The organism is Brevibacterium sp. UBA7493 (genome assembly GCF_002479565.1).
Lineage (GTDB): Bacteria > Actinomycetota > Actinomycetes > Actinomycetales > Brevibacteriaceae > Brevibacterium > Brevibacterium luteolum.
In genome coordinates this window covers 111,787-168,890 of the sequence record NZ_DLOD01000003.1, presented here as the reverse complement: position 1 = coordinate 168,890, position 57,104 = coordinate 111,787, and the positions used below count along the sequence as shown (strand labels likewise).

Annotated in this window: 51 protein-coding genes (1 of these 51 running past the window's edge); 30 read left to right on the top strand and 21 right to left on the bottom strand. The window is 66.8% G+C overall.

The genetic code is table 11. From position 1 onward, the window contains the following. Both B4E96_RS02120 and B4E96_RS02115 read right to left on the bottom strand, forming a co-directional pair. Positions 1–84, bottom strand: the 5' end (the start) of a protein-coding gene (locus tag B4E96_RS02120; RefSeq protein WP_259844463.1) for a DMT family transporter. It extends 888 nt beyond the left edge of the window; 84 of the gene's 972 nt are visible here — the first part of the coding sequence; it begins with the start codon at positions 82–84; its stop codon lies beyond the left edge, outside the window. Further along, complete coding sequence (locus B4E96_RS02115) at positions 81–263, bottom strand: DUF5703 family protein (RefSeq protein WP_311197719.1); 183 nt, start codon at positions 261–263, stop codon at positions 81–83. Before B4E96_RS02115 ends, B4E96_RS02120 begins: the two co-directional genes overlap by 4 nt. A 123-nt stretch (positions 264–386) precedes the next feature. Here B4E96_RS02115 and B4E96_RS02110 point away from each other — a divergent pair, with 123 nt between their 5' ends. Then, positions 387–1,067 carry a histidine phosphatase family protein gene (locus tag B4E96_RS02110; protein ID WP_102160109.1) on the top strand — a complete coding sequence of 227 codons (681 nt, stop codon included), beginning with the start codon at positions 387–389 and terminating at the stop codon, positions 1,065–1,067. Between the two features lie 62 nt (positions 1,068–1,129). Here the strand turns inward: B4E96_RS02110 and B4E96_RS02105 are convergent, their stop codons facing one another. Further along, positions 1,130–1,957 (bottom strand): undecaprenyl-diphosphate phosphatase, encoded by an 828-nt coding sequence (locus tag B4E96_RS02105; RefSeq protein WP_259855246.1) that lies wholly within the window; start codon positions 1,955–1,957, stop codon positions 1,130–1,132. A gap of 174 nt (positions 1,958–2,131) precedes the next feature. On the opposite strand from B4E96_RS02105, the gene B4E96_RS02100 reads away from it, so the two are divergent. Next, on the top strand, positions 2,132–3,037 hold the full coding sequence (locus B4E96_RS02100) for an aldo/keto reductase (protein WP_217004871.1): 906 nt from the start codon (positions 2,132–2,134) through the stop codon (positions 3,035–3,037). A gap of 59 nt (positions 3,038–3,096) precedes the next feature. On the opposite strand, the gene B4E96_RS02095 is transcribed toward B4E96_RS02100, so the two are convergent. Continuing rightward, positions 3,097–3,447: a hypothetical protein gene (locus tag B4E96_RS02095; protein ID WP_217004873.1), complete on the bottom strand. Its 351-nt coding sequence runs from the start codon at positions 3,445–3,447 to the stop codon at positions 3,097–3,099. An 84-nt stretch (positions 3,448–3,531) separates the two neighbouring features. Between B4E96_RS02095 and B4E96_RS02090 the strand changes: the two genes are divergently transcribed. The 3 genes from B4E96_RS02090 to mshC all read left to right on the top strand — a co-directional run bounded on the left by B4E96_RS02090 (position 3,532) and on the right by mshC (position 6,322). Next, positions 3,532–4,098, top strand: a complete 567-nt coding sequence (locus B4E96_RS02090) for a DUF3090 domain-containing protein (protein ID WP_146004287.1) — start codon at positions 3,532–3,534, stop codon at positions 4,096–4,098. An 8-nt stretch (positions 4,099–4,106) separates the two neighbouring features. Beyond that, positions 4,107–5,003: an SCO1664 family protein gene (locus B4E96_RS02085; RefSeq protein WP_170274099.1), complete on the top strand. Its 897-nt coding sequence runs from the start codon at positions 4,107–4,109 to the stop codon at positions 5,001–5,003. A gap of 86 nt (positions 5,004–5,089) precedes the next feature. Continuing rightward, positions 5,090–6,322: a cysteine--1-D-myo-inosityl 2-amino-2-deoxy-alpha-D-glucopyranoside ligase gene (gene mshC, locus B4E96_RS02080; protein ID WP_102160101.1), complete on the top strand. Its 1,233-nt coding sequence runs from the start codon at positions 5,090–5,092 to the stop codon at positions 6,320–6,322. Between the two features lie 61 nt (positions 6,323–6,383). Here the strand turns inward: mshC and B4E96_RS02075 are convergent, their stop codons facing one another. After that, a complete protein-coding gene (locus tag B4E96_RS02075; protein WP_102160099.1) occupies positions 6,384–7,220 on the bottom strand; it encodes a PAC2 family protein in 837 nt (278 codons plus the stop codon). A gap of 23 nt (positions 7,221–7,243) precedes the next feature. Between B4E96_RS02075 and B4E96_RS02070 the strand changes: the two genes are divergently transcribed. After that, positions 7,244–7,948, top strand: coding sequence for an HAD family hydrolase (locus tag B4E96_RS02070; protein ID WP_102160097.1), 705 nt, complete (start codon positions 7,244–7,246; stop codon positions 7,946–7,948). 24 nt (positions 7,949–7,972) lie between these two features. Here B4E96_RS02070 and B4E96_RS02065 read toward each other — a convergent pair whose 3' ends face one another. After that, positions 7,973–8,806: a RecB family exonuclease gene (locus tag B4E96_RS02065; RefSeq protein WP_102160095.1), complete on the bottom strand. Its 834-nt coding sequence runs from the start codon at positions 8,804–8,806 to the stop codon at positions 7,973–7,975. A 97-nt stretch (positions 8,807–8,903) separates the two neighbouring features. Here B4E96_RS02065 and B4E96_RS02060 point away from each other — a divergent pair, with 97 nt between their 5' ends. From B4E96_RS02060 to arc, 3 genes are all read left to right on the top strand, one after another. Continuing rightward, positions 8,904–10,082: a site-2 protease family protein gene (locus B4E96_RS02060; RefSeq protein WP_170274098.1), complete on the top strand. Its 1,179-nt coding sequence runs from the start codon at positions 8,904–8,906 to the stop codon at positions 10,080–10,082. An 82-nt stretch (positions 10,083–10,164) separates the two neighbouring features. Continuing rightward, positions 10,165–11,226, top strand: coding sequence for a tRNA (adenine-N1)-methyltransferase (locus tag B4E96_RS02055; RefSeq protein WP_286956231.1), 1,062 nt, complete (start codon positions 10,165–10,167; stop codon positions 11,224–11,226). Continuing rightward, complete coding sequence (arc, locus tag B4E96_RS02050; RefSeq protein WP_375545096.1) at positions 11,145–12,947, top strand: proteasome ATPase; 1,803 nt, start codon at positions 11,145–11,147, stop codon at positions 12,945–12,947. The genes B4E96_RS02055 and arc overlap by 82 nt, the downstream gene beginning before the upstream one ends. 19 nt (positions 12,948–12,966) lie before the next feature. On the opposite strand, the gene B4E96_RS02045 is transcribed toward arc, so the two are convergent. Then, complete coding sequence (locus tag B4E96_RS02045) at positions 12,967–13,344, bottom strand: DUF3054 domain-containing protein (RefSeq protein WP_170274096.1); 378 nt, start codon at positions 13,342–13,344, stop codon at positions 12,967–12,969. Between the two features lie 43 nt (positions 13,345–13,387). Here B4E96_RS02045 and dop point away from each other — a divergent pair, with 43 nt between their 5' ends. The 7 genes from dop to B4E96_RS02010 all read left to right on the top strand — a co-directional run bounded on the left by dop (position 13,388) and on the right by B4E96_RS02010 (position 19,699). Further along, complete coding sequence (dop, locus tag B4E96_RS02040; protein WP_286956230.1) at positions 13,388–14,947, top strand: depupylase/deamidase Dop; 1,560 nt, start codon at positions 13,388–13,390, stop codon at positions 14,945–14,947. Between the two features lies 1 nt (position 14,948). Beyond that, complete coding sequence (locus tag B4E96_RS02035; protein WP_102160085.1) at positions 14,949–15,143, top strand: ubiquitin-like protein Pup; 195 nt, start codon at positions 14,949–14,951, stop codon at positions 15,141–15,143. Further along, complete coding sequence (prcB, locus tag B4E96_RS02030; protein ID WP_165882947.1) at positions 15,140–15,958, top strand: proteasome subunit beta; 819 nt, start codon at positions 15,140–15,142, stop codon at positions 15,956–15,958. The genes B4E96_RS02035 and prcB overlap by 4 nt, the downstream gene beginning before the upstream one ends. Beyond that, entirely contained in the window at positions 15,955–16,740 is a 786-nt protein-coding gene (prcA, locus tag B4E96_RS02025; RefSeq protein WP_165882948.1) for a proteasome subunit alpha, read from the top strand. Before prcB ends, prcA begins: the two co-directional genes overlap by 4 nt. After that, positions 16,737–18,209: a Pup--protein ligase gene (gene pafA, locus B4E96_RS02020; protein ID WP_170274094.1), complete on the top strand. Its 1,473-nt coding sequence runs from the start codon at positions 16,737–16,739 to the stop codon at positions 18,207–18,209. Before prcA ends, pafA begins: the two co-directional genes overlap by 4 nt. Before the next feature lie 113 nt (positions 18,210–18,322). Beyond that, complete coding sequence (locus B4E96_RS02015) at positions 18,323–19,288, top strand: FKBP-type peptidyl-prolyl cis-trans isomerase (RefSeq protein ID WP_259797221.1); 966 nt, start codon at positions 18,323–18,325, stop codon at positions 19,286–19,288. Between the two features lie 36 nt (positions 19,289–19,324). Continuing rightward, the gene (locus B4E96_RS02010) at positions 19,325–19,699 is read left to right on the top strand and encodes an FKBP-type peptidyl-prolyl cis-trans isomerase (RefSeq protein ID WP_259797223.1); all 375 of its coding nucleotides are present in this window, start codon (positions 19,325–19,327) and stop codon (positions 19,697–19,699) included. A gap of 33 nt (positions 19,700–19,732) precedes the next feature. On the opposite strand, the gene B4E96_RS02005 is transcribed toward B4E96_RS02010, so the two are convergent. Next, entirely contained in the window at positions 19,733–20,881 is a 1,149-nt protein-coding gene (locus B4E96_RS02005; RefSeq protein ID WP_286956229.1) for a DUF3866 family protein, read from the bottom strand. Between the two features lie 39 nt (positions 20,882–20,920). Here B4E96_RS02005 and B4E96_RS02000 point away from each other — a divergent pair, with 39 nt between their 5' ends. From B4E96_RS02000 to B4E96_RS01980, 5 genes are all read left to right on the top strand, one after another. Then, the gene (locus B4E96_RS02000; protein WP_259856950.1) at positions 20,921–21,985 is read left to right on the top strand and encodes a helix-turn-helix transcriptional regulator; all 1,065 of its coding nucleotides are present in this window, start codon (positions 20,921–20,923) and stop codon (positions 21,983–21,985) included. Beyond that, entirely contained in the window at positions 21,966–22,952 is a 987-nt protein-coding gene (locus B4E96_RS01995; protein WP_259856952.1) for a helix-turn-helix transcriptional regulator, read from the top strand. The genes B4E96_RS02000 and B4E96_RS01995 overlap by 20 nt, the downstream gene beginning before the upstream one ends. 72 nt (positions 22,953–23,024) lie before the next feature. Further along, positions 23,025–23,315 (top strand): Sec-independent protein translocase subunit TatA, encoded by a 291-nt coding sequence (tatA, locus tag B4E96_RS01990; protein ID WP_102160070.1) that lies wholly within the window; start codon positions 23,025–23,027, stop codon positions 23,313–23,315. A gap of 8 nt (positions 23,316–23,323) precedes the next feature. Continuing rightward, positions 23,324–24,145, top strand: coding sequence for a twin-arginine translocase subunit TatC (gene tatC, locus B4E96_RS01985; RefSeq protein WP_311200221.1), 822 nt, complete (start codon positions 23,324–23,326; stop codon positions 24,143–24,145). Between the two features lie 96 nt (positions 24,146–24,241). After that, positions 24,242–26,941: a DEAD/DEAH box helicase gene (locus B4E96_RS01980; RefSeq protein WP_259844495.1), complete on the top strand. Its 2,700-nt coding sequence runs from the start codon at positions 24,242–24,244 to the stop codon at positions 26,939–26,941. Positions 26,942–27,029: 88 nt separating this feature from the next. On the opposite strand, the gene secA2 is transcribed toward B4E96_RS01980, so the two are convergent. Together secA2 and B4E96_RS01970 are read right to left on the bottom strand one after the other, a co-directional pair. Beyond that, entirely contained in the window at positions 27,030–29,294 is a 2,265-nt protein-coding gene (gene secA2, locus B4E96_RS01975; RefSeq protein ID WP_170274088.1) for an accessory Sec system translocase SecA2, read from the bottom strand. A gap of 97 nt (positions 29,295–29,391) precedes the next feature. Further along, a complete protein-coding gene (locus tag B4E96_RS01970) occupies positions 29,392–31,149 on the bottom strand; it encodes a 5'-3' exonuclease H3TH domain-containing protein (protein ID WP_286956227.1) in 1,758 nt (585 codons plus the stop codon). 77 nt (positions 31,150–31,226) lie between these two features. Here B4E96_RS01970 and B4E96_RS01965 point away from each other — a divergent pair, with 77 nt between their 5' ends. Together B4E96_RS01965 and B4E96_RS01960 are read left to right on the top strand one after the other, a co-directional pair. Then, on the top strand, positions 31,227–32,207 hold the full coding sequence (locus B4E96_RS01965; protein WP_286956226.1) for a metal-dependent hydrolase: 981 nt from the start codon (positions 31,227–31,229) through the stop codon (positions 32,205–32,207). A 76-nt stretch (positions 32,208–32,283) separates the two neighbouring features. Next, a complete protein-coding gene (locus tag B4E96_RS01960; protein ID WP_259800534.1) occupies positions 32,284–33,036 on the top strand; it encodes a polyprenol monophosphomannose synthase in 753 nt (250 codons plus the stop codon). A gap of 86 nt (positions 33,037–33,122) precedes the next feature. Here the strand turns inward: B4E96_RS01960 and B4E96_RS01955 are convergent, their stop codons facing one another. Together B4E96_RS01955 and B4E96_RS01950 are read right to left on the bottom strand one after the other, a co-directional pair. After that, positions 33,123–33,464, bottom strand: coding sequence for an RNA polymerase-binding protein RbpA (locus tag B4E96_RS01955; protein WP_165882959.1), 342 nt, complete (start codon positions 33,462–33,464; stop codon positions 33,123–33,125). A gap of 75 nt (positions 33,465–33,539) precedes the next feature. Then, positions 33,540–34,265 (bottom strand): glycerophosphodiester phosphodiesterase family protein, encoded by a 726-nt coding sequence (locus B4E96_RS01950; protein ID WP_286956224.1) that lies wholly within the window; start codon positions 34,263–34,265, stop codon positions 33,540–33,542. Positions 34,266–34,385: 120 nt separating this feature from the next. Between B4E96_RS01950 and B4E96_RS01945 the strand changes: the two genes are divergently transcribed. Together B4E96_RS01945 and B4E96_RS01940 are read left to right on the top strand one after the other, a co-directional pair. Then, complete coding sequence (locus tag B4E96_RS01945) at positions 34,386–34,943, top strand: hypothetical protein (RefSeq protein ID WP_286956223.1); 558 nt, start codon at positions 34,386–34,388, stop codon at positions 34,941–34,943. Between the two features lie 343 nt (positions 34,944–35,286). Then, positions 35,287–35,961, top strand: a complete 675-nt coding sequence (locus tag B4E96_RS01940) for a septal ring lytic transglycosylase RlpA family protein (RefSeq protein WP_286956222.1) — start codon at positions 35,287–35,289, stop codon at positions 35,959–35,961. Between the two features lie 110 nt (positions 35,962–36,071). Here the strand turns inward: B4E96_RS01940 and B4E96_RS01935 are convergent, their stop codons facing one another. From B4E96_RS01935 to B4E96_RS01925, 3 genes are all read right to left on the bottom strand, one after another. After that, positions 36,072–36,587: a ferritin gene (locus B4E96_RS01935; protein ID WP_102160048.1), complete on the bottom strand. Its 516-nt coding sequence runs from the start codon at positions 36,585–36,587 to the stop codon at positions 36,072–36,074. A 2,128-nt stretch (positions 36,588–38,715) separates the two neighbouring features. Continuing rightward, the gene (locus tag B4E96_RS01930; RefSeq protein ID WP_286956220.1) at positions 38,716–40,191 is read right to left on the bottom strand and encodes a polysaccharide deacetylase family protein; all 1,476 of its coding nucleotides are present in this window, start codon (positions 40,189–40,191) and stop codon (positions 38,716–38,718) included. Between the two features lie 111 nt (positions 40,192–40,302). After that, positions 40,303–41,235 carry an AEC family transporter gene (locus B4E96_RS01925; protein WP_286956219.1) on the bottom strand — a complete coding sequence of 311 codons (933 nt, stop codon included), beginning with the start codon at positions 41,233–41,235 and terminating at the stop codon, positions 40,303–40,305. Positions 41,236–41,354: 119 nt separating this feature from the next. Between B4E96_RS01925 and B4E96_RS01920 the strand changes: the two genes are divergently transcribed. Further along, positions 41,355–41,792 (top strand): Hsp20/alpha crystallin family protein, encoded by a 438-nt coding sequence (locus B4E96_RS01920; protein WP_286956218.1) that lies wholly within the window; start codon positions 41,355–41,357, stop codon positions 41,790–41,792. Positions 41,793–41,911: 119 nt separating this feature from the next. Here the strand turns inward: B4E96_RS01920 and B4E96_RS01915 are convergent, their stop codons facing one another. The 3 genes from B4E96_RS01915 to B4E96_RS01905 form a co-directional block, all read right to left on the bottom strand. After that, complete coding sequence (locus B4E96_RS01915; RefSeq protein ID WP_180964666.1) at positions 41,912–42,895, bottom strand: quinone oxidoreductase family protein; 984 nt, start codon at positions 42,893–42,895, stop codon at positions 41,912–41,914. Positions 42,896–42,979: 84 nt separating this feature from the next. Next, positions 42,980–43,777, bottom strand: a complete 798-nt coding sequence (locus B4E96_RS01910) for a class I SAM-dependent methyltransferase (RefSeq protein WP_286956216.1) — start codon at positions 43,775–43,777, stop codon at positions 42,980–42,982. Further along, positions 43,774–44,772, bottom strand: coding sequence for an endonuclease/exonuclease/phosphatase family protein (locus tag B4E96_RS01905; protein WP_286956215.1), 999 nt, complete (start codon positions 44,770–44,772; stop codon positions 43,774–43,776). Before B4E96_RS01905 ends, B4E96_RS01910 begins: the two co-directional genes overlap by 4 nt. A gap of 52 nt (positions 44,773–44,824) precedes the next feature. On the opposite strand from B4E96_RS01905, the gene B4E96_RS01900 reads away from it, so the two are divergent. Continuing rightward, a complete protein-coding gene (locus B4E96_RS01900) occupies positions 44,825–46,102 on the top strand; it encodes an aminotransferase class I/II-fold pyridoxal phosphate-dependent enzyme (protein ID WP_259800323.1) in 1,278 nt (425 codons plus the stop codon). A 91-nt stretch (positions 46,103–46,193) separates the two neighbouring features. On the opposite strand, the gene B4E96_RS01895 is transcribed toward B4E96_RS01900, so the two are convergent. The 3 genes from B4E96_RS01895 to B4E96_RS01885 all read right to left on the bottom strand — a co-directional run bounded on the left by B4E96_RS01895 (position 46,194) and on the right by B4E96_RS01885 (position 51,020). Further along, complete coding sequence (locus tag B4E96_RS01895) at positions 46,194–47,048, bottom strand: 3-hydroxybutyryl-CoA dehydrogenase (RefSeq protein WP_102160032.1); 855 nt, start codon at positions 47,046–47,048, stop codon at positions 46,194–46,196. Between the two features lie 74 nt (positions 47,049–47,122). After that, complete coding sequence (locus B4E96_RS01890) at positions 47,123–47,626, bottom strand: peptide deformylase (RefSeq protein ID WP_170274078.1); 504 nt, start codon at positions 47,624–47,626, stop codon at positions 47,123–47,125. Further along, positions 47,619–51,020, bottom strand: a complete 3,402-nt coding sequence (locus B4E96_RS01885; RefSeq protein WP_259836430.1) for a pyruvate carboxylase — start codon at positions 51,018–51,020, stop codon at positions 47,619–47,621. The genes B4E96_RS01890 and B4E96_RS01885 overlap by 8 nt, the downstream gene beginning before the upstream one ends. Before the next feature lie 195 nt (positions 51,021–51,215). On the opposite strand from B4E96_RS01885, the gene B4E96_RS01880 reads away from it, so the two are divergent. The 3 genes from B4E96_RS01880 (at position 51,216) to B4E96_RS13305 (ending at position 57,103) form a co-directional block, all read left to right on the top strand. After that, a complete protein-coding gene (locus B4E96_RS01880) occupies positions 51,216–52,379 on the top strand; it encodes an exonuclease SbcCD subunit D (protein WP_259844517.1) in 1,164 nt (387 codons plus the stop codon). Beyond that, positions 52,376–55,423, top strand: coding sequence for an AAA family ATPase (locus B4E96_RS01875; protein ID WP_286956213.1), 3,048 nt, complete (start codon positions 52,376–52,378; stop codon positions 55,421–55,423). The genes B4E96_RS01880 and B4E96_RS01875 overlap by 4 nt, the downstream gene beginning before the upstream one ends. A 96-nt stretch (positions 55,424–55,519) precedes the next feature. Continuing rightward, positions 55,520–57,103 carry an AAA family ATPase gene (locus B4E96_RS13305; RefSeq protein ID WP_349680634.1) on the top strand — a complete coding sequence of 528 codons (1,584 nt, stop codon included), beginning with the start codon at positions 55,520–55,522 and terminating at the stop codon, positions 57,101–57,103. Position 57,104 lies beyond the last annotated feature (1 nt).

Below are 57,104 nucleotides of genomic sequence, written 5' to 3'. Positions count from 1 at the left end.
GCCCTGGATGGACATCGCGATGCCGGCGGCGATCATCGCCGCGGCTGACAGCAGCGCCGGCCCGCGGGAAGCGGTGGCCGTCATGCGGAGTGCTTGATGCGGATGATGCGGCGACGCAGCCACACGGTCTTCGACCCGCCCATCCCGATCCGGGTGCGCGCCAGCTCCCAGCGGCCGTATTCGGCTTCCTCGGTCAGCAGGCGGGCGGCTTCGGATCGGGTCATCTCCCGATGCAGGCTCACGGTCCGGAACTCGTACTCCACAGGTGTACGACGTCGCTTCACATTCCCTCCTTCGCTCCGATGAGATTATCACCAGGCCAGCCCGATTCCCGGGCGGCTCGCAAGGCGGACACGGCGTGGCCGGCGTGCACTATCCTGAGGCGTATGGTCCATCTGGTTCTCATCCGGCATGGGGAGAGCGATGCCAACGCCGCCGGCCTGCTGGCCGGCCGCACACCCGGGGTCGCGCTCACCGAGGCCGGCCGTGCCCAGATCCGCAGTCTGGCCGGCATCCTGCCGTTCGCCACGATCACCGCGCTGCGGCACTCACCGCTCATGCGGTGTGTGCAGACGACCGAAGAGCTGCTCGGCATCATCACCGTCGGCCAGACACGCGAGGACCCGGGCCTGGCCGAAGTCGACTACGGGCAGTGGAGCGGCCAGCCGCTCACCTCGCTCAAGGAGCACCCTGAGTGGGCGCGGGTGGCCGAAAGCCCCTCGACGATGGTCTTCCCCGGCGGGGAGTCGCTGCAGGCGGCGGCCTCTCGGGGGATCGCCGCAGCCGAGGCGCTGGTCGCCGAGCTGCGGCAGCGCACCGTGGCCAGTGGCGAGGATGAGAAGACCCAGGAGGACAGCGTCGGGATCATCGTCAGCCACGGTGACATCATCAAAGCGATCCTCGCCGATGCCCTCGGCAGCCCGCTCGACCGCTTCCAGCGCATCGCGGTGGCCCCGGGATCCTTCAGCGTCATCTCCTACCCGGCCACCGGGCATCCGGTCGTGACCGCCATGTCGGTCACCGCCGGCGGACGCCAAGCCGCCCCCGACCTCGGCGGCGGCCGATGACCGCTCCCGGTCAGGGGAGCGGCGGGCCAGGGGAGCGGCGGGCCAGGGGAGCGGCGGGCCGGTCAGATCGCGGAGATGACTCCGGCACCCAGCAGTGCGTAGATGACCAGGCCGATGATGACGCGGTACCACACGAAGACGGCGAACGAGCGGGTGGAGATGAACTTGAGGAACCCGACGATGACGACGTAGCCGACGACGAAGCTCACGAGTGTCGCCAGCGCGGTCGGGCCCCAGCCGAGCACCATCGGCTCGCCGATGCTCTTGAACAGGCCGTAGAAGCCCGAGGCCATGACGGCCGGGACGGCGAGCAGGAACGAGTAGCGGGCAGCGGCTTCGCGCTTGAAGCCCATGAGGCGGCCGGCGATGATCGTGCCGCCGGAGCGCGAGACACCGGGGATGAGGGCCATCGCCTGCGCGAGGCCGTAGAGGATGCCCTGACCCCAGGTCATGTCCTTGAGCTCATAGGTGCGCGAACCGTACTTGTCGGCCACGCCGAGGATGATGCCGAAGACGATGAGCATCGTCGCGGTGATCCACAGGCTGCGCAGCACAGTCTCGATCTGGCTTTCGAACAGCAAGCCGAGCACAGCGATCGGGATCGAGCCGAGGATGATGAGCCAGCCGAGCCGGACCTTCGGGTCGTCCTTGGGACCGCGTCCCACAAGCGCTTTGCACCAGGCGACGATAATGCTGGTGATGTCCTTCCAGAAGTACACGAGCACCGCGGTCTCGGTGCCAATCTGCACGATGGCGGTGAAGAACGCTCCCGGGTCCTCACCCGGCAGCAGGAACTCGCCGACGATCCGCAGATGTGCTGATGAGGAGATCGGCAGGAACTCCGTGAGTCCCTGCACGACTCCGAGGATCGCGGCGATGAGCCAATCCATGCACTTACTCCTAGCTGTAGGCACCCGCCAGCGGCGGTGTGGGCAGACTCCCGCGCCGGGGATCTGGCGGCGGGGTTGGGGTCAGCTCGGGGGATTCGTCACATGGCGGCGACGACGCACCGGCGGGCAGACCCACATCAGGGTAGACCCACTGATCAGGTAACCTCAAGGACTATGCACGTTCACCGCGTCGGAACATCAGGTCTGGAGCTCTCCGAGCTCGGACTCGGCACCTTCGACTGGGGTAGCAGGGTTGAGGCGGAGACCGCTCAGCAGCTCCTCGATTCCTACAGTGAGGCCGGAGGCACGACTCTTGAGCTGCCGTCGTTCGCCTCGCCGGCGGCCGATCTGCTCGGGAAGCTGACAGTCAGCCCCGAAGTCACTGTGTGCGCCCGTGTCGGCGTCGCCCAGCGCGGTGATGAACCGGTCCTCAGCCTGTCCCGGCAACAGGTGCTCAGACAGACCCGCGAGCTCCTACAGCGGATGCACCGGGACCACATCGAGGTCCTCGTCCTCGACGGCTTCGACGTGACCACGCCGCTGGAGGAGACCGCCTCAGCACTCGAGACGCTGCTGAGCGCCGGGGACATCGGCTATGTCGCCTGCGCTTATCATTCCGGCTGGCAGCTGGCCGCTGTCGCCGGCGCCGGCATCCCGGTGGTCGCTGCGTTCAACGAGCATTCGCTGCTCGAGCGCTCGGCAGAGACCGATGTCGCCCCGGCCGCTGACTATCTGGGCATCGGGATGGTCGCCGGTGCCGCGCTCGGCCGCGGCGTGCTCTCAGGCCAGTACGCCAGGGCCGTTCCGGCGGATTCGCGGGCAGCCGTCCACCGGGATGGCTATATGCAGGGGTATCTGAGCGATGATGCGCAGCGGATCGTGGCCGGCGTGAGCAAGGCCGCTTCGAGCCTGGAGATCGCCCCGGTCGATGTCGCGCTGGCCTGGATGCGCTCACAGGCGCCGGCCTGCAGCCTCATCAGCCCGCGTACGACCGATCAGCTCACGCAGCTGCTCAACAGCGATGCCGAACTGCAGCCGGAGATCCTCCAGGTCCTCGACCAGATCTCCGAACCCAGCTGACACCTCGGGCACGGCAACAGGCGCTGTTCAGGTGAGGGTGGGGCAGCAGCGCTCAGCGCTCACTGCTTGACGGTGACCTCATCGTCGTAATCGTCGTCGAAGTCGTCATCATCATCGTCTTCGTCGTAGTCATCGTCGTCATCGTCGAAATCATCATCGAAGTCGTCGTCATCGTCATCGTCGCCGAGGTCGGCCTTGGCATCTTCCTGATCATCGAAGAGCTCAAAGGGCGTGACCTCCTCGAATGCGCGATAGAGGGCGTCCTCGTAGATGTCGAAAGCCTCGGCCAAGGCCATGTAGGTGGCTTCGACTCGCGGGTCCTCATCGGAGGAACGGTGGGCCGCTGCAGCGTAGTGCTCGCGGATTGCCGAAAGGAACTCTTCCAGGGCCACATCGGGTTCAAGGCTCATGCCTCCAATGTACCCCCCTTCTGCTGGCCGCGTCACCAGTTCGAGCCGATGACGAGGGGAATCGAATGTCATAGGGTAAGGACTATGGCCGTCCCGATCTTCGAACACCCGTCACCCGACCGGTTCATCGCCGGGACCGTCGGCCTGCCGGGTGAGCGCACCTTCTTCCTCCAGGCTGCCTCCGAGGGGGTCGTCACCTCGGTGACGCTGGAGAAGGAGCAGGTCGAGATGCTCGGAGAGCGGATGGACGAACTGCTCGACATGGTCCGGGCCAAGGGGGCCAGCACCGTGCCGATCCCCGTCGGCCCTCTCGAGGAGCTCATCGACAACGCCGGGCTGGCGATGCCGGTCGACGCCGAGTTCATCGTCGGCACGATGAGCCTGGGCTGGGACACCCAGGCCGGGCTGCTCATCGTCGAATGCTTCGAACTCACCCAGCAGGATGCCGAGTCCGGCACGAGCGGCGACCCGGATGACGACTCCCAGGAGCGCCGCTCACTCAAGGTGACGCTGACCGCCGGCCAGGCCCGCGAGTTCGCCCGCCGCGCCGATCAGGTCGTCAATGCCGGACGCTCGGACTGCCCCTTCTGCGCGCTGCCGCTCGACCCGGCTGGCCACATGTGCCCGCGCGCCAACGGAATCGCGCGCTGATGCCGGATATGACCACCCGCAGCGGGCACAGCGACTCCAGTCCCGACTGGCCGGAGATCTCCGTCCGCATCGACACTCCGACGCACCTGTCCGAGGCTGACGACACCGCCAGCATCGTCGAGGTGCTCGCCGCCGGCGAGGTCCACCAGCTCGGGCGCATCCCGCATGCGTCGAACGACACCCGGCTCATCACCGTGTCAGCCGGTGACACGGTGCTGCGCGCAGTGTACAAGCCCGCCGCGGGGGAGCGGCCGTTGCACGACTTCCCGCACCAGTCCCTGGCCGGCCGGGAGGTCGCCTGCTTCGAACTCGGGCAGGCCATCGGCCTGCCGGTCGCCCCGCCGACGGTCATGCGCACCGACATGCCGGCCGGGCCGGGCTCGGTGCAGGCCTATGTCGAGACACTCAGCCCCGGTGATGCGCTCGTCGACATCTTCGAACCCGACGAGGTGCCTGAGGGCTGGGCTGCGATCTTCGCGGCCATGTCCGAAGACGGAGAGGACCTCATCGTCGCCCACGCCCTGGCACCGGCGCTGCGGCAGATCGCGCTATTCGACCTCATCGTCAACAACGCCGACCGCAAGGCCTCGCACATCCTCAGCGGCCACTACCGCTTCGACGGCACCGCCCCCGGTGTGTTCGGCATCGACCACGGCCTGACCTTCCACGCCGAACCGAAGCTGCGCACGGTGCTGTGGGGCTTCTGCGGCGAACCGTTCACCCCAGCCGAAGCCCGGCTGCTGGCCGAGGTTGCTGAGAGCACCGAACTCCACCACCGCCTCGGGAACTGGCTCACCGATGCCGAGGCAGACGCCACCGCTGCACGTGCTGCCGGCCTGGTTGATCTCGGGGCGTTCCCGCTGCCACCGGCGACCCGGACGCCGATTCCGTGGCCTCCGCTGTGACCTGGGCACGCTGACGCCTCCCGTTCCCGCGGGCCGGGATTTCGGCCGTGTTGAGGTCGCTGATTACTCACTCGTATGCTGGGAGCGTGAAACCATGGCAATCTCCTGATGTTCCCAGGCTCTCCAGCTCCGGCCGCGGCCCCGACGTCTACTGCACTGCAGAGCAGGGACCCGTACAGGCGCCAGGCAAGGAGAAGGTCGCGCGACTCTACGTCTGCGGGATCACCCCCTACGACTCGACACACCTCGGTCACGCCGCCACCTATGTGGCCTTCGACGTGCTGCAGCGAGTGTGGCGCGATGCCGGTGTGGAGGTGTCCTACGTCCAGAACATCACCGACATCGACGACCCGCTGCTCGAGCGGGCCGACGCCACCGGCGTCGACTGGCGGGATCTGGCCGACGGTGAGATCGAGCGGTTCCGCGGCGACATGGAAGCGCTGCGCGTCATCGCCCCCGACCACTACATCGGCGCCGTCGAGAGCATCGACCTCGTCGTCTCAGCCGTGACCGAGCTGCTGCACAACGGCTACGCCTACCGGCTCGACAACGGCGACGTGTACTACCGTGTCAACGCCGCGATCAAACCGGCCTTTGGCTCGGAATCGCACTACGACCGCGAGACGATGATGCGGCTGTTCGGCGAACGCGGAGGAGACCCGGACACACCCGGCAAGGAGGACCCGCTCGATGCGCTGCTGTGGCGCGCCGAACGCGAAGGCGAACCGTCCTGGGACGGCGGCGAGCTCGGTCCCGGCCGACCCGGCTGGCACATCGAATGCGCGGCCATCGCCAATGAGTACCTCGGCTTCCCGCTCACCATCCAGGGCGGCGGCTCAGACCTCATCTTCCCGCACCACGAGATGTGCGCAGCCCATGCGACCGCGCTGACCGGTGAGCCGTTCGCGCAGGTGTTCATGCACACCGGCATGGTCGGCTACGAGGGCGAGAAGATGAGCAAGTCCCGCGGCAACCTCGTCTTCGTCTCCAAGCTGCGCGAATCCGGTGTCGACCCGATGGCCGTGCGGCTGACCCTGCTGGCCCACCACTACCGCTGCGACTGGAGCTACTCCGACGAGGTGCTCGAGCAGGCCCAGCAGCGCCTGGCCACGTGGCGCAAGGCCGCCGAACTCGGCTCGACGGTCAGCGCCGCTGACGTCATCGACGATGTGCGCCACGACCTCAGCGACGACCTCGACACGCCCTCAGCCCTGTCGACCCTCGACCGGTGGGCTGCCACGACGAGCAGCGAGGGCTCACGGGCCGACACCGAGGAGATCGTCGAGGCCATCGACGCGCTCCTTGGCATCAAGCTCTGAGGGCTTCTGCCTCGGAACTGACGACCGGCCCTGCACCTGATGGTGCCGGGCCGGTGCCGTCTCAGCTTCCGTCGCGGCGCCGGTGCTGCAGGTAGCGCTCGAACTCGCGGGCGATCGCCTCGCCCTTGGCTTCGGGCAGCTCGGAGGTCTCAGCGACCGATTCGAGGTGCTCGACGTGATCCTGCAGGTCGGGGTTGGCCTCGACGAACTCCTCGACACCGAACTCCCAGGCGCGGGCATCCTCGACGAGATCGTGCTGGGGGACGACGAACCCGGTCAGGTCCTCAAAAGCACCGAGCAGCGACAGGATCGCCTTCGGCGAGGTGGTGCCGGCGACATATCCGGGCACGGACACCGTCAGGGTGACCGCCGGGATGCGCTGCTCGGCGAGCATGACGGCGAAGATCTCCAGCAGGCCAGCGGTTCCTTCACCGTAGGCCGATTCGACGCCGTCGTAGGCGGAGACGATGTCGGACTGCTCGCTCGTGACCGCCACCGGCAGCGGCCGGCGGTGGGAGACCGCCGCGGCGGCACCGCTGATGAGCACCACCCGGTCGCCGGAACGCGCGCCGTCGAGCAGCACCTCGAAGGCATCAGCCCAGTAGAAGGTCGGTTCCGGTCCGATCATGACGATGACGTTGATCGGCGTGCCCGGCACCGTCCCGGTATAGGTCTCGATGCACGGCCATTCGACTTCAGCGCTCATACCGGAGCGGCGCAGCCGCGGGCGCACCAGCGTGTAGTCGTAGTAGCCATCGGTCAGCAGGTCCTCAGCCGGGCGCAGATCCCACGCCTCGACGAGGTGGTGCGCGGCGTCAACGGCGCTCTGACCTGCGTCATCCATACCTTCGACGGCGATGATCCGCAGCCAGCGATCGGAGGGAGGCAGAAAGTCCATGGGCACAGACTACGCTAGGAGGCATGCGACATTACTCGGCAGTCCTGTGGGACATGGACGGCACTCTCGTCGACACCGAACCGTACTGGATCACCGCCGAAACGGAGCTCATGCACGCCCACGGCCTCGACTGGGACGAGGAGAAGGGCATGCTCATGGTCGGCAACGAGCTGCTGACCTCTGCCCACATCCTCATCGCCCACGGCCTGACGCTGCCGGCTGAGGAGATCGTCGAACTGCTCCTCGACCGGGTCATCGAGCTCATCGGCGAGCATGTGCCGTTCCGGCCCGGAGCCCGTGAGCTGCTGGCAGACCTGCAGGCCAACAATGTGCCGTGCGCGCTGGTGACGATGTCGTATCGGCGGCTCGCCGAGGCCGTCGCCGCCGCCTGCCCGGAGGGTGCGTTCGCAGCCTTGGTCACCGGCGACGAGGTGCCGGCCGGCAAACCGGATCCGGCGCCGTATCTCATCGGCGCCGCACACCTCGGCGTGGCACCTGAGGCGTGTGTGGCGTTCGAGGACTCCGTCCCAGGACTCACGAGTGCCGAGTCCGCAGGCACCATCGCCTTCGGGGTGCCGCATCTGGTGCCGATTCCCGAACAGCCTGGCCGGCGGCTCGTGCCGACCCTGGAGGGGATGAGCGCCCAGTCGCTCGACGGTCTCATCGGCGAAGCCGTCCCGCACGGGCCCGGCGTCGCTGACGCCCAGCAGTCCGACGACGGCCACTGAGGCTGCAGGATCCTGCAGCCTGGCTCAGTCGGTGGTGCCTGAGAGCAGGTCGGCACCGGCGATCTCGGTGATCGCCGGAGCCTCTGGAGGTGTATTGCCCCATGCCGGGCACATCGGCTTGAACGAGCACCAGTTGCACAGCGGGGAACGCCGCGGACGCCAGCGCCCGGTCTGAGCGGCATCGGTGATCTCATTCCAGATGCCGCGAACTTCGAACTCGGTGCGCTCGATGTCACCCATCGTCGGCTGCATGTCGATCGAGCTGCGCGAACCGAGGTAGAGCAGCTTGAGGGTGTGCACAAGCTGGCCCTCTGCCAGGTAGTGCATGAGGGCATAGAAGCGCATCTGGAAATCAGCCTCACGGCCGTACTGCGGTTTGGGCTGCTTGCCGGTCTTGTAGTCGACGAGCCGCACCGCCCCGCCCGGGGCGGCATCGACGCGGTCGATGAACCCGCGTAGCACCGGACCGCCTTCGAGCGGCACCTGCACGAACTCCTCACGCCGATCCGGTTCGAGCATCTGCGGGATCTCCAACGCGAAGTACGACCGGCACAGCTCGGCTGACTCGTTGAGCAGCCGGCGGCGATCCTCCTCATCGGGGAAGAGCTCAGCGACGCGCCCGTCCTCGTCAGTCAGCCGGTTCAGCTCGATGGGAAGCAGCTCAATCGTCTTCTCCCACGTCCGTTCGGGAGCGACCGCGTCGAAGAGGCGTTCGAGCACCGCGTGGACGAGGGTGCCGCGGAAGGCGACCGGTGACAGCGGCTCGGGAATCTTGTCGACCGTGCGGAAGCGGAACTTCAGCGGGCACTGGACGAAGTCATTGGCCCGGGACGGAGAGAGCGCGACGAGTTTGGCCATACCCGAAACCCTACCGGCCACCGCTGACATCACTGACCGGTCTGTCCTCGGCATGGGCGCTCAAAGTCAGCAGGGCATCCCCTTTAGGATGGTGGACATGACTGAGGCGAGCACGAAGCCAAACCCCCCGGCCAAACGCACCGGGGCGTCGAACGGGCTCATCATCGGCCGGGTCTTCGGCGCTCCCGTCGTCCTCGCCTGGTCCTGGTTCATCGCCGCAGTCATCATCACGGTGCTCTTCGCCCCATGGGTCTCCAGCGTCCGGCCCGACCTCGGGATCCTCGCCTGGATCGTCGCATTCGCCTACGCGGTGTTCCTCTTCGCTTCCGTCTTCCTCCACGAACTCGCCCACGCCATCGCAGGAGCTGCTGTCGGGCAGAAGGTCGCTGCGATCGAGCTGAACATCTGGGGCGGCTTCACCCGGTTCGAACCCAAGATCGAAGAGGATCCGAAGCGAGCGGCCTCGACGAGCTTCATCATCTCCGTCGTCGGCCCGGTCATCAACCTCGTCCTCGCCGGTCTCGGCTGGCTGGCCATGGGCGCCTTCGAACAGTCATCGGTGGCGTGGCTGCTGCTCATCGCCGTCACGTTCGCCAATGCGGCACTGGGCATCATCAACCTGCTGCCGGGCATCCCGCTCGACGGCGGCTGGGCGATCCAGGCGCTCATCTGGCGCGGCACCAGCAGCCAGTACCTCGGCACCGTCATCGCCGCCTGGATCGGGCGGATCATCGCCACCGGATTCGTCTTCTGGGCTGTCGTCACCCCGCTGCTGCGCGGTGAGCGCCCCGACCTCATCACCGTGCTGTGGATGTCGGCGATCGCGTTCATGCTGTGGTTCTCCGCCAGCGACGCCGTCACCCAAGCCAAACGCGCCCGCCGCATGGAGACCTACGATCTGCGCTCCGTCATCCAGCCGGCGATCGCCGCCACCCACGATTCGACCATCGAGCAGACCCTCGGCTTCGCCGACTCGCTGGGCAAGGGCCCCTCAGTGATCATCGTCGTGCTCAACGAGCGCGGGCTGCCGTATGCGTTCCTCGATCGCCACGCCGCTTCGCAGGTGCCGATCGGGGCGCAGCGCACTGAGATGATCGCCGATTTCGCCCGGCCCTTCGGCGGGTGGATCGGCGTACCGGAAGACATCACGGCCCCGCACCTGCTCGAATCGCTGACCCACCGGCCGAAGGCCGCGTACTGCATGGTGATGCGCGGCTCGACCCTCACCGGTGTCATCGACTTACAGGAGTTCTTCGACGAACTCCTCGCCGACTGAGCTGCCAGCCACCGCGACGCCTGCGTTCACGCAGTGAGAGACCTGACCAGGCGGTCGGGCCAGGGACTAGAGTGGAGAGCATATGAATGCACAGCAGGCTTCCGGCGCGCCCGTGCGGCGCGGCCCCTTCCGGATCGGCGACAAGGTCCAGCTGACCGACCCGAAGGGTCGACTGCAGACGATCGTGCTGACTCCAGACGGCACCACCCACGCCCACACCGGCACGCTCGACCACGCCCAGCTCATCGGCCAGCCCGAGGGCGTCGTCGTGCGCAACTCCAGCGGCACCGCCTACCAGGCGCTGCGCCCGCTGCTGGAGGACTTCGTGCTGTCGATGCCGCGCGGAGCGGCCGTCATCTACCCGAAGGACGCCGCGCTCATCACCACGCTCGGCGACATCTTCCCCGGCGCAGTCGTCGTCGAAGCCGGTGTCGGCTCCGGTGCCCTGACCCTGTCGCTGCTGCGCGCGGTCGGCGACCGGGGCCGCGTCCACTCCTTCGAAATGCGTCCGGACTTCGCAGAGATCGCCGCCGGCAACATCGCTGACTTCTTCGGCGGGGAGCACCCGGCATGGTCGTGCACCACCGGCGATCTCGCCCAGGAGCTGCCGAAAGCCTTCGGACCCGGCGAAGTCGACCGGGTCGTCCTCGACATGCTCGCCCCATGGGAATGCCTGTCGGCCGTCACCGAGGCCCTCATTCCCGGGGGAGTGCTGACCATCTACGTCGCCACCGCCACCCAGCTCTCGCGCACCGCCGAGGCGATCCGCGCCACCCGCATGTACACCGAACCGCACGCGATGGAGTCGATGATCCGCGACTGGCACCTCGAAGGACTGGCGGTGCGCCCAGTCCACCGGATGATCGGCCACACCGGGTTCCTGCTCTTCGCCCGCCGGCTCGCTCCCGGCGTCGACCCGCTCGAGCGCAAGAAGCGCCCGCAGGGCTCCGAACCCAGTGCTGAGGACCGCGCCCACTGGGAAGGCGGAGAGTTCACCGACGAGACCATCGGCCACCGGTACGCAACCGGCAAGAAGATGCGCCGCCTCAAGCGCGAGGTCGGATCCCGGCAGAAGGCCGAGGACGCCGCCGAAGAGACGGCGGCAGCCGCCAACGACGACCCCACCGCGAAGGAGGACCAGTGAGCCCCACCACCCCGGATCCCACCGCGGATCTTGCCAAGCTGCGCAAGGACTCAGCCCAGCTGCGCCAGCAGCTGTTCAACGCCTCGAAGCGCAACGAGGCTCTGGCGAAGACACTGCGCCAGGCACGCGACGAACTCGCCCGGATCCGCACCGAAGCCGAGCGGATGTCCGATCCGCCGAACTCCTTCGGCACCGTCCTGGAAGTCGTCACCGACGCTGAAGGCGTCCCCGAACTCGACGTCCACGTCTCCGGGCGCCGGATGCGCGTGGCGATCTCGACAGAGCTCGACACCGCTGAGCTGCGCCCGGGCATCCAGGTGCGCCTGTCCGAAGGGCTCGTCGCGCTCGAAGCCTGTGACTACAACCGGGTCGGCGATGTCGTCACCGTCCGCGAGGTGATGAGCGATGACCGGATCCTCATCGGCACCCCCGGAGACGACGAGCAGGTCTACATTCTCTCAGCTGTGCTGCAGGAGGAGGGCGTGCGTCCCGGTGACGCCGTGCTCGTCGACACCCGCACCCGGTTCGCTTACGAGAAGATCGCCAAGCCCGAGGTGTCCTCGCTGCTGCTCGAGGCCGTCCCGGACATCTCGTACAACGACATCGGCGGTCTGGAAGCCCAGATCGACATGATCCAGGATGCTGTCGAAATGCCCTTCGAGCATCCGGAACTCTACACCGAGCACGGCCTCAAGCCGCCCAAGGGCATCCTGCTCTACGGTCCGCCCGGCTGCGGCAAGACGCTCATCGCCAAGGCCGTTGCCCACTCCCTGGCTCAGCGCCGCGGAGATGCGACGACGCGTTCGTACTTCCTCAACATCAAGGGCCCTGAGCTGCTCGACAAGTACGTCGGCGAGACCGAACGCCAGCTGCGGCTCATCTTCGCCCGGGCACGGGAGAAGGCGACAGCCGGTTCACCGGTCGTTGTGTTCTTCGATGAGATGGAGTCGCTGTTCCGCACTCGCGGCACCGGCAAGTCGTCCGATGTCGAGACGACGATCGTCCCGCAGCTGCTGGCCGAGATCGACGGTGTCGAGCAGCTAGAGAACGTCATCGTCATCGGTGCCTCGAACCGCGAGGACCTCATCGACCCAGCGATCCTGCGCCCAGGCCGGCTCGACGTCAAGATCCGCATCCAGCGCCCGGACCGCTCTGGTGCTGCCGAGATCTTTTCGAAGTACCTCGTGCCGGAGCTTCCGCTGCACGAGACGGTGCTCGACGCTGACGAGGGCTCACGCGTGCAGGCCGTCGAGGCGCTCATCTGGCGGTGTGTGGAGCGGATGTACGCCCACAGCGAGGAGAACGAGTTCGTCGAGGTCACCTACGCTGACGGCAGCACCGAAGTGCTGTACTACTCCGACTTCGCCTCCGGGGCGATGATCTCCAACATCGTCGACCGGGCGAAGAAGCATGCGATCAAGGCGCTGCTGGCCGACGGGCAGCGCGGCATCAGCTGGGAGCACCTTGAACAGGCGATCGTCGAGGAGTTCTCCGAACACGAGGACCTGCCCAACACCTCGAACCCGGACGAATGGTCCCGGATCTCCGGACGCAAGGGCGAGCGCGTCACCCACCTGCGGATGCTCGGCCAGCAGCGCTCACAGGCTGCTGAGGCCGATGCGCGAGCCGAACGCGACCGGCAGCTCGACGCCGAGGTGCGCGCCGCCCCGGGCACGGTGGGCGAACCGGAGACCGCGACCCCGGACCCGGACCTGCTGTGAGCCGGGGCTGCCCGTCAGCTCAGCGCGCCGAGCGTCCGGCTACGGCGGTGGCGATGACCCGCCAGCCAACGAGGGTGACGAGGTTGAGGCTGGCGGCCACGACGATGAACGGGCCCTCGGTGCCCTCGCCAGTCAGCGCCCGGATCACAAGACCGAGCAGCACGGTCGTCGCCCACAGGCCGGTGCCGGTGCGCAGCGGCGCGAGCGGGGCGGCCCAGACGGCGTTGAGCAGCCAGGCGATGACGAGCCCGGCGAGGAACGGCCAGGCGGTGCCAAGGATCTGCTCGGGCACCAGCGACTGGTGGTGCGTGTAGTGGCCGACGACCGTGAACAGCGCGACCAGGCACGCGTCGACGACGATGGCGATGAACAGGTGAGATGATTTCTTTGCAGCCACGCAACGATTCTACGTCCGCGCCGGCGGCAGACAGGAGGAGGACATGCTGAGTGTCACACGGGTCATGGGAGCGGAGACCGAGTTCGGGATCTCTCAGCCCGGTCGCCCGCACGCCAACCCGATGCGCGATTCCGCCCGCGTCATCGACGCCTACGCAGGTCCGCGGGGCCTGAAGTCCTCTCAGAGCTTCTGGGACTTCGACACCGAATCGCCGCTGGCTGACGCCCGCGGCTTCATCATGAACGAAGCCCAGGCCCACATCTCGCAGCTGACCCACCTGCCGCAGGCGCAGCCGGACGCCCAGTACCTGGCCAACGTGGTGCTGGAGAACGGCGCCCGCTACTACGTCGACCACGCCCACCCCGAGTACTCCTCACCGGAGACGCTGACCCCGCGCGATGTGATGCTGTGGGACCGGGCCGGGGATGTCGTGGCGCTGCGCTCGGTCGAGGCGCTGGCCGGTGGCGAGGAGCCGGTCAATCTGTACAAGAACAACACCGACTCCAAGGGCGCAAGCTACGGCGCGCACGAGAACTACCTCGTCGACCGGAATGTCGACTTCGATGAGCTGGCCGCCTGCCTCATCCCGTTCTTCACCACCCGGCAGATCCTCTGCGGAGCCGGCCGGGTCGGGATCGGTGCCTCGGGGGAGGAGCCGGGCTATCAGATCTCCTCGCGGGCGGACTTCTTCGAAGCCGAGATCGGGCTCGAGACGACGCTGCGCCGGCCGATCGTCAACACCCGCGACGAACCGCACGCCGATCCGCTGCTCTACCGGCGCCTGCACGTCATCATCGGCGATGCGACCATGGCCGAGCCGGCCACCCTTGTGCGCTTCGGTTCGACCTCGCTCGTCCTCGGTCTCATCGAGTCTGGCCGGTGCCCGCGCATCGAACTCGCCGACCCGGTCGCAGCCCTGCAGCAGGTGTCCCATGACCTGAGCCTGTCCGCCCCGCTGGAGCTGGCCGACGGATCGCATATGACCGCCATTGAGATCCAGCGGCTGTACTGGCAGGCCGCCGCCGAGGCGGTGGGCGCCTCAGCAGATAAGGACACTGCCGAGGTGGTCGAGATGTGGGATAGATTCCTCACCGAGCTGGCCGAGGACCCGATGCGGCTTGCCGCCGAGATCGACTGGGTCGCCAAACTGCAGCTGCTGACCCGCTATCAGGAACGCGAATCGCTGCCGTGGAACCACCCGAAGCTCGCCCTCATCGACGTGCAGTACCACGACGTGCGCCCGGCCAAGGGCCTGTTCTACAAGCTCGAGGCAGCCGGGCGGATCCGGCGGTTCACCACCGATGAGCAGGTCGCCCACGCCGTGGAGAACCCGCCGGAGGACACGCGCGCCTACCTGCGCGGCCGCGTGGTAGAGAAGTTCACCGACTCCCTCATCTCCGCCAGCTGGGACTCCCTCGTCTTCACCACCGGCGGCGAACGGCTGGTCCGGGTGCCGATGAAGTACCCGCTCAAGGGCACCAAGGAGCTCGTCGGCGAGATCGTCGAGTCAGCCGGCAGCGTCGATGAGCTGTTGAAATCATTGGGCATCACTACACTTGAGGACAGCAGTCCCCGAGTCCACCGCGACAGGAATGAGGTGTGAGATGAGCGGCCAGGAGCAGATCCGCCACAATCGCAAGGACGGTGCCGAACCGCCGGAGGAGGCACCGGTCGCCCCGCAGGCGCAGACCCAGATCAGCACCGAGGCCGTCGACTCGATCCTCGACGACATCGACTCGGTGCTGGAGACGAACGCCGAGGAGTTCGTCCGCAACTTCGTGCAGAAGGGCGGCCAGTGAACACCGGCTTCGATCCCGCCTTCCTGTCAGCGACGACGAACTCGTTCACCGACTTCGCCCGCACCGTCGCCCCCGATGTGCTGCCGCACATCTCACCTGAGCAGCTCGTCGCCGGCTCCGGTGAGCGGGCCGGTGTGCCAGACGGTACGACGATCATCGCGTTCAAGACCGCCCACGGTGTGCTCATGGCCGGTGATCGGCGGGCCACAGTCGGCAACCTCATCGCCAGCCACATCATCGAAAAGGTCCACGCCGCCGACTCCGCCTCGGTCATCGGCATCGCCGGCACCGCCGGCCTGGCGCTCGAGCTCATCCGCCTCTTCCAGCTCGAACTCGAGCACTACGAGAAGATCGAGGGCACCCCGCTGTCCCTGGAGGGCAAGGCCAACCGGCTGGCCTCGATGCTGCGCGCCGGACTCGGGCTTGCGATGCAGGGCCTGGCGGTCGTGCCCCTGTTCGCCGGCGTCGAACCCGGCCGGGACTCCGGACGGATCTTCAGCTTCGACGTCACCGGCGGCAAATACGAGGAAGTGAACTTCCACTCGATCGGCTCCGGTTCCGGGTTCGCCCGCGGTGCGCTCAAGAAGCTGTGGTCGCCTGGCCTGTCCGAGGCCGGGGGAGTGCGGGTCGCTGTCGAGGCGCTCATCGATGCCGCTGATGACGACTCGGCCACCGGCGGACCGGACTTCGTCCGCCAGGTCGCCCCGGTCGTGCGCGTCGTCGACGCCGACGGCGTGCGCCGGATCCCCGAATCCGAGGTGCTGCAGTACGCCACTGCGGTCGTCGCCTCCCGTGCAGAAGGAGACCGCCCGTGAGCGCACCGTTCTATGTCTCTCCCGAACAGCTGATGAAGGACCGGGCGGAGTTCGCCCGCAAGGGCATCGCCCGCGGCCGCTCGGTCGTCGTGCTGCGCTACGACGACGGGATCCTGCTGCTGGCCGAGAACCCGTCGGCGACCCTGCACAAGATCGCCGAGATCTACGACCGGATCGCCTTCGCCGCTGTTGGGAAGTACAACGAGTTCGAGACGCTGCGGCAGGCAGGCGTGCGCTACGCCGATCTGCGCGGCTTCTCCTACGACCGCGCCGATGTCACCGCCCGGGGGCTGACGAACGCCTACGCCCAGACCCTGGCGAGTGTCTTCACCACCGAGTCGAAGCCCTTCGAGGTCGAGCTCGTTGTCGCCGAGATCGGCGAGCATCCCTCCAGCGACCGGCTCTTCCGCCTGTCCTATGACGGATCGGTCGCCGATGAGAACGAGCATGTCGCCATCGGCGGGCAGGCCGAGGAGATCGGCAAGCGGCTGTCCGGGCTGCGCACTGCCGGCAAACCGCTGGCCGAGGTGCTCGCCATCGGCCACACGGTGCTGGGCACCGGACGCGACGAGGACGTCGACCTCGACGATCTCGAAGCCGCCGTGCTCGAACGCTCCGCGTCCTCGCACCGCACGTTCCGCCGCCTGCAGCCTGATGATCTGCGCGCCCTGCTCGCAGCCCCGGCCACCGGCGAGGCGACCGGCAGCGAGGCAACCGGGAGCGGCGAGGCGACCACCGCCTCGGGCACGGACACCCAAACCCGGGAGGACGAGGGCCAGTGAAGCGGATCTTCGGACTCGAAACCGAGTACGGGCTGGCATACACGCAGGGGCAGTCCCGGCGGGTCGGGCCCGAGGAGATCGCCCGGTACCTGTTCCGCCCGGTCGTCGAATGGGGCCGGTCGTCGAACGTGTTCCTGCCCAACGGCGCGAGGCTGTACCTCGACGTCGGCTCGCACCCGGAATACGCGACGGCCGAATGCGACCGGCTGCCCGATCTGCTCGCCCAGGACGCCGCCGGCGACCAGATCATGGTCGAGCTGCTGGCACAGGCGCAGGAGGCGCTGGCTGCCGACGGGATCGACGGCCGCGCCCACCTGGTGAAGAACAACGTCGACTCCGCAGGCAACTCCTACGGCAGCCACGAGAACTTCCTCATCCGCCGCTCGATGGACTTCTCCCATCTCACCAGCGTGCTGCTGCCCTTCCTCGTCACCCGCCAGCTGCTCGTCGGCGCCGGAGCGATCATCCCGGCGAAGGTGACGACCGAGCTCAAGCCAGCCGATTCGAACCGCGCGAACCCCCACGCCCCGGCCCGCACCCCGCAGCTGAACCCCGGACAGCTGCAGTTCGGGCTCTCCGCCCGCTCCGACGTCATGTGGGAGGGCGTGTCATCGGCTACAACGCGGTCGCGGCCGATCATCAACGCCCGTGACGAACCCCATGCCGATGCCGAGAAGTACCGGCGCCTGCACGTCATCGTCGGCGACTCGTCGATGTCGCAGACGACGACCGAGCTCAAGGTTGGCTCCGCGGCCCTCGTCCTCGACCTCATCGAGACCGGGGTGCCGATCGAGGACCTGAGCCTGCGCAATCCGATCCGCGACATCCGCCGGGTGGCCCGCGACCTGACCGGCCGCACCGAACTCGGACTCGCCTCAGGGCAGACGATGACGACCCTGGAGCTGCTCGGCATCTACCTGCGCCGGGCACAGAAGCTCGTCGCCAAGGGCGACCACAGCCTCGGCGACGATGCGACCGCCGAGCGTGTCATCGACCGGTGGCAGCGCATGCTCACCGCCGTGGACACCGGTGACTTCGCACCCGTGGCAGGCGAGATCGACTGGGTCATCAAGCGCCAGCTCTTCGACCGTTACGTCGCCCGCGGGGACATCGAACTGTCTGATCCGCGCATCGCCCGGCTCGACTTCGCCTACCACGACCTGACCCCGCAGACCTCGATCTTCAAGCAGTTCGAGGACAAGGGCGCAGCCGCCCGCGCCGTCACTCCTGAAGCCGTCGAGCAGGCACGCCACCATCCACCGGCGACCACGCGGGCGCACCTGCGCGGCCGGTTCGTCTCCGGAGCCCAGGGTGCGGGCAAGGACTACACGGTCGACTGGGTGCACCTGCGGCTCAACGACCAGCTGCAGCGGGCGATCGTGCTCAAGGACCCGTTCTCCGCTGAGCACGAACAGGCCGAGAAGCTCATCGCCGGACTCGACGGCCAGCCTGCCTCGTTCGACGTCTGACCGCCCCTGCCGGTCATCAGAGAGCATCAAGCCTGTGTGGGTGTGACGCACAGTGCCATGCCAGTAAGATTCTGTACGTTTGTGGAGATCACTCCGACCTGAGAGGAATGCCCGTGCGAAGAACCCTCATCGGCGCGCTTGCCGTTTCAGCGCTGCTGCTCACCGGCTGCGGTGCCGACGACAGCGCCGAAGGCAATCCGGCTGAGAACCCGACCGTCGACGCGTCGAATGCGAAGTCCACCTCGCTTGACGACGTCGAGGTCACCGGCGAACCCGACCAGAAGCCGGAGGTCTCCTTCGAGGCCCCGCTGGTCATCGAGAAGCCGGAGAGCACCGTCGTCTCCGAAGGCGACGGGCCCAAGGTCGAAGAGGGCCAGCAGGTGACAGCGAACATGACGCTCGTGTCGGGCAACTCCGGTGAGATCGTCGAATCCGGCTACGACACCAAGCAGCCCTCCGGCTTCCCCGTTGACAAGGCCCAGATCAACGAAGCGCTCTACGACGCCGTCATCGACGTGCCGGTCGGATCTCGGGTGCTCATGAGCCTCAACGGGGCAGCGAAGTCCGGCGATGATCCGGAGACGCTCGTCTACGTCATCGACATCGTCAACGCCGAGAAGCTGCCCGAGCCGCTGGAGAAGGCCGAGGGCACCGAGAAGGAGCTGCCGGCTGGCCTGCCGAAGGTCACCCGCGACGACACCGGCAAGCCCAGTGTCGAAGCCCCTGAGGGCGACGCGCCCAAGGAGCTCGTCGTCGAGCCGACGATCGAAGGCGACGGACCGGTCGTCGAAGAGGGCCAGACCGTCCAGGCCCATTACTCAGGCTGGCTGTACGACGATGTGACGAAGACCTTCGACTCCAGCTGGGACCGCGGCGAGCCGTTCTCCTTCAACGTCGGTGCCGGTGAGGTCATCAAGGGCTGGGACGAGGCCGTGGCCGGCCAGAAGGTCGGCTCGCAGCTGCTCGTCATCGTGCCCCCGGACAAGGGCTACGGCGAGCAGGGCTCGCCGCCGAGCATCCCCGGCAACGCCACGCTCATCTTCGTCGTCGACATCCTGTCCGCCACCGGCGGCAAGTGATCCGAGAACTGCAACCGATCTACGAGAAGAGGAATCATGGCCAAGACGAAACCCGAAGTCGACTTCCCCGGTGAGAACCCGCCGAGTCAGCTCGAGATCATCGACGACATCGTCGGTGAGGGCCCAGAGGCGAAGGCCGGCGATACCGTGTCCGTCCACTACGTCGGGGTGGCCCATTCCACCGGTGAGCAGTTCGACGCGTCCTGGGACCGCGGCCAGCCGCTGCAGTTCAAGCTCGGCGTCGGCATGGTCATCCGGGGCTGGGACGAAGGAGTGCAGGGCATGAAGGTCGGCGGACGCCGCACCCTGCGCATTCCGCCGCACATGGCCTACGGCCCCTCGGGGGTCCCCGGGGCGATCGCTCCGAACGAGAGCCTCATCTTCGTGTGCGACCTCGAAGGCGTCAGCTGAACCGCTGAACCAGCCTCAGCGGCTGGCCTGGGCTCAGGCCAGCCGCCCAGCTGCACAGGTGCCCGCCGCAGCAGCGGCGATGAAGGACAGCGGGTCCTCAGACAGACCCCGTCCCATCGTCGACAGCCGCACGGGCACCTGCTGCAATTCACCCAGCAGACCCCGCGGGTCGACCCACTCGATGTCATGGCGAGCAAGCTCGGGCAGCTGGGAATCGACCGTGTCGATGACCGCACGCGGATCGGCACCATCAGCGCCGATCGCCGCCGTCACCTCCTCGTCGCTCAGCTGTGTGAGATCCGGCAGCGGGACGAGGCAGCCGGGGTTGGCCGCCATTCCGACAGCGGTGAGTGTGTGATGGGAGATGCCGTAGTGGCGGCCGCGGGCGTCCGCATTCGACATGCGCGCCACGGCGATCGGCAGCCCGCCGAGGAACGCTGCGGCATTGAGATGATCGGCGACCATCATGCCGGTGAACCCGTACGGGGTGCCGGTGCCGAGGTTGCCCGGGCCCTGGGAGACGATGACGACATCGGCGCGGGCCACCTCGGCGGCGGCCAGCAGCGCCGAATGGATCGTCACCGCCTCATAGTCCCCGCCGTAGGCCTGCCCGACTGAGATCGTGGCAGCCAGCCAGCCGCGCTCACGCAGCTCAGCGACCGAGCGGGAGAACGACAGCGGCAGGGCAGCCCCGTCGGTCATGACATAGGCGACCCGCGCCTCGGGCGCGGTGGCCTGGATGCCGGCGAGGATCGCTGGCAGCGCCGAGTGCAGATCGGCGACGATGACCGGCAGGCCGGAAAGCGAGGCGGTGTCGCGGATCGTGGTGTGGTGCTCGGATTCCTGGTCGTCGACGCCAAGCACCATCGTCTGCAGCGGCGTGTAGCGGTCCTTGACCATGTGGCCTGGCTGCGGCGGGGGATCGGCCGGCAGGTTCTCCGGCAGGGCGACGATGAGCCCGAAACCGCCGGTGCCCAGCCTGCGGGCCAGCGCCGAGACGTTGACGAGCACCCGGTCACCGGCCGCCGGTGTGCCAACGATGTCGGTGTAGGCGATTGCGCTGATGACCTGGTCGCCGTCCTCGAGGCCGGGCAGCGGTGCGGTGAGTTCGACACGGGTCTGGTGGACGCCCGGCCAGGTCTTGGTGACCTCGCAGACGGTTCCTTCACGCCAATGGATCATGTGCTTAACCGTACCGGGCAAACGTAGTAGCTTAGAAGCGTGAACCAGATACGCCAGGCCACCGAGCGGCTGCTCAACCTGCTCATCGCCCTGCGTGCCGCCTCCGGCTGGGTCGATCGCGACACGCTGCGGCGCAAGATCAGCGGCTATCACGACCTGAGCGACGAGGCCTTCGACCGGATGTTCTCCCGCGACAAGGACGCGCTGCGCGAGCTGGGGATCGAGATCTCGACGACGAACTGGACCGACATCGGCTCGACCGACACCGTCTACGGCTACCGGATCACCAACGAGGACTACGAGCTGCCGGCCATCGACTTCACCCCTGCCGAAGCCGCTGCGCTGTCGGTCGCTGCCGACTGGTGGCGCTCCTCACCGGCGGCCGGGCAGGCCGAACGCGCCCGCTACAAGCTCACCGGCCTCGGCACCGAGCTCAGTCAGCCGGCCACCGGCCCCGAGGCGTCGGTCACCCCGTCCCCGGAGTTCTGGCCCGGGGATGTCGCCACCGCCATCAGCGTCACAAGCGAACGCCTGCCGGTGCGCTTCTCCTACCGCAAGACCAGCGGCGAGACCGCCACTCGCACCCTGGAGCCCTATGCGCTGCTGACCCGCGGCAACCGCGTCTACCTCATGGGCCGCGATGTCGACCGGAAGGCAGTGCGCACCTTCCGGCTCTCACGCATCATGGGCCGGATCCGCAAGGCCCCCAGGCGCACTGCCGGGGACTACGAGATCCCAGCCGGCTTCGACGCCGCCGCCCACTTCGACCCCGGCCCGGAGGCCGGCACCCGCAGGCAGGCGGTCATCGCGATCGCCCCGGGCCGGGCCGAACCGCTGCGCCGCGAAGGCACCCACACCGGCACCACCGCCCGCGGCTGGGACACCTTCAGCCTGGAGTACGAAGACGAGGAGCTGTGCGCGACGACACTGGCCGAGTTCGGCCCCAGCGTGCGGGTCATGAGCCCGCGCGAGCTCGCCGCAGCCCACCGCGTGCATGTGCAGGCGACGATCTCGGCACTCACCGGAATGGTCTCCGGTGAGTCCGGCCCGGGTTCGCCCGCCGGCGCAGGGGAGGAGGATGACAATGGCGCAGACGACACCTGACCGGCTCAGCAGGCTGCTCGGCCTGGTCCCGTACCTGACGGCGAATCCGGGTGCTGAGCTTCATGAGGTGGCCGAGGCATTCGGCTGCACTCGCGAGGAGCTCATCGACGACCTGGAGCTGCTCTTCGTCTCCGGCCGGCCCGGGCACATGCCCGATGACCTCATCGAAGCCAGCTGGGAGGACGACCGCATCTACGTCTCCAACGCCGAGGAGGTCTCCGTCCCGGTGCGCCTCTCACGCGCCGAAGCCGGCACCCTGACACTGGCACTCGAGACGATCCTCGCCCTCGATCCGCCCGATGCCGAGGCGGTGGAGAGCGCGAAGGACAAGCTCGCAGCCGCAGCCAGCCTGGGGGAGTCCGGGCAGCGCTTCGACATCGTGCTCCCACCGGTCGACCCGCAGGTCAAACGCGTCGTCGAGGACGCCCTGGCCAGCGGCGACGACCTGCAGCTGTCCTACTATGTGCCCAGCCGCGATGAACTCACCGAACGGGTCGTCGACCCGTTGACGCTGAGGCTGTCGGGCCGCTGGTACCTCGAAGCCCACTGCCACACCGCCGGCGGGCTGCGCAGCTTCGCCCTCGACAACATCCGCCGCATCCGCCCGGTGCCCGCCCAGGAGCACGCGTCTCCGGCAGACCCTGCCGATGCCACCGCCCCCGAGGCGGAGGGAACCTCGCGCACACAGCCGGCCGGCGCCTCGGGCACGGTGACGATGTCGCTCACGAGCACCGGTGCCCGCTTGGTGGAGGACTTGCCGGTCCAGACACGGTATGACACTCATGGTCCAGGCACGGTGACGATCACCCTGCCGGTCTACGACCAGGCTTGGCTGGTGCGCTGGCTGCTCGCCCACGGCAGGCATGTCATCGCCCTCGACCCGGTCGATGCCGCCTATGAGGCGCTGCGGCAGTCGGAGGCCGCGTACGAGGAGATCAGCTCGCCGCCGCACCGCGCTGCCGGGTAGTGCACAATCCGGCGGTGTGAAGCACCCGGCCGGAAGGACTACAATTGAGGCAGTCATTGCAAAGGAGACTCCATGCGCCCGACCCCTGTTCACTTTCTCATCCTCGTGCTTGTCATCATCGTCATCTTCGGTGCTGCCAAGCTGCCGATGGTGGCCAAGAACCTCGGCAAGTCGATGAAGGTGTTCAAATCCGAGGTCAAGGACCTCCGCGACGATGACAGCGCCGATGACGAGGCCAAGGAGATCACTGACGCGCAGCGCCGCGCCGACACCGGTGGCTCCCACCGGGCCGAGAGGACTGCAGAGGAGCGCATCGGCGAACCCCGCACCGAAGGTGAGCCGCGGCACGACGACCGCCTCTGAGGCCGTCGGTGGCGAAACTTCCCAGACGTCTGCCCCGACGTCAGAACCCCGAGAAGCGGATGTCCCTGGGCGGGCATCTCCTCGAGCTCCGCAATCGGGTCATCATCTGCCTCATCGGTCTGCTGATCGGCGGGATCGTCGGCTGGATCCTCTACGACCCGGTCCTCGACATCCTGCAGACCCCGATCCGGCAGGTCGCCGAACAGGACGGCCGTGACGCGACCCTGAACTTCGCTGGCGTCGCCTCCCCGTTCGATCTCAAGATCAAGGTCTCGCTGTTCCTCGGCATCATCCTCACCACCCCGCTGTGGCTCTACCAGCTGTGGGCGTTCATCATGCCCGGGCTGACGAAGAAGGAGAAGCTCTACGCACTCGGCTTCCTCGCCGCAGCCGTCCCGCTGTTCTTCGCAGGCGCAGCCCTGGCGTTCTTCGCCCTGCCCAATGCGGTGCGCGCACTCATGACGTTCACGCCGATGGGCGCGTCGAACTTCGTGCCCGCGCAGGATTACTTCTCCTTCGTCATGCTCATCATCGTCGTCTTCGGCATCGCCTTCGTGCTGCCGGTGCTCATGGTCGGGCTCAACCTCGTCGGGATCCTGTCGGCTGACACGATCCGCCGCTCGTGGCGGTGGATCGTCGTGCTCGTCTTCGCCTTCGCGGCGATCGCCACCCCATCACCGGATGCGCTGTCGATGTTCTTCCTCGTCATCCCGATGATGCTGATGTTCTTCCTTGCCTGGGTCATCTGCCTGCTCAATGACCGCAAACGCAAGAAGCGGATGATCGCCGAGGGCACCTGGGTCGACCCGGCGGAACTCGACGAGGTCTGAGCTGCTCGTCCGGCTGCCCGGCACCGTCCTGAGCCCCCAGATTGCGGGCGAGCCTGCACCAGCCGGGCCGCTTCTGAAGCGGTAGACTGGTGCGATATGGAGCTCTCACCTGCCGAAGCCTATGCCGCTCACCAGCGACGAGTGAAGGAGGCAGGCTCACCGCTTGGCCGCTATGCCGCTGAACTCGACTACGAGCTCGATGACTTCCAGCAGACCGCCTGCCTGTCGCTGCAGGCCGGCAAGTCTGTGCTCGTGGCGGCCCCGACGGGAGCCGGCAAGACCGTCGTCGCCCAGTTCGCTGTGCGGCTGGCCTTCGAACGCGGTGTGCGCGCCTTTTACACCACCCCGATCAAAGCGCTGAGCAACCAGAAGTTCCAGGAGCTGTGCGAGGAGTACGGCGAGGACAACGTCGGGCTGCTCACCGGAGACACGACGATCCGCCGCGACGCCCAGGTCATCGTCATGACCACCGAGGTGCTGCGCAACATGATCTACTCCGGCACCGACCTGTCGAAGCTCGGCTTCGTCGTCCTCGACGAGGTCCACTACCTCGGCGACAGGTTCCGCGGGCCGGTGTGGGAAGAGGTCATCATCCATCTGCCGATGCACGTGGCACTCGTGAGCCTGTCGGCGACTGTGTCGAACGCCGAGGAGTTCGGCGACTGGCTGGCCGAGGTGCGCGGCGACACCGACGTCATCGTCTCCGAGCACCGGCCGGTGCCGCTGTACAACCATGTCGCCGTCGGCACGAATCTCTACCCGCTCTTCGCCCCGGGCAAGAAGAACGCGCACAAGCTCAACCGCGACCTGACGTATGCGACCCAGAAGTTCACCCGCCGGCCGACCAGCCGCCGGGATCGCCGCAACCCTCGGCAGATGCGCTTCCAGCGTCCTTCGCGCACCTCGCTCATCAGCGAACTGCTGCATGAGCGGCTCTTACCGGCGATCTACTTCATCTTCTCCCGCAGCGCCTGTGATGACGCTGTCGAACAGTGCCTGGCCGCCGGTCTCGATCTCACCACCTCGACGCAGAAGCGCCACATCCGCGCCCGGCTCGAGGACCTGCAGGACGAACTGGCCCAAGAGGATCTCGGCGTGCTCGGCTTCCACAGCTTCGCCACCGGCATGATCCACGGGTTCGCCGCCCACCACGCCGGGCTCATCCCGCAGTTCAAGGAGCTCGTCGAGGAGCTCTTCGCCGCCGGGCACCTGCACGTCGTCTTCGCCACCGAAACGCTGGCACTGGGCATCAACATGCCCGCCCGCACCGTGGTGCTGGAGAAGCTGACGAAGTTCAACGGCGAGTCCCATGTCCAGATCACACCAGGCGAGTACACCCAGCTGACCGGCCGGGCCGGGCGGCGCGGCATCGACATCGAAGGCCATGCCGTGGTCGTGTGGCATCCGACGATCGAGCCCGAGGAGATCCAGTCGCTGGCCTCGAAGCGCACCTATGCGCTGCGCAGCCAGTTCACCCCGACGTACAACATGGCTGCCAACCTGCTGGCCCGGATGACCAAGGACGATGCCGCGAAGGTGCTGGAGACTTCGTTCGCGCAGTTCCAGGCCGACCGCGGTGTGGTGGGTCTGGCGAAGAAGCTGCGCCGCAATGAAGAGGCCATGGCCGGCTACGAACGGTCGATGGAGTGCGAGGCCGGGGACTTCATGTCCTATGCGCAGCTGCGCCGGACGCTGTCGACGATGGAGAAGAAGGCCAGCCGGTACCGTTCGAAAGTCAAGCAGCGTGACGTCGTCGAATCGCTGGCCGGACTGCAACCCGGTGACGTCATCGTGCTGCCGTCGCACAAGTTCTCCGAACCGGCTGTTGTCATCCAGGAGATGCAGAGCCAGGACGGCACGTCCCGGCTGCCGACGATCCTCACAAGCTTCGGCAAGGTCTGGCATCTGCGCCCGCACGAGGTGACCGAACCGGCTCAGCTGCTGGGCCACATCCGCATGCCTCGGAAGTTCAACCACCGGCAGGTCGCCGCCCGCCGGCAGGTCATCGAGACGATGGAGGCGGCTTTCGACCGCGGCCAGCTGACCTCACCGAAGGGCAAGCACAAGACCAAGCACCGTCCGCAGCGCAGCGGTGAGGCTGAGATCGACGAGGTCCGCCAGCAGCTGCGCGCTCACCCGTGCCATTCCTGCCCGGAGCGGGAGAACCATGCCCGCTGGGCCGAACGGCTGTTCAAGCTGCAGCAGGAGACCGCCCAGCTGCGCAAGCAGATCTCCGGGCGCACCTCATCGATCGCCCACGTCTTCGACCGGGTGTGCTCGGTGCTCACCGCGCTGCACTTCCTGCCCGATGACTCGCGGATCCTGCGCCGCATCTACGGTGAACGCGACCTGCTCGCGGCGATGAGCGTGCGCGCAGGCCTGTGGGATGAGCTGACCGAACCCGAGGCGGCAGGCCTGGCATCAGCACTGTGCTACCAGTCCCGGCGCGAAGGCGGCTGGGGAATGCCCCCGATGCCGACCGCCGGCCTGCACGACGCTGCCGGCGAGCTGCGCGGGCTGTGGGCTGACCTGTTCCGGCTTGAGACTGACTTCCGGCTGCCGCCGACACCCGAACCTGACTTCGGTCTCGTGCAGGCGATCTTCCGCTGGACCGAGGGCAAGAACCTCAGCGGCGCGCTGGCCGGCAGCGATGTCGCCGCCGGTGACTTCGTGCGCTGGGCCAAGCAGACCCTCGACATGCTCGGCCAGATCGCCGATGTCTGTCCACCGGCGGTCGAACCGACCGTGCGCCGGGCTGCCGATGCGATCCGCCGCGGCGTCGTCGCCGACTCCTGATACGACAGCGCCGCCTCCACAGCGACTTCTGATACGGCGCCGCCGCCTCACCGGCTGGTGAGGCGGCGGCGTGCCAGGCGCGAGCGGTTCAGCGTCCCCGTGCCCGCTTGACGACGGTTTCGATGTCCGAGCCGAACGTCGACTCGGTGGTGAGATACGTCCACGTCGAGGACGGGCGTTTCATGCCGTGGGAGGGCAGGTCGATGCCGGCTTCGGTGATCTCAGCGTCTTCCAGCGCCGCGGTTGCGGCGTCGAGGACGTCGGGCCAGAAGGTGTCGAAGGCCTGGATCGATTCGGTGTTGAATGCCTCATGCGGGCGCTCCTTGGCCAGGGTGCGCAGGTGGATGCCCTCGCGCAGGTCGTTGAGGTAGGCCAGGTGCTCGACCCACCGCTGGTCGAGCTGGAAGAGCAGCACATCGCGCAGTGCGTCGTTGACGATCTCGCTGCCGAGCCTCTCATCCCAGGCCTCGGTCTGCTCCGGCAGCCGCTCACGCAGCTCGTCGGCACCCGAATGCTCCTTGCGGATCCGGTCGCGCTTGCCGAGCACGATCTCGCGCTGCTGCTTCATCAGCTGGTTGAACCGCCACGTATCGCGGTGCACGGCGGTGTTGTGGCCTTCCGACATGCGCTGGGCGTGTTCGACGAGCTGGGCTGCGCGCCGGTTGGCGATGTGGCCGGTCTCATCGCCTTCCTCGACGAAGCGCTTGGCCTCGGGCACCCGGCTCATGAGCTCGTCCTCAAGGCTGGTGAAGAACACCGAGGAGCCCGGATCGCCCTGCCGGCCGGCGCGTCCGCGCAGCTGGTCGTCCAGTCGCGAGGACGGGTAGCGTCCAGCGCCGATGACGAGCAGACCGCCGGCTTCGACGGCCTTCTCATCGGCTAGCCGGATATCGGTGCCGCGACCGGCCATCTGGGTGGACACGGTCACCGCTCCGCTGCGGCCGGCCTCGGCGATGATCTCGGCTTCGCGGGAGTCGTCCTTGGCGTTGAGCACCTGGCAGGAGATCCCGCGTTCGCGCAGCCGCTCGGCGAGGCTTTCGGATTCGGCGACTGAGCGGGTGCCGATGAGGATCGGCCGGCCGTTGGCGTGCTGTTCGTCGACTTCCTCGACGATCGCACGCTCCTTGGATTCCTGGAAGGTGTAGAGCCGGTCGGGTTCGTCTTCGCGGATGACCTTCTCATGCGGTTCGACCGGGACGATCTCCAGGTCGTAGAACTCGCGCAGGTCATCTCCGACCGCCAGGGCGGTGCCGGTCATCCCGCAGACGGTCTCGTAGCCGCGGATGAATTCCTCGACGGTCATCTGGTCGAGGATCTCACCGGATTCGGTGGTCTTGAGCTTCTCCTTGGCCTCGACGGCCGCCTGCAGGCCATCGGGCCAGCGCTGCAGATCGGCGACACGTCCGCGGGAGCCGGAGATGAGCTTCACCTGACCGTCGACGATGAGATAGTCGACATCGCGCTTGACGAGCGCCTCGGCGTAGAGGGCGAGGTTGATGGCCGCCAGCGTCTGGGCGTCCTCGCCGAAGAGGTCGGCGTCGAGGAGCTCTTCGATGTGGTCGACGCCGGCGTCGGTGAGGGAGACGGCCTGCTTGTCGTCGCTGACCTCGTAGTGGAGACCGGGTTCGAGGTTCGTCACGAGGGCGGCGATCTTCTCATCGGCGTCCTGCACCTCGGTTGAGCCGGCGAGCACGAGGGGCACGCGGGCCTCGTCGATGAGCACCGAATCGGCTTCGTCGACGATGACGACGTCGCGGCTGGGCACGCGGATCTCATCGTCATCGACGATGAACCGGTCGCGCAGGACGTCGAACCCGATCTCCGTGACCGCCCCGTAGACGACTTCGGCGCGGTAGGACCGGCGGCGTGTGCCATCGCTGTCAGCTTCTGAGATGCTGGCCGATTCGACGCCGAGGAGGTCGAACAGCGGCTTCATCCAGTTGCGGTCGCGCACGGCGAGGTAGTCGTTGACGGACACGACGTGCACGGTGCGGCCCTGCAGCGCGTAGCCGGCAGCGGCCATCGCACCGACGAGCGTCTTGCCCTCACCGGTGAGCATCTGCACGATCGAGCCGTCAAGCAGGCCGATGAGTCCCTGGATCTGGGAATTGTAGGGCCGCTCGTCGAGTGCCCGGTCGGCGGCTTCGCGCACGAGGGATGCGTACTGGCGCAGCTGCTCCTGCCGCGATCCGGAGGTGAAGATGTCAGCGGCCTTCACCGCGATGTCCTCATCGCTGAGTTCGGCGTACTCCTCGGCCAGGGTGTCGATCTGCGGCCAGGCCTTCTCGAGCCAGCCGATGCTCTTGTCTGCTTGGGCACCGGGTCGGTTGAGCAGGCGGGAGAGGAATCCCATGTGTCACGTCCTCAGAATCGTCTCGGGGAGGGGCGCCGCTGCCGGCGCCGCGGGTTCGTGCTGTGGAAAGTCTACGTGCTCAGTTCCCGAACACGGCTCAGCTGCGCAGCTGCGGTGTTTCGAACGGCCATTCGCGGCTGACGGTGATGCTCTGATCGCCGCGTTTGCGGCGCAGGTAGCTTTCGAAGCTCGCTGATTGATCCCGCTTCCAGGCGATCTGGGCGGCGTGGATCTCCGCGGCGCTGAGCGTGCCGATCGTCTCCGGGTGGGCTGAGGCGATCCGCAGCGCGATCTCGACGGTGGCCAGCGCATCGGCGGTCGCGTCGTGGGCGTTGTCGAGCTCGACGTTCCAGTGCTCGGCCAAGGCGGTGAGGACGCGCGAGCCGCGCCGGTAGGGGTCGACCTGTTTGTCGATGACGAAGGTGTCGATAACCGGCGGGCACAGCTGGGAGGCACGCCGCCGGCTGCCCAGCCGGATCGTCTCGGCTTCGAGGATCGTCAGATCGTAGACGATGTTGTGCCCGACGAGGATCCCGCCGTCATCGCGGATGCGTGAGAACCATTCGAGCAGCTCGGCCAGCACCTCTGCCAGCGGCCGGCCGTGGGCGCGCACATGCTCGGTGGAGATGCCGTGCACCTCGGCGGCCGCGGCTGGGATCTCGACCCCGGCGTCTGCCAGCCATTCGAGCCGGCTGGTCTCAACCCCGTCGCGGAACTCACACAGTGCGGCGGTGACGATGCGGGCGGTGTGCGGGTTGGTGCCGGTCGTCTCCAGATCGAAGCCCCACACCGGCGACCGGGTCCAGCCCGATGTCAGCTGCGCAGGTTCCGGGGTGGGGAACAGGGCTGCCTGCTCAGCGGCGGCTGGATCGCCTGCGTGCACCGCCGCCGGTTCGGCGGCTGCCGGGGTGGCGGGTGCCGCACCGGGTGCAGCGGATGGGACGAGGGAAGCGATGAGGCGTTCGGCGCTGCGCTCGAAACCGTGTTCGCCGGCCAGCTCGCGCAGGGTCGCGGCATCCCGCTTCTCCTCTGCGGTCTCGACTGCCGCGAGGAACGCAGCGACGTCGAGGTCGTCAGCACACGTCATCACCTGATGTCCGCGGCGGACCGCCTCGGCGGAGGCGACGAGGTTCTCCTGGCGCTTGGGGCTCAGGCCGTGGTCCTTCTGCCCGGCCTGCGCTGCGGCGATGACAGCATCGAGGCTGCCGTAGCCGGCGATGAGCTTAGCGGCGGTCTTCTCGCCGATGCCCGGCACGCCGGGCAGCCCGTCGGACGGGTCGCCGCGCAGCGCGGCCAGCGCCCGGTAGGACGGGCCATCGGGCACACCGTGGAGCTCCGGCAGGTCTGCTGCCCGGACGTGCTCCCACGCCCCGCCCTTCTTCGGCCGGCACACGGTCACCCGCCCGGCGTCATCGAGCAGGGCGAGCAGATCACGGTCGGGGGAGACGATGACGACCGGTTCGGCGGTCGCGGCGATGAGCGAGGCGATGACGTCATCGGCCTCGGTGCCCGCCACCTCGGCGACGGGAATGCCTGCGGCGATGAGGCAGGAGCGCAGCAGCGGCAGCTGCGCCTCGAGATCCGGCGGGGTCTCCGTGCCGGCCTCCTGGTCGACGATGCGCTGGGCCTTGTACTCCGGGACGATCGCGGTGCGGAAGGCCGGCCGCCAGTCGGCGTCCATAGTGGCGACGATCCGGGTCGAGGACCAGTTCTCGGACAGCTGGGCGATCGTGTCGAGGACGCCGCGCACGGCGTTGACCGGGAAGCCCCCCGGTGAGCGGATCGTGTCCGGCAGCGCGTAGAACGCCCGGTAGTACAGGGCCGGTGTGTCGAGGATGATGAGTGGAGCCTTCACACGCCTCACTCTATCCCGGCAGCCGGTCTGCGGCAGGCGGCAAGGGCAGCGGCCCGGTGTCGTGACACAATGGCGGCGTGACTGACTCAACGATCCTGTACAACGCTGATGTCTACTCCAGCGCCGATCCCTTCGCGACCGCCATCATGTTCACCGGTGACACCGTCGCCTGGGTCGGTTCGGATGAGGCCGCCTGCGCCTTCGAGGGCGCGCACCACGATCTCGCCGGGGCCTTCGTCACCCCGGGTCTCGTCGCCGCGGCCGTCGACCTGCGTCCGGAGGCTGCCCGGCCGGCGCCCAGCGGCGATCAACTCCTGGCCCGAGGTGTGACCGCCGCCCATCTCATCGGCACCTCTGAGCGGCTGGAGGAGTTCGCCAGTTCCGCTCCCGAGGCGCTGGTCACGACTGCCTATCAGCTCGGGGGAGCAGGGGAGGGCTTCGGTGCTCTGCCCGCCAGTGCGCTCGACGCCGATGCTCTGCCGGATGGGGCGCAGTTCGTGCTCATCGACAGTGCAGCCGATCTCACTGCGGTCCTGGGTCTCCTCGACGACACCGGCGTGCGCGCCCATCTGCAGCGCAACGCCTGGCGGCTGCTCATCAACGTCGCCGTCCCATCCGAGGCGATCGATGCGCTGGCCCAGTCCGGCCTCGGCATCACCGTCGACCCGCTGGGACACCGCCAGCCGCTGGCCCAGCTGCTGGCCGCCGGCGCCCAGGTGAGCTTCGCGCTCACGGCAGAGAACCCCTGGCAGACCCTGCGGGCAGCCGTGTACGACTCCGCTGACGGTGTCTCGGCCCGGGCGGCATTCAACGCCGTCACCCGCTTCGGCTACCGAGCACTGGGCAGCTTCGACGGGGGAGTGCTGGCGCCCGGGGCTGCGGCCACCGCGTGCGTGTGGTCCGTTGAGAGCCTGCTGGTGCAGGCAGCCGATTCGCGCGTGGCCGCCTGGAGCACCGATCCGCGCTCGGGCACACCCGGGCTGCCCGACCTCAGCTCCGATGCAGCACTGCCGCAGCTGCTGAGGGTCTGGGCCAACGGCACAGCAGTAACGTCCTGAACGCCTGCCCGAACCACTCGGGGCGTGTTGCCCTGATGAGTCGCGCACCAATCTCCTCTAGGGTGTAACCGTGCATATGTCTACACTGATCGTCATCCCGACGTACAACGAGCTCGATTCGCTGCCGGTGACCCTGGCAGCGATCCACACCTACGCTCCACACGTCGATGTCCTCATCGCCGATGACAACTCTCCAGATGGCACCGGCCGCTGGGCTGATGAGCGCGCAGCAGAGGACCCGCGCGTCAACGTCCTGCACCGCAAGGAGAAGGCCGGGCTCGGCCCGGCATATGTGGCCGGCTTCCAGTGGGCACTCGAACGCGACTATGAGGTCATCTGCGAGATGGACGCCGATGGCTCCCATCGCGGCAAGGACTTGCCGCTGCTGCTTGATGCGGTGGCCGGCGGGGCAGATCTGGCGATCGGCTCACGCTGGGTTCCCGGTGGTGCCGTGGTCAACTGGCCGCGCAACCGGCATGTGCTCTCCCGTGGGGCGAACATCTACGTCGATGCGCTCATGGGCATGGGCGTCAAGGACGCCACTGCAGGCTTCCGCGCCTATCGCCGCGAGACCCTGGCACAGCTCGATCTCGCCGAGATCGCCTCACAGGGCTACTGCTTCCAGATTGATATGACCAAACGCGTCCACGAGGCCGGCCTGAGGATCGTCGAGGTGCCGATCGTGTTCGTCGAACGCGAGCTCGGGGAGTCGAAGATGCACGGCAGCATCATCCGCGAGGCCGTCGGCCGGGTCGCCCAGTGGGGTGCCCAGCGCCGCCTCACCCAGGCACGCCACCTCGTCGGCAGAGTCAACGGGCGCGCGGCCTGAGACGCACACAGAAAGAGGGCGGATCCGAATATCGGATCCGCCCTCTCTGCGTTCAATGGCCGCGGCATATCTGCCGCGTCAGGTCATCAGACCTGTGGCGGGATCTCCCCACGGCGAATGGCCAGACGCTCATCGAGGAGCACCTGCAGCTCGTCGAAGGAGCGGCGCTCCAGCAGCATGTCCCAGTGGGTGCGCACCGGCTTCTCCGGCTCCTCGTCGGGCTCTTCGCCTCCGACGCGCGTGCCGATGCCATGCGTTCCCGAATCCCAGGTGGCCGGAACTTCGGCTTCGACGGAGAAGGGGACGGTGAACTTATGGCCGTCTTCGCAGACGTACTCGACCATCTGGCGCGGGGCAGGTTCGACACCAACTTCCGATTCGAGGCTTCGGGAGCCCAGCTGGGTACCGCGCAGACTGCGTTCACTCATCTGTTGCACACCTTCCGATGATGGTTTTCAAGCTCTTGGCAACCAGAACAGTCTAGCGACTCGTTTCATTCCCGCCTAAACCGCCTCGGCCAGCACCGCCTGGGCCGTCAGCGGATCATCGGTGACGAGCCCGTCGACCCCGAGGCGCGCCAGACGGCGCATCTCCGCGGGCTCGTTGATCGTCCACGCATCGACGCGGAGTCCGAGACTGTGGGCAGCGCGGATGAAGCCTGCGGTGATGACCGGGAATCCGTACCGGCTCGGCGGGACCTGCACAGCGTCGACTGAGGGGTCGAGACGCCAGCCACCGGCGCCGAGGAGACGCAGCCGCACCACCTCGGTGGTGCCCAGCGAGGTGGCGACGCCCGGCAGCGCCTGCCGCAGGACGTTCAGGCGGCGGGTGGAGAAGGCGGCCAAGCGCAGGCGTGCGGTGTCCCTGCGGCCGCGCAGCAGCCGGATCACCGCGGCTGCCGAGCGGTCGGCTTTGACGTCGATGTTGAAGTGGGCGGTGGGGAATGCCTTCAGCAGGTCAGTCAGCCGGGGGAGTGTCCCGCCGGCGGTGAGTTCGATCGCCTCCAGTTCTGCAGCTGGAAGCTCGGCGAGCTGCTCGGGACGCCCGGCGATTCGCTCAAGATCATCATCGTGGGCGGCGAAGAGCACTCCGTCTGCTGACAGGTGCACATCGGTCTCGAGCAGCGTGACACCGTGGGCGACGGCCTGTTCGAAGGCTGCCATGGTGTTCTCTTCTGTTCCGGGCCACAGGCCTCCGCGATGGGCGATGATGTCCGGGCGCGCAGTCATACCAGCCAGCCTATTGCAGGCCGGCTGCGACATGTCGCGAATATCGGTGATGCCTGAATCGAAGTCTCAGCCAGTGCTGTCATACTGGCTTCAGCGCGCAATCTACGAGGACGGATGATTATGAAACGCAGTGAGAACGAACCCATCGAACCGACTGCTGTCCACGACTCCACCGACACGTCGACGACCGACCGGATGCGCAAGCTCGCCGGCCGGACATTCGCCTACGGCCGCAGCTTCGCCGATGTGCTCGGGCGCACCGCGCGTGAGGGCACGAGCCAGCTGCGCGACGAAGCTCGCCTGCTGAAGGACAACCCGCGCGGCCGATCCCGCGCCTACCAGGACCGGGCGCGCTGGGCTGTCGACAAGGGCCGGGAACAGGCGAAGACCACCCTGTCGAAGTCCGATAAGGCCGTCGACTGGACCGAAGAGAAGCTCACGAAGCTCCTCTCCGGTGCCCAGGAGCAGTTCTCCGGCCGCATGGATCAGACCTTCACCACCGTCCAGCGCGGTGTGAGCACTGGTGCCGATAAGGCCCGGGAGTTCATCCGCCGCAACGATGCCGACACCACCGTGGACACGGTCGCGAAGCCTGCTGAGGGAACGGTCGACACCACCGTCACGCCGCCGGCTGCCGCAGACCGCACTGCTGCTGACACCGACTACCGCCAACCCTGAGTGACAGGCTGCCCTGCTCTGAAGGTCCTGCATCCATCACCGGATGCAGGACCTTCATCAGTGTTTCCTCAGAATGCGCCAGATGGGTGGCGCTTTACCGTACCGTTACATAAGCTGTGAGTGTTGTCACAGCCACATAAGTGAGAAGGGCCTGATTGTGGGCAAGCACTCTGCGCCGAGGACAAAGCTCTCAGCATCGATCGCTGACTTCTTCCGGGCATTCGGACCACGGCGGCACGGCCGCCACAGTGACATCGATGAGGAGCCGGCATCAGCGGCAAGCATTCTCAGATCGACCAAGCGCATGCCGAATTGGGCGGCCTTAGCTGTCCCGACTGCAGCAGTGGCGAGCCTGGCCGTCTCCGGCCTCATGCTCGCCCCAGCCGACAGCGGCACCCCTGAGCGCGTTGTCTTCAGCAGCAAAGAGCAGCCGCGCACCGGCCCCGCCTCAGCACAGGCCGTATCAACCGACAATGCGCACGCAGAGAAGCTGCTCAAGGACTGGGACGATGCCGTCAGCCGGTCGAAGGAGAAGTCGGGTTCCCAGGAGATCGCCGCATCACCGAAGCCCACGCCGCCTCCGCCGCCACCGGTCATCCCGGAGATCCCGACGCCAGCCGCCGCTGAAGCCGCGACCGGCGCGTCCACAGAGAACGAGGACAAGTCCTCGGATTCCAAGAAGGACTCCAGCCCGAAGCGCGATAAGAGCGAGCCGAAGCAGAACACCGAAGCCTCCGGCCAGGGCGGCACCTGCAAGGCGTCGTACTACAACACCGGCCACACGACAACCAGTGGTGAGTCCTATGATCCGATGGGCATCACCGCCGCGCACAAGAAGCTGCCCTTCAACAGCAAGGTGAAGGTGACCAACAAGGCCAACGGCAAGTCCGTCGTCGTGCGCATCAATGATCGCGGGCCGTTCGTCGGCAGCCGCTGCCTGGACCTCAGCGAAGGTGCGATGAAGACCGTCGGCGGCATCGGATCCGGTGTCATCACCGTCGACTGGGAAGTCCTCTGACCCCTCGGTGCCTGTGACGCAGAAAGCGCCCCCTGTCCGCGTGGACAGGGGGCGCTTTCGCATCGGCGTGACCTCAGCGCAGGCTGCCGGTCAGCAGTGCTGGCGACGTATCAGCCTTCGGCAGCGACGACGTCCGGAGTGCGGGCGCCGAGCTTGGCGTCCATGCGCAGGATGCCGTTTCCGTCTTCGCCGACGCGTTCGAGCTGGCCGACGATCTCACCAACGGTGGCCTCTTCTTCGACCTGCTCGTCGATGAACCAGTTGAGCAGCGGGATGATGTCGATGTCATCTTCCTTATGAGCGGTCCGGTACAGGTTGCGGATCGACTCGGAGACCTTGCGCTCGTGATCGAGAGCGGCCTGGAAGAGTTCGACGGGGGACTTGCCGGCGAAGCTCGGAGCGGTGATGGTGCCGATCTGCGGCGAGGTGCCGCGGTCGAGCGCGTGCTGGATGAACTTCGCGGCGTGCACCTGCTCCTCCTCGGCCTGTGCCCGCATCCACGAGCTCATGCCGGTGAGATCCTGGTCTTCGAGTTCGATGGACAGCTGCAGGTAGACGATAGAGGCTTCGAGTTCCATGGTGACCTGGTCGCTGACTGCGGCGGCCATGTTCTGGGTGAGTTCCATAACTGCTCCTTTTCGATCGTGTGGGTGATCGGACCAGTAGTGAGGTGCAGGAGATTCGCCTTCGGTCCGGGTGAGGCGACAATCGCGTTCTCAGCGATTCATCCTGCGGGCATGTGCGCAGTTTCGAGCTTATAGCAGGCCTGCAAGCGGCTCCAGTAAGGCAAAGAACGCCTAACCTGGAAACATTCCAGAATAGAGACAAGCGCTGGAGTGGTACAGGGGAGTAGGGGTCGTTCCCGAGGCGGTGGTCGCCTCTGTTCGGATGGCCCGCAACTCCTCACGCATGCCCAGCGGGCAGCTACGCGGGCAGCTCGACGAATCGTCGTCAGCACTGCACGGCCGCTGACGCGGGACTCAAACGTGAGCAGACGAGGGCCGTACAGGCAGGTTGACATAATAATTCCGCATACCCGCATGTGCCCTGGGCGTCTGTTCTGATGCGCGGGAGACAGTGCAGCCGTGACCTCGCAGGGGCCAGGAATGCCACATGACGTATCCATGACCAGAGGGCAGCCACCGACAGAACGTCACTAGAGCAACATCACCAGTGCAGTCGAGGACACGACACGAGGGTCACGACAACGTCTATATGGAGTGCGAACGCTGCGCACCCGCAGACACCGGAGCGTCAAGGACACCCGAACGCACACGGCAGGCAGATGGCCATACGCATACGCTGCGGCAGGCGCAGTCCGTGCGACCATGAGGACAGGTGGAGGCAGCCGAGCGTGAGCACATGGACACCGCTGCGCGCCTAGTTCCCGCAATCACCGTCGTACGCCGATAATATACATTATGTAAATTAACTCCATTACACAACAAGCTCCGTTATCCGACAGCCACTACCCCTCTCCCAGAGTGTGGATAGAGCTGTGAAATCTCAATGCTCAAGTTGGCGGGCTGACGGTATCAAGCGGAAGTTCAGGGTTACCAGAACGATTGGCACGCTGGCTATCCACAACTGAACTACACCGATGTCATTACCTCCAACTAGAATTGTGTTCAGGAGCACCGAAGCCCTGAACACAGGGCGGTGCGCTCAGGGCTTGGCGTCTAGTTGGGGAACTAGGACTCCGAGTCTAGTCGCACCACGCGCAGTGCTCGCAAATGGGCTGAGATCAAGCCCAGAAAGGAGACGAGTCTGATGGCTCGCACTGCAAGTAGAAGCGCCCGTACCGGTCGATTCGTTAAGGCGTCGACTGCCCGACGAAACCCTCGCACGACTACGGTAGAGAGGATCGGACGGGGAACCTCCAATAAAACAACTGTTCATCGATCCGCGATATCAGGTCGGTTTGTAAAACAAGCAACTGCTCTTCGGCATCCGTCTACGACGATCTCGCAGAGGGTCTGATCGATCATGAATCTCAAGATGAACTCCGGATGGAAGAAGGAACTGGACAAGGCCGTTCAATCGACGATGAAGGGGGTGGCTCGCGACTACCAGAAAGTATTCGACGCTCTGTCCCGTCGCTACAGAGGCCGCCCTGTGTCAGAAATTAAACCCGTATTGCGCCGCGAATGGTCTCGGGTTGGAGGATCAATCTCGGACCCCGAGTTGAGCTTGTATGCAAAGTACATCAGCGAGGGAACACGCGTGAAGATTGAGATTGGTTAACACAAAATGGGGCGCAGCACCTTGGGGAAGAGTTGCTGCGCCCCATACATCAAAGTGCAACTAGAGGTCGAGAACCGCAGCGGCAAGTGGATCAGAGAGCACTAACCAATCTCTGTCAACCGCAGATGGAGAACAAACCCATTCATGATGTGATCTAAAGGCAGGCTCACGCAAGAATGCGAAACGGTGCACCGCCTTCGTGGCAGTGCACCGTATCCGTCATCGTTCCGCTCAGCGAGGCTGGCAGACGAGTGCTTTCCTCAGTCGTCCTGGCTGGTCACGGTCGTGCGACCGCGTCCGGCCGGCATGAAAAGCGTTGCGACCATCGGCGCGAACATGACTGCACCGACGATGCACATGGAGATGATGATGTCTGCCACGTGATACACCTCCTGAAACGGGTTGTTGAGCGGGCCATTGCGTGTCTCGGAACAAGGATACCCAATGCTGAGACTCACCTGGTAGCCGACCTGCCGGTTCCACGCAGCCGCCAGGCAATGTCATTGGCTCTCACCCAGCCCAGCGCGGAATGTGGCGGCTGCCCTCCTTGCGCTCATCGCTGTAGTAGCTCTGCCCTGGCTTGAGTTCCCCGCCGAAGAGCTCGCTGACGGTCACCAGCGTGAAGCCCTGTTCCTTGAGCTTGGCGATGATCTGCGGGCTGGCTTCGACACTGGGCTTGTGGATGTCGTGCATGAGAATGATGTCGCCTGGCCGCACGTCAGTGGTCGCGGCCTTGACGGTCTTCTCCGGTGCCTTCTTGTTCTGCCAGTCATTGGTGTCCAGGCTCCAGATGATCGACGGCAGCCCGCCGTCGGGAACACCCTTGGCGAAGGCGCCGTAAGGCGGGCGGAAGACCGTGGGCTTCTCCCCTGTCACCTTCTCGATCGCGCCGTTGATGCGGGCATGCTCCCGCTCGGCTGCCGATCGCGAGATCTTCGTCAGCTGCGGATGGTTCCATGTGTGGCTGCCGATTTCATGGCCCTCCTCGGCGATCCGCTTGAGCGTCGCCTCATTGCCCGCGATCGAGGTGCCCTTGACGAAGAACGTTGCCGGCACGCCTTCGGCCGCCAGCGCGTCAAGCAGCTGTGGGGTGTCCTCGCCCGGACCGTCGTCATAGGTCAGGGCCACGCACTTGGTCTCAGCGCAGTCGACATCGTTGCGGTCGCGGGTGACGTGCTCGGGAATCTTCTGCCCTGCTTTGAGCTGCGGCCCAGGCGCCGAGTCGTTCAGCCACTCCCGCCCGGCTGCTGTCAGCCAGTCGCGGACCTGGTCGCCGGTGAAGCTCACGGCCACCGAATCGTCACCGCGGGCATTGACGATGCCGCTGCCGAGGTGGGTCACCAGTCCCCCGTGTCCGTCGACGGTAGTGCCGGTGGTGATGGCTTCGACCTGCACACTGCTCAGGTGCGCGGCGTCATGGGCGCTGGTCCGGTAGCCCTTGCGCTGCAAGGCCTCAAGCACGTGGGTGGCGAGTTCTCGCTGCCCTGCCTTGGTGAACAGCTCGGCTGCCGGAATCTCGGTTCCGGCATCACGGTCGAGCACCTTGGTGTAATAGGCCTCCGGTCCGGCACCGGGCAGAGTGCTGCGGTCATGGAGCAGGAAGGAGACGTGGCTGCGGCAGTTCTGCGTCACCTGCCAGTCAAGCTCGTACTCCCCCGGCACAGGCTTCTTTCCGCCTGCGCCTGATGACTCGGATTCGGGCAGCCGCTGGCGGCGCAGCTCGCTGACGAAGTCACTGATCTTCCGATTGAACGCCTCAGCACCGCGAACCTCGGGAAAGCGCAGAGTATAGTCCGGGCTGTCGGATTCGTGGCGCTGGCCGAGCACATCGGCAGGTTCGGCTGCAGCGGCGAACGGTGTGCGGCCATCGGCGAGTGCGGTGACCTGTGCTGCTGCCTCGCGGCTGGCGCCGTTCGAGGCGCAGCCGCTGAGCAGCAGGGCTGCGATCGCCGCTGAAGCGACAGCGGCGCGGGGACGACGCGACATGAGGAGACGATCCTGGGTGCAGACGGGGATGCGGGGACGAATCAGAGTTTAATCCGTGCCCCTGTGGAGATGCACACCGAATCCGGTGAATGTGAGGAGTTCGAAAGGCTCTCACAGCAGCAGCTGTGCACCGGTCGTCAACACGATCGGCAGGGTCAGCATCGAGATGACCGTCTGACCTGCAATCAGAGCGGCCATGAGAGTGGCGTTGCCGCCGAGCTGCCGAGCCATGACGTAGGCGCTGGAGGCTGTGGCGATCGACTGGAAGATGAGCCCGACGACAGCAGCCTCTCCCCTGACGCCGAATGCCAGCAGCGAGACGACCGTGACCGCCGGGACGATGAGCAGCTTGAGCACGGTCGCTGAGACGAAGGCGACGGCGTGCTCGCGCACCGAGAACCGCCGGATGCCAGCACCGACGCACAGCAGGCCGATCGGCAGCGCGGCAGCGGCGAGCGGATCGATCATCCCGGCCACCGCCTCGGGCGTGGTCACCGGCAGCACATTCCACGCCCCACCGGCAGCACAGCCGAGCACGAGCGGGTTGAGGATGACAGAGCGGCCGAGTGCCAGCCAGGAGCGCTTGTCGACGAGGAAGAGCTCGAAGGCGATCGAGGAGAGCACGTTGACGAGTGGGACGAGCACCGCGCCGACGATGGCAGCCAGTGCCGCGCCCTCCGGGCCGAAGAGAGTCGCCGACAGAGACAGGCCGATATAGGTGTTGAACCGGATCGCACCTTGGACCACAGAGGTGAACGATGGCCGGTCGGAGGCGAGCACCCGGTTGAGTGCGAAGAGGATGATCGTGATGCCGATCGTCGGCAGGACGAGGGCGCCGGCCAGGCGGCCGATGTCGATGTGGGAGATGTCGACAGCTGAGATGTTGCGGAAGAGCAGCACCGGCAGTAGGACGAAGTAGGCGAGCTTCTCGGCACCGGACCAGAAATCAGGGTCACTCAGCAGCCGCAGCCGGCGCAGCACCCAGCCGAAGGCGATGAGGCCGGCGACCGGGATGAGGGCGCCGACAACACTGACGAAGTCCATGTGCCCACTCTACGGAGACTGAGGTGATTCCCAGGAAACTGGTCAAGTGACGGGAATGAAACCAAACTTGAGCGCGTTAGACTCAACGTAAGCGACCAGCTGACCGAAAGGAGCCTGCCATGGCTGCAAAGTTCGATCCGATCCGCGATCTCGACCGCTTCTTCTCCGACATCACCCGCACCCCGAACAGCACCGCCCTGCCGATGGACCTGTACCGCGACGGCGACGCCTTCGTCGCCCGCATCGACATGCCCGGTGTCGACCCGTCGAGCATCGATGTCGACGTGCAGGATCGCACCCTGACGGTGCGCGCCGAGCGGACCGCCTCGACGGACAGCTCCGAGGTGCAGTGGCTCAGCCGTGAGCGCCCGACGGGCACCTTCGCCCGCCAGCTGACGCTGGGCAACCGCATCGCCCTCGACCAGATCACCGCTGCCTACGAGGACGGCGTGCTGCTGCTGACCATCCCGGTCGCAGAAGAGGCCAAGCCGCGCAAGATCTCGGTCAACCACACCCAGCGCGGAGACGTCATCTCCGGCGACGAGTCCCAGGCCTGATGAGCTGAGCGCTCCTGCGCCCAGCTCATCACGCCAACGGGCCGCACACCTGAGCAGGTGTGCGGCCCGTTTCGTGTCTCAGTTCCTAATGCTGGGGGACGCCGGAGCTGTGCTGCGGCTCAGTCGGTGCTCAGCACGATCTTGCCGAAGCGCAGGTTCGAATCGAGCTGCGAGTGAGCCTCTGCCGCCTCGTCGAGCGGGTAGACGGAGTCGATGATCGGGTCGATCGAACCGTCTTCGACCATATCGAGCAGGCCGGCGAAGTCCCGCGGGGAGCCCATGGCGGTGCCGAGCACGCGCTTGTGGGCCAGGTACAGGGTGCGGATGTCGAAGTCCTCGACGACGCCCTGGTTCTCCGTCCCGCCGAGGGCGACGACCGCGCCGCCGGGCTTGAGCATCATGACCGATTCCTGCAGCGTCGAGCCCACGGAGTCGAAGACGAGGTCGGCCTCGCCGATCTCATCGCGCAGTGTCAGCTCCCAGTCGTCGACCGTGTAGTCGACACCGGTGACGGCGCCGAGTTCCTTGGCGAGGTTGATCTTGTCGTGATTCGACGAGGTCACCGCCACACGCGCACCGGCCTTGACCGCCAGCTGCAGGGCCAGCAGCGAGAGCCCGGAACCGGCGCCGAGGATGACGACGGTCTGGCCCTTCTCAAGCTGCCCGACGGTGAACAGCGCGCGATAGGCCGTCACTCCCGACAGCGCCAGCGCTCCGGCTTCGGCCCAGGCCATCCGCTTGGGCTTGGGGTACAGGTTCTCCTCCGGCACGGCGATGAGCTCGGCATAGGTGCCGTCGCTCGGGCCGCCGAGGATGCTGAAGTCCGGGCCGGCGCAGGCATCGGAGTCACCCCAGTTGAGCGAGGGGAAGACGATGACCTCCTCGCCGGTGTCGCGGCGGATGCCGGCGGCATCGGAGCCGAGGATGAGCGGCAGGTGCGGGCGGTACTGCGGTCCGGCGCCTTCGCGGATGAGTGCGTCGCGCCGATTGATGCCGGCCATCTTGACCTCGACGAGGACCTTTCCATCTGCCTGCGGTTCGGGCAGTTCGGAACACTGCAGCACCTCGGGCCCGCCGTGCTCAGTGAGCTGGATTCCACGCATGACGTCTCCTTCCTGACTCTGGGTCCATCCTCTCATGCCGGCACTCCCCTGAGGCGGGTGGGCGCGCCTGCGACCAGGGATGTCTCAGTCTGCGGTCGGCAAGCGTGAGATGCTCACGAGGCACAGATAGGGCAGCTCGAATGTGCCGGTCGTGTCGAATCCGGCCTCATGGGCCCGATAGTCGCGGATATTGGCTTCGACCCGGGAGCGGGTGCGCTCGTTGGAGCGCAGCCAATAGGACCGGGTGGCTGCCAGCTTGACGACGGTGTCGATGGTGACCGGTGTGGTGAAGAGGTGCTCCTGGGTGGGTTCAGTCGTAAACCCGTGCCCGAGGTGGGGCTGCCAGCCGGGCCGGTAGACGTCGCCTGCGTGCATGATCCGGGCCAGGCGCAGCACCCACGGGATGCGCACGTCGAGCTGGTTGTTCAGGATCGCCAGCCTGCCGCCGGGGCGCAGCACCCGGGCGATCTCCGCACCGGCGGCCTGCGGGTCGAACCAGTGCCAGGCCTGGGCTGCGGTGACGATGTCGACGGAGGCATCCGGCAGCGGGATCGCCTCGGCGGTGCCGACGCGCACCTGGGCGGGATTGCGGGCGAGCAGCTGTTCATCCGGATCGACGGCAGTGAGTTCGGCGACCCGGTCATCGAGCAGCAGGTCGCGGCTCAGCAGCCCGGTGCCGGCCCCGAGGTCGCAGACATCGAGCTGCCGGTCAGCCGCCTCGGCGAGCACAGCGTCGATGGCATCAGCCGGGTATCCAGGCCGGACGGCGTCGTAGAGTTCGGCGGTCGTGCCGAAGCGGCGCCCGTGGGCTGTCCGGGTCTGCTGTGGGATCTTGGGGCCCGCTCCGTAGCGCAGGTCGCTCTCGGCCGGCTGGGAGGTCACTGCTGCGTCTCCGGCGGCAGGTGGTAGTCGATGACGATGCCGCGGTGATCGGATCGGGAGATCTCCAGGATCTGCCCGCCGATCGGGTGCAGGGCAGCCCGATCGTAGACCTGGTGATCGATCTGCGCGCCGACCAGGCCAGGCCAGCTGGCAGGCCACGTACTGGCTCCGGCCGTCCGCAGGCTGCGGGCTGCATCCGCACAGCCCTCAGGCACTGCGAACGGGGCGTGGTCGAGAGTGGCGTTGAAGTCGCCTGCCACGAGGACGCTGCTGCCGGGCTGACACAGGCCCGTGGCAGCAGAGACGGTGCGCTGCCATTCGCGCTGGACCAGGCTGCGCTGGATCGGCGCGTGCGTATGCACCGCATACATGTCCCCAAGCCTGGTGCGCATGCCCACGAAGGCGCGCGACGCCTCGGGATCGGCAAGCTCTTCAGGTTCCAGGGAATTGTGCACGGCCAGCACCGTGCCGGCCTCACCGTCGAAGACCGCCCGGTGGGCAATGCGGTAGTCCCCGGCGATACCACGCTGCTCAAGAGCCTCGACGAGGGTCTGCCGGTCGGTCTCCTGCAGGGCGATGACCCCTGCTCCCCTGGCGTCAGGGCCGAGCACATCATCAAGGCTGCCGGCGCCGAAGAACAGGTTCGCTGAGATGACCCGCAGATCACCGGGCACAGCGGTCAGCTGGGCCTGCGGGGTGCCGCCGCGCAGCCCAAGCACGCCGAGGCTGACAGCGACGAAGATGAGCGAGGTGGCGATGAACCCGGCGCAGAAGCGCACGCCGCGGCCGACGACGAAGCTCAGAGACAGCAACGCGAGGAAGACGATGAGGGCGGCGGTGGCCAGTGCGCGGAATGACTGCAGGTGGGCGATGCCGGTGACAGCACCGAGGACGAGGTGCTGGGGGAACCACATGAGCACACCGAGCGCGACGGCTGTGATGATGCCCAGCAGCACGGGAACCAGCGGTGACTGGGCGCGTGGGGATTGTGGCACGCCAGTAGTATAGGAGACACCGATCTCGTCGCGCTGTGAGAGGATCTCCCCCATGTCCCTGACTGACCTGTCCCGTTCCGATCTTGAGGCTGCGCTCGAGCAGGCTCACGCCGACTACGAGGCGTTCGCCGGGCGCGGACTCGCCCTCGACATCACGCGCGGGAAGCCCTCTGCCGAGCAGCTCGATCTGGCCGCGGACATGCTCACGAACGTCACCGCTGATGACTGCCTGTCCCCCAGCGGCGTCGATGTGCGCAACTACGGCGGACTGGAAGGTCTCATCGAGCTGCGGGAGATCTTCGGTCAGCTGCTCAAGGTCCCAGCATCCCAGCTGCTCGCCCAGGGCAACTCCTCGCTCACCCTTATGCATCAGGCGCTGAGCTTCGCCTGCCTGTTCGGCACCTCAGCAGGCACCACCCCGTGGGCCCAGCAGCCGCGCCGCATCCTGTGCCCGGTGCCCGGTTACGACCGTCACTTCGATCTGGCGGAGGCGCTCGGCTTCGAGCTCGTCTCCGTGGAGATGGACGACGAGGGACCGGTCCTTGAGCAGGTCGAAGAGCTGGTGGCCACCGACCCGACGATCAAGGGCATGTGGCTGGTGCCGATGTACTCGAACCCGACCGGCATCACCATCAGCAACGAGCGCGCACGCCGGCTCGTGTCGATGAAGACCGCAGCCGAGGACTTCAAGCTGCTGTGGGACAACGCCTATGCCCTCCACCACCTGCGCCAGCCGCACGCCGAGGTGATCGACATCCTGTCCCTGGCAGCTGAGGCCGGCAACCCGGACCGGGTGTGGATCTTCGCCTCGACATCGAAGGTCACCCATGCCGGTGCCGGTGTCGCGTTCTTCGGCGCCTCGGATGCCGATGTCTCCTGGTTCACCGGGCATCTCGCGGCCGCGTCGATCGGGCCGGACAAAGTGAATCAGCTGCGGCACCTGCGCTTCTTCGGTGATGCTGACGGGGTCGTCGACCATATGGTCAAGCATGCCGAGATCCTGCGCCCGAAGTTCGAGGCGGTCTCCCGGATCCTCGGTCAGCGCCTCGGCGACGATGACATCGCGACGTGGACGGATCCCAACGGCGGGTACTTCGTCACCGTCTCGGTGATGCCCGGCACCGCTGATCGGGTCGTCAAGCTCGCCGCCGAGGCCGGGGTCAAGCTCACCCCTGCTGGTTCGACGCACCCGTACAAGCTCGATCCGGACAACGCCGTCATCCGGGTGGCTCCGTCGATGCCGACACTCGAGGATGTCGAGACGGCCGTCGAGGGCTTCGCCGTGTGCGTGCGGCTGGCCGCCTGCGAGAAGCTGCTCGCCGAGGACTGACACACAAGACGCAAGCGCGGGTGCAGAGGATGGTCCTCTGCACCCGCGCCTGTCGTGTCAGCGCGTGGTCGCTGGGCGGCTCAGACTGGGATCACCAGTCGTAGAAGCCCTTGCCGGTCTTGGCTCCGAGCAGGCCGCCGTCGACCATGCGCGAGAGCAGGATCGGCGGCTTGGCAGCCGGGTCGCCTGTCTCTTCGTAGATGCTCTGGCCGACGAACAGGCAGGTGTCGAGGCCGACCATGTCGGCGAGCTTGATCGGGCCCATCGGGTGCGCGCAGCCGTTGACCATGCCGGTGTCGATGTCCTCCTTGGTGGCGTGACCGGATTCGAGCATCCGGATGGCCGAGAACAGGAACGGGATGAGCAGGGCGTTGACGATGAAGCCGGGACGGTCATCGGAGCGGATCGGGGTCTTGCCGAGCACCTCGGTGGAGAACTTCTCGATCTCGTCTGCCACCTCGGGCGCGGTGACGACCGAAGAGATGATCTCGACGAGCGGCTGCACCGGGGCGGGGTTGAAGAAGTGGAGGCCGAGGACGCGCTCGGGCCGCGAGGTCGCCTGGGCGAAGCGGATGATCGGCATCGACGAGGTGTTCGAGGCGAGGATCGCCTGCTCGTCGGTGACGATGGCGTCGAGTTCGGCGAAGATCTTCTTCTTGATGTCCTCGTTCTCGCTGGCAGCTTCGATGACGAGCTGGCGGTCGGCCATCTCGGAGAGCTCGGTGGTGAACGTGAGCCGGCCGAGGGCCTCGTCGCGTTCCTGTTCGGTCATCTTGCCGCGCTCGACGCCCTTGGCGAAGGACTTCTCGATGCGCTTGCGGCCGGCAGCCACTGCGTCGTCATTGATGTCGCGGACGACGACGCTCAGGCCGGCGCGGGCGAGCACCTCGGCGATGCCCGATCCCATCAGGCCGCAGCCGATGACTCCTGCACGTTCAATGGTCACTGGTACTCCTTCGGTCGCTCTGTGTGCGCCGGGCGTGCTGCCCGGCGGTCTGTCTGTCGATTCGGCCGGTGGTCTCAGCGGCCTGCCATGAACCAGTCGGTCCGGCGGATCGCCTTAAGTGCCTGCTTGCGGCGCTCGGCTGGCAGCGTCTCGATGTAGACGATGCCGTCGAGGTGCTGGGTTTCGTGCTGCAGCATCTGGGCGAAGACCTCCTCGCCTTCGACACGGATCTCCTCGCCTTCGACGTTGAGCCCGGTGACGGCGGCGTACTCCCAGCGCGGGGTGGGGAACCACAGTCCCGGCACGGACAGGCAGCCTTCGTCGATATCGCGCAGCTCGCCGCCGGTTTCGACGATGACGGGGTTGATGACATGGCCGATCCGTCCGTCGAGGTGGTAGGCGAAGATCCGCTTGTCCATCCCGATCTGGGGTGCTGCCACGGCGGCCCGGCCCTCGGGCACGGTCGTGTCCGCGAGGTCCTGGACCATGCGCCGCAGGCGGTCGTCGAAGACCGTCACCTCAGTGCAGCGGGTGCGCAGCACCGGGTCGCCGTAGCAGCGGATCTCCCGCTCAGCCATCGACCACCACGACGAGGTCGCCGCCTTCGAGCTGCTGGACTTCGCCGATCGCCACACGCGAGACGGTGCCGTCGATGTGGCTGGTGATCGAGGCCTCCATCTTCATCGCCTCAATGGTGGCAACGGTCTGGCCGGCCTTGACCTCGTCGCCGACCTTGACCTGCAGGGTCACGACGCCGGCGAACGGGCTGGCGACGTGGCCGGGGTTGGAGGTGTCGGCGCGCTCAGCGGTGGCGACGTCGACCTCGATGGAGCGGTCGCGCACCGACATCGGGCGCAGCTGGCCGTTGAGCGTGCACATGACGGTGCGCATGCCGCGGTCGTCAGCGGCGCCGACGGCCTGGACGCCCATGAGCAGCGCCTTGCCCTTCTCGATGATGACGGAGTGCTCTTCGCCTTCGTCGAGTCCGTACAGGTAGGCCTGGGTCTCCAGTACCGACAGGTCGCCGTAGGTCTCCCGCATCCGGTTGAATTCCTTCGTCGGGGCGGGGAACAGCAGCCGGTTGAGGGTCTCCTGGCGGGTGCGGCCGGGCTCGGTGAGCAGTTCGGCGTCGTGCGCGGAGAGGTCCTCGGTGGCCGGCTTGTGGGAGCGGCCGTCGAGAGCCTTGGTGCGGAACGGCTCGGGCCATCCGCCGGGCGGGTCGCCGAGGTCACCGGAGAGGAATCCGATGACCGAGTCCGGGATGTCGAAGTTCGCCGGGTTGTCTGCGAACTCCTTCGGGTCAGCGCCGACTGCCACAAGGTGCAGGGCGAGGTCGCCGACGACCTTCGATGACGGGGTCACCTTGACGAGGTGGCCGAGGATGTCGTCGGCAGCTTCGTACATCGCCTCGATCTCCTCGAACTTCTCCCCCAGGCCGAGTGCGTTGGCCTGCTGGCGAAGGTTCGACAGCTGCCCGCCGGGGATCTCGTGGCGGTAGACGCGTCCGGTCGGTCCCGGCAGGCCGGATTCGAACGGCTTGTAGACGTTGCGCACGGCCTCCCAGTACGGTTCGAGGTCCTCGACGCTCTTGAGCGACAGGCCGGTGTCCCGGTCGGTGTGCTCGAGTGCGGCCACGAGCGCAGAGATCGACGGCTGCGAGGTGGTGCCGGCGACCGAGGCGCTGGCGACGTCGACGGCGTCGGCACCCGCTGCCGAGGCGGCGAGCAGGGTGGCGAGCTGGCCGCCGGCGGTGTCGTGGGTGTGGACGTGGACGGGCAGGTCGAAGTTCTTCCGCAGCGCGGTCACCAGCTTGGTGGCTGCCGCCGGACGCAGCAGGCCTGCCATGTCCTTGATGGCGAGCACGTGGGCGCCGGCCTCGACGATCCGCTCGGCCAGGCCGAGGTAGTAGTCGAGCGTGTAGAGCTTCTCATCGGGGTTGTTGAGATCCGAGGTGTAGCACAGCGCGACCTCGGCGACGGCCGAGCCGGTACTGCGGACCGATTCGATGGCCGGGCGCATCTGCTCGACGTCGTTGAGGGCGTCGAAGATGCGGAAGATGTCGACACCAGTGCGGGTGGCCTCGTCGATGAAGGCATCGGTGACCTCGGTCGGGTACGGGGTGTAGCCGACAGTGTTGCGGCCGCGCAGCAGCATCTGCAGGTTGATGTTCGGCATCGCCTCGCGCAGCTTCGCCAGGCGCTCCCACGGGTCTTCGGCGAGGAAGCGCAGTGCCACGTCGTAAGTCGCTCCGCCCCAGCACTCGACGGAGAGCAGCTGCGGGGTCATGCGGGCGACGTACGGGGCGACGTCGAGGAGGTCCTTGGTGCGCACGCGGGTGGCCAGCAGGGACTGGTGCGCATCGCGGAAGGACGTGTCGGTCACCGCGAGGGTCTTCTCCTGGCGCAGACGCTGGGCGAATCCTTCGGGGCCGAGCTCGTCGAGCGTCTGCTTCCAGCCGGCCGCCGGGTCTGCGTCGAAGGAGACCTCCGGGAGCTTCTCGCTGGGGCTCAGGTAGACCGGCGAGTCGCCGTTGGGCTTGTTGACGGTGACATCGGCGAGGAATTCCAGCAGCTTCGAGCCGCGGTCGGCACCGACCTTGGCCTCCAGCAGGTGGGGCCGCTCTTCGATGAAGGTCGTTGACAGGTCTCCGCGCATGAAGGCGGGGTCATCGAGCACCGCACGCAGAAAGCCGATGTTGGTCGCCACACCGCGGATCCGGAACTCGGCGATGGCGCGGCGGGCGCGGTTGACGGCCTGTTCGAAGTCGCGGCCGCGGGTGGTGCACTTGACGAGCATCGAGTCGAAGTGGGCCGAGACTTCGGCCCCGGCGTAGACGGTGCCGCCGTCGAGGCGCACACCGGCGCCGCCGGCGGAACGGTAGGCGGTGATGGTGCCGGTGTCGGGACGGAAGGAGTTCGCCGGGTCCTCGGTGGTGATGCGGCACTGCAGGGCTGCACCCTTGATCCGCAGGGCATCCTGGGTCAGGCCGAGGTCGGCGAGTGACTCACCGGCGGCGATGCGCATCTGGGACTGCACGAGGTCGACGTCGGTGATCTCCTCGGTGACGGTGTGCTCGACCTGGATGCGCGGGTTCATCTCGATGAAGGCGTGCTTGCCGGAGCGCGGTCCTTCGGTTTCGAGGAGGAACTCGACGGTGCCGGCGTTCTGGTAGCCCAGCGCGCGGGCGAAGGCGAGGGCGTCGTTGCGCAGCGCCTCGGCGATCTCCTCATCAAGGTGCGGGGCCGGGGCGATCTCGACGACTTTCTGGTGGCGGCGCTGGATCGAGCAGTCGCGCTCGAAGAGGTGCACAGCCTCGGAGTTGTTGTCGGCCAGCACCTGCACCTCGATGTGGCGCGGGCGCTGCACGGCCTGCTCGATGAACACAGTCGGATCACCGAAGGCGCCTTCGGCTTCGCGCATGGCGGCCTTGAGTGCGTCGACGAGCTCAGTCTTGTTCGCCACCCGGCGCATGCCGCGTCCGCCGCCGCCGGCGACGGCCTTGACGAACAGCGGGTACTCCATGCCCTCGGCCTCACCGAGCAGCTGATCGATATCGGCTGATGGGCGGGTCGATTCGAGGGTCGGGATCCCGGCACGGCGGGCGGCGTCGAGGGCCTGGACCTTGTTGCCGGCCATCTCGAGCACATCAGCCGACGGGCCGATGAAGGTCAGGCCGTTCTCCTCGCAGGCACGGGCGAGATCGGGGTTCTCGGAGAGGAATCCGTAACCGGGGTAGATCGCGTCAGCGCCGGATTCCTTGGCGACGCGGATCATCTCGTCGACGCTGAGGTAGGCGCGGACGGGATGGCCCTCCTCGCCGATCAGGTAGGCTTCGTCAGCCTTGAGCCTATGCTCCGAATTGCGGTCCTCATAGGGGAAGACGGCAACCGTGGAGGCACCGAGTTCGTAGGCGGCACGGAATGCGCGAACCGCGATTTCACCGCGGTTGGCAACGAGAACTTTGGAGAACATCAGGTATGACCGTTCCTCTCGGCGCCGACGGATGGTCGGCGGAATTCCTTTATCGGTTCCTAACTGTACTCAGGGCGGTTTCCGCCACCGTGCACAGGTTCCAGTTTGCTGCTCCAAGTGTACGGGCAGGGCCGGGCGCGGATGTGACCGGCCTGACGTCGAAGCGGTGTCCGTGGTCTTGGCTAGGCTGGCAGCATGCGGATCCTCCACACCTCTGACTGGCATCTGGGGCGCACCTTCTTCGGTGTCGACCAGACCGCCGCGCAGCGTGCGTTCCTCGACCATTTGCTCGACGTCGTCGCTGCCGAGCGCATCGACGCAGTGCTTGTCGCCGGGGACGTCTACGATCGAGCGATCCCTCCGGCTGATGCTCTGACGAACTTCGATGAGACTGTCACTGCGCTCCTCGATTCCGGAGTCCGGGTCATCGCCACCAGCGGCAACCACGATTCGTTCATGCGGCTCGGCCACGGGCGCCGCACCCTCGATCATGCCGGCCTGCACATCCGCACCCGGATCTCCGATCTCACGTGGCCGGTGCTGCTGGGCGGAAGTGCGTCCTCGCCCGAGGCGGTGGTGTACGGGATCCCGTATCTGGAACCTGGACTGGTGGCCGGGAAGTTCGGGTGTGCCCGCAGCCATGAGGCGGTGCTGGCACACGTCATGGACCTCATCCGCACCGATCACCAGCAGCGGTACCCAGACGCCTTCCTCATCGTCGCAGCTCACGCTTTCGTCGGCGGGCAGTCGCTGGCCAGCGAATCGGAGCGCTCGATCGACGTCGGTGGCGTCTCGGTCGTCTCCGCTGATGTCTTCGCCGGTGCTGATTACGCGGCTCTCGGGCATCTGCACCGGCCCCAGGACGTCACCGACATCGTCCGGTATTCCGGGTCCCCACTGCCGTACTCCTTCACCGAGGCCAAGACACCCAAGCGGATGCTGCTGCTCGACACCTCGGGCCCGGAGCTCAGCGTCGAGAGCATCGCCCTACCTGCTTTCAGCGATGTGCGCACCCTGCGCGGCACGCTTGAGGAGGTGCTCGAGACCGGGCGGGCGGCACGTGCCGATGGCGAAGATCTCACCGAAACCCTCGTGGCTGCCGAGCTGACCGACCCGGCTCGGGTGACCGGGGCACTCGGCCGGCTGAAGGAGACCTTCCCGCAGCTCATCAAGATGACCTGGGTCAATGCCGCACAGCCTGCACAGGCACATGAAGCAGCAGCGCAGGGCAGCGTCGAACGCACTGACCGCGAGGTGTTCTCCGACTTCATCTCCCATGTCACCGGACAGCCGGCTGATGTCGAGGATCTCGCCCGCTTCGACTCAGCGCTGCTGGAGCTGCGGGAGGCGACGTCATGAGGATGAACTCGCTGCAGATGCAGGCTTTCGGTCCGTTCCCCGGCGCACAGGCCGTCGACTTCGACGAGCTCGGTGCTGATGGTCTGTTCCTCATCAGCGGTCCGACCGGGGCAGGCAAGACGACGATCCTCGATGCGCTCGCCTTCGGGCTCTACGGCACTGTGCCCGGGGCGCGCAGCGACGCTGAGGACTACCGCAGCCATTACGCCGATCCTGACACCCCGACCTACGTCGAGGTCGAATTCACTGCGCAGGCACGGCGCTGGAGAGTCCGGCGCAGCCCGCGCTACATGCGCCCCAAGAAGCGCGGCACCGGTATGACCGAGGCGAAGGCGACCGCTGAGCTGTCGGTGTTCAACCCGGAGTCGGGGCACTGGGATGGGATCGGCCGCACCGTGTCGGAGGTGCAGGCGGAGATCAACCGGGTGCTCGGGCTCAATGCCGCCCAGTTCATGCAGATCGTGCTGCTCCCCCAAGGCGAGTTCGCCCGTTTCCTGCGGGCAGATCCGATCGAACGCGAGCCCATCCTCAGGCGGTTGTTCAACACCGAGCACTTCACGGATCTGGAGTCGATCCTCGAGGCACGGGCCCGGCAGGCGCGTGCCGCACTCGATGCCGTGTCACAGGAACGGCAGACGCTCATGCGCCAGGCGCAGGGCAGCTGCGGCGAGGATCTGCCGATCCCGACCGCGGCCCATCCGAGTGTCGCCGATGTCGATGCCGTGCTGGGGGCGGCGGTCAGTGTCGTGCGCGAACGGATCGACGTCTTCACTGAGGTGCTGCAGTCTGCGCGCACGCGCTCTGCCGATGCCGAAGCGGCTGCCGACGCAGCAGCGGCACGTCAGGCTGACCGTGAGAAGCTCACACAGCTGCGCAGCCGGCAGGAGGCCTACGCCACCTCTGCTGACGAGCGCGCACGGCTGGCCCAGCTGCAACGCCAGGCGATCAAGGCAGAGAGCGTCGCACCGTACGGACGTGAAGCTGACTGTGCCGTCCGCGAACAGGAAGCGGCAGAGAGGCACCACACCGCAGCGCTGACGGCTTTCAGCACAGAACTTTCTGCACTCCCCCGCCAGCCTGAGACCACCTCTGCCGAACATATCGTTCAGGCAGCTGGCGACGGTCAGCGCGCGGCGGCCAGCATCGCCACGCACCTGACACGCGTCGCTGACCTCAGGCGTGAGCGCACCGACCTCCAGCAGAAGCAGACGGCCGCAGCCGGCCGGGTGGCCGAACTGGAGGAGAAAGCCGCTGCCCAGGATGCCGCACTTGATGAGCTCAACGCCCGGCTTGAGACTCGCAGTGACGTCCAGCGGGAATACGACCGGCTGCTGCGCGCACTGGAAGCCGCTGCGATCCGCCAGCAGCGCGGCGACGAGATCACCGCTGCCGAGCAGCAGCGCGACAAACAGCAGGAAGCGCTGAAGGACAGGCAGGCCGAGGAATCCGCCGCCAAGGACACCTACGCCCGCATCCGTTCGACCCGTCTGGCCGGTATCGCAGCAGAACTCGCTGCTGAGCTGACATCGGGACACGCGTGCTCCGTTTGCGGTGCCACCGAACATCCCGCACCGGCAAAGCCCACCGACGACACGGTGACGAAATCTGACGAGGACGCAGCGCTGAACGCGTGGACTCAGGCGCAGAACGCCACCAATACCGCACGCAGCACGCTGGCAGAGTCGCGCGCCCGGATCACTGCCCTGACCCGCAGCCTCGACGAGCTGGCAGGTGAGGACGCAGCTGTCTCGGTTGCCGAACTCACTCAGGCACGCGACACCGCCGCACAGACACTTCGCGAGCTCGATCAGGCACGCAGAGAGCGTGACGAACTGCGGCAGAAGCGAGTCGCGCTCGAACAGCAGCAGGCCTCAGCTCGGGAAGACGCCCAGACAAGCGCCACCCAGCTGTCGGCAGTCGGCGGCCAGTTGAAGCAGCTCGATGACGTGGTCTCAGGCGACCAAGCAGCGGCTCTGCATCCGTTCGGGTTCGAAACCCCCGATACCTCCGCGGCTGCTGAGGAGTGCGCAGCTCAGCTGCAGCGCTTGCGCAATGCCGGTGAAACGCTGATCCAGGCACAGACGAAGCGAGAAGACACAGCCGCCGAGTCGGCCGAACGCCGAGACGCGTTTGAGACGGCACTGACTGAGGCCGGCTTCACCGACAGAAACGATTATCGGGAAGCCCGCCAGATCGATAAGGCTGGAGTCGACAGCGCTCTGCGCGCCGCTGCTGATGAGGCCGCCCGGATCGCAGAGCTGACAAGCCAGGACTGGTACTCGCCCGCCTGCGCTGACACAGCATCAGACGAGGAGCTGACAGGCAGTGTCGCCGTCACCGCTGAGCAGCGCACGACCGCCGCCTCCGACGCCGAGCATCTGGGTCAGCTGCTGGCGGTGCACAGACATGATGCCGCGGATCTCGTCCAGCTGCGCGAGCGCTTCCTGCACACCGCCGCCGAGGTGGAAGCCGAGGTCGCACAGCGCCGTGGAGACGTCGCCCTTGATGGCATCGTGCGCGCCACCTCCGCTGACAACCTTCACCGGCTGCCGCTGAGCTCATATGCCCTGCTGTCGCTGTTCGTCGAAGTCGCACATAATGCCTCCGAACGATTGCAGACGATGAGCGGCGGTCGGTTCACGCTCATCCACGACCTCTCCCTGCACCGACGGGAGAAGCGCGCCGGCCTCGGCCTGCAAGTGCTCGATACGTTCACCGACGAACCGCGCGATCCCCGCTCACTCTCCGGAGGCGAGACATTCATGGCCTCATTGGCCCTGGCGCTCGGGCTGGCCGACACCGTGGCGGCCGCAGCCGGCGGCATCAGATTGGATTCGCTGTTCATCGACGAAGGATTCGGGTCGCTCGATCCCGACGCACTGGCCCAAGTGATGGAAGTCCTGGACGAGCTGCGCGCAGGTGGCCGCTGCGTCGGAGTCATCTCCCACGTGCAGTCCATGCTCCAGTCGATTCCCCAGCAGTTGCGCATCGAGCGAAGCGCCACCGGATCGACAATCACACACCGCTCCTCCCCCGACAGCTAAGGGCGCTTGCTCCGAGGTCAGACCGCCTGAGCCCGGCACAACTGGTGATCTGTTCAAACTGGTGGCCACCTGCCGTGCGATGTCCGTGACCGCGATGTGCAGATCGGATACCGTAAGAGTGTGCTTGTGCTCAGCGTCTCTAGTCTTAAAGGTGGGGTCGGAAAGACCTCGGTGACCCTCGGTTTGGCCTCTGCTGCCTACAGCCGCGGCATCCCGACCCTGGTGATCGATATGGATCCCCAGGCGGATGCCTCGACAGGTCTCGACATTCCCGTGCGCACCGAAGTCGACATCGCCGACGTGCTCGCTGCACCGCGCAAGCGGATTCTCGAACGCGCCGTCGTCCCCAGCGGATGGGTCGGCGAACAGCGTGGACATGTCGACGTGATCTCCGGGTCACCGCGTGTCGCTGAGTTCGACCAGCCCACCTTGTCGCTGCGCTACCTGCGCCGACTGTCGGAGGCCATCCATAAGGCCGGCACCGGCTACCGTCTCGTCCTCATTGACTGCCCGCCATCGCTCAACGGCCTCACCCGCGCGGCCTGGACCGCCAGCAGCCGTGTGCTCATCGTGACCGAACCCGGGCTCTTCTCGGTGGCAGCCGCCGACCGCGCACTGCGTGCCACCGACGAACTGCGCCGCCGCACCGCTAGTGACCTGCAGCCGCTGGGAATCGTCGTCAATCGCGCCAGGCTGCAGTCCCGGGAGCACTCCTACCGCATCGAAGAGCTGCGCGAGATGTTCGGCCCACTGGTGGTCAACCCGCCGATTCCCGAACGCACTGTGCTGCAGCAGGCTCAGGGATCAGCACGTCCAATCCACTCCTGGCCAGGCAAGCCGGCAGCTGAGCTCGCCGCAGCCTTCGATAAGATCCTCGACCGCGCGCTGCGCTCAGAACGCATCCGCCGCAAAGCAGACGCCAAGGCCACCCCAGCGTCTTCAACCGCAGTAGCCGACAGCTCTGGCGATACGCAGAAGCCCGAAGCAGACGCCGTACCAGACGAGGGTCCGATGACGCCGCAGAAGAATGTCGGTGCTCAGGATCGCGCAGGCGCGGTTGAAGAGCCCGCGACTCAACCGGCAGAACCCACCACCAGAACACCTGTTGAAAAGGGCGAAGAGAGTCAGAAGCCGACAGACGTCGACACCGAGCATGACTCGGCTCCGAATGTGCAGAGCGAACCCGAACAGCCAGCCGAGCAGGACCGCGACGAAGATGAGAAGCCCTCGGCTGCGCCAACTGAGTCCGATTCAGCCGAAGAAACCCGTTCGTCGAAAGAACAGGACGCTAAGGGCACGCCAGGAGCCTTGACCGAGGCTGGCGCAGACGGCGGTCCTGATTCAGCCGCTGAAGTGCAGGCGCGTGAAGAGGGCCCTTCCCAGACCAACGGCGTTCGCCCGCAGTCACCGATGGGAGGACAGCCGCCGAAGCCGCGTTCAGCTCCAACCGTCGGCAGCCAGCTCACCGGGACATCGGTGTCAGCGCTACCCGCTCAGCCGTCGTCACAGCAGGACGATTTGGGCGTCGAAACTGCCGCTATGCCTCTCGTCGATACTGATACCGGCCCAGCTCAGATCCACGAGCCCGCCGGAGGCGAAGAAGCGTTCCTCACCCGGCGCGAGCTGCGTGAGCGCCGTGAACGCGAGAAGAGCAGCAAGCGCAAGTGGTTCGGACGCTGAG

What these genes read in the sequence shown, in the direction of transcription:
- B4E96_RS02110 (WP_102160109.1), top strand. Translation starts at nt 387, where the DNA reads ATGGTCCATCTGGTTCTCATCCGGCATGGGGAGAGCGATGCCAACGCC.
- B4E96_RS02105 (WP_259855246.1), bottom strand. Translation starts at nt 1,957, where the DNA reads ATGGATTGGCTCATCGCCGCGATCCTCGGAGTCGTGCAGGGACTCACG.
- B4E96_RS02100 (WP_217004871.1), top strand. Translation starts at nt 2,132, where the DNA reads ATGCACGTTCACCGCGTCGGAACATCAGGTCTGGAGCTCTCCGAGCTC.
- B4E96_RS02095 (WP_217004873.1), bottom strand. Translation starts at nt 3,447, where the DNA reads ATGAGCCTTGAACCCGATGTGGCCCTGGAAGAGTTCCTTTCGGCAATC.
- B4E96_RS02090 (WP_146004287.1), top strand. Translation starts at nt 3,532, where the DNA reads ATGGCCGTCCCGATCTTCGAACACCCGTCACCCGACCGGTTCATCGCC.
- B4E96_RS02085 (WP_170274099.1), top strand. Translation starts at nt 4,107, where the DNA reads ATGACCACCCGCAGCGGGCACAGCGACTCCAGTCCCGACTGGCCGGAG.
- B4E96_RS02075 (WP_102160099.1), bottom strand. Translation starts at nt 7,220, where the DNA reads ATGGACTTTCTGCCTCCCTCCGATCGCTGGCTGCGGATCATCGCCGTC.
- B4E96_RS02070 (WP_102160097.1), top strand. Translation starts at nt 7,244, where the DNA reads ATGCGACATTACTCGGCAGTCCTGTGGGACATGGACGGCACTCTCGTC.
- B4E96_RS02065 (WP_102160095.1), bottom strand. Translation starts at nt 8,806, where the DNA reads ATGGCCAAACTCGTCGCGCTCTCTCCGTCCCGGGCCAATGACTTCGTC.
- B4E96_RS02060 (WP_170274098.1), top strand. Translation starts at nt 8,904, where the DNA reads ATGACTGAGGCGAGCACGAAGCCAAACCCCCCGGCCAAACGCACCGGG.
- B4E96_RS02055 (WP_286956231.1), top strand. Translation starts at nt 10,165, where the DNA reads ATGAATGCACAGCAGGCTTCCGGCGCGCCCGTGCGGCGCGGCCCCTTC.
- dop (WP_286956230.1), top strand. Translation starts at nt 13,388, where the DNA reads ATGCTGAGTGTCACACGGGTCATGGGAGCGGAGACCGAGTTCGGGATC.
- B4E96_RS02035 (WP_102160085.1), top strand. Translation starts at nt 14,949, where the DNA reads ATGAGCGGCCAGGAGCAGATCCGCCACAATCGCAAGGACGGTGCCGAA.
- B4E96_RS02010 (WP_259797223.1), top strand. Translation starts at nt 19,325, where the DNA reads ATGGCCAAGACGAAACCCGAAGTCGACTTCCCCGGTGAGAACCCGCCG.
- B4E96_RS02005 (WP_286956229.1), bottom strand. Translation starts at nt 20,881, where the DNA reads ATGATCCATTGGCGTGAAGGAACCGTCTGCGAGGTCACCAAGACCTGG.
- B4E96_RS01995 (WP_259856952.1), top strand. Translation starts at nt 21,966, where the DNA reads ATGGCGCAGACGACACCTGACCGGCTCAGCAGGCTGCTCGGCCTGGTC.
- tatA (WP_102160070.1), top strand. Translation starts at nt 23,025, where the DNA reads ATGCGCCCGACCCCTGTTCACTTTCTCATCCTCGTGCTTGTCATCATC.
- B4E96_RS01980 (WP_259844495.1), top strand. Translation starts at nt 24,242, where the DNA reads ATGGAGCTCTCACCTGCCGAAGCCTATGCCGCTCACCAGCGACGAGTG.
- secA2 (WP_170274088.1), bottom strand. Translation starts at nt 29,294, where the DNA reads ATGGGATTCCTCTCCCGCCTGCTCAACCGACCCGGTGCCCAAGCAGAC.
- B4E96_RS01960 (WP_259800534.1), top strand. Translation starts at nt 32,284, where the DNA reads ATGTCTACACTGATCGTCATCCCGACGTACAACGAGCTCGATTCGCTG.
- B4E96_RS01955 (WP_165882959.1), bottom strand. Translation starts at nt 33,464, where the DNA reads ATGAGTGAACGCAGTCTGCGCGGTACCCAGCTGGGCTCCCGAAGCCTC.
- B4E96_RS01950 (WP_286956224.1), bottom strand. Translation starts at nt 34,265, where the DNA reads ATGACTGCGCGCCCGGACATCATCGCCCATCGCGGAGGCCTGTGGCCC.
- B4E96_RS01945 (WP_286956223.1), top strand. Translation starts at nt 34,386, where the DNA reads ATGAAACGCAGTGAGAACGAACCCATCGAACCGACTGCTGTCCACGAC.
- B4E96_RS01935 (WP_102160048.1), bottom strand. Translation starts at nt 36,587, where the DNA reads ATGGAACTCACCCAGAACATGGCCGCCGCAGTCAGCGACCAGGTCACC.
- B4E96_RS01930 (WP_286956220.1), bottom strand. Translation starts at nt 40,191, where the DNA reads ATGTCGCGTCGTCCCCGCGCCGCTGTCGCTTCAGCGGCGATCGCAGCC.
- B4E96_RS01925 (WP_286956219.1), bottom strand. Translation starts at nt 41,235, where the DNA reads ATGGACTTCGTCAGTGTTGTCGGCGCCCTCATCCCGGTCGCCGGCCTC.
- B4E96_RS01920 (WP_286956218.1), top strand. Translation starts at nt 41,355, where the DNA reads ATGGCTGCAAAGTTCGATCCGATCCGCGATCTCGACCGCTTCTTCTCC.
- B4E96_RS01915 (WP_180964666.1), bottom strand. Translation starts at nt 42,895, where the DNA reads ATGCGTGGAATCCAGCTCACTGAGCACGGCGGGCCCGAGGTGCTGCAG.
- B4E96_RS01900 (WP_259800323.1), top strand. Translation starts at nt 44,825, where the DNA reads ATGTCCCTGACTGACCTGTCCCGTTCCGATCTTGAGGCTGCGCTCGAG.
- B4E96_RS01890 (WP_170274078.1), bottom strand. Translation starts at nt 47,626, where the DNA reads ATGGCTGAGCGGGAGATCCGCTGCTACGGCGACCCGGTGCTGCGCACC.
- B4E96_RS01885 (WP_259836430.1), bottom strand. Translation starts at nt 51,020, where the DNA reads ATGTTCTCCAAAGTTCTCGTTGCCAACCGCGGTGAAATCGCGGTTCGC.
- B4E96_RS01880 (WP_259844517.1), top strand. Translation starts at nt 51,216, where the DNA reads ATGCGGATCCTCCACACCTCTGACTGGCATCTGGGGCGCACCTTCTTC.
- B4E96_RS01875 (WP_286956213.1), top strand. Translation starts at nt 52,376, where the DNA reads ATGAGGATGAACTCGCTGCAGATGCAGGCTTTCGGTCCGTTCCCCGGC.